This is a genomic window from Streptomyces sp. NPDC049040 (genome assembly GCF_043197715.1).
Lineage (GTDB): Bacteria > Actinomycetota > Actinomycetes > Streptomycetales > Streptomycetaceae > Actinacidiphila.
Genome location: NZ_JBICTO010000017.1, coordinates 34,186 through 88,811 on the forward strand (window position 1 = coordinate 34,186; position 54,626 = coordinate 88,811).

Annotated in this window: 53 protein-coding genes (1 of these 53 running past the window's edge); 25 read left to right on the forward strand and 28 right to left on the reverse strand. The window is 74.7% G+C overall.

What is annotated here, in order from left to right; all coding sequences use genetic code 11:
• The first annotated feature begins 264 nt into the window (after positions 1-264).
• Positions 265-1,152, forward strand: coding sequence for a biotin-dependent carboxyltransferase family protein (locus tag ACGFMP_RS30025; RefSeq protein WP_393676242.1), 888 nt, complete (start codon positions 265-267; stop codon positions 1,150-1,152).
• On the opposite strand, the gene ACGFMP_RS30030 is transcribed toward ACGFMP_RS30025, so the two are convergent.
• The 4 genes from ACGFMP_RS30030 to ACGFMP_RS30045 all read right to left on the reverse strand — a co-directional run bounded on the left by ACGFMP_RS30030 (position 1,041) and on the right by ACGFMP_RS30045 (position 6,201).
• Complete coding sequence (locus ACGFMP_RS30030) at positions 1,041-2,024, reverse strand: SGNH/GDSL hydrolase family protein (RefSeq protein WP_393676243.1); 984 nt, start codon at positions 2,022-2,024, stop codon at positions 1,041-1,043. The two genes, ACGFMP_RS30025 and ACGFMP_RS30030, sit on opposite strands and share 112 nt — an antisense overlap.
• A 313-nt stretch (positions 2,025-2,337) precedes the next feature.
• A complete protein-coding gene (locus ACGFMP_RS30035) occupies positions 2,338-3,483 on the reverse strand; it encodes a glycosyltransferase (protein WP_393676245.1) in 1,146 nt (381 codons plus the stop codon).
• Entirely contained in the window at positions 3,480-4,598 is a 1,119-nt protein-coding gene (locus tag ACGFMP_RS30040; protein ID WP_393676247.1) for a glycosyltransferase family 4 protein, read from the reverse strand. Before ACGFMP_RS30040 ends, ACGFMP_RS30035 begins: the two co-directional genes overlap by 4 nt.
• 175 nt (positions 4,599-4,773) lie before the next feature.
• A complete protein-coding gene (locus tag ACGFMP_RS30045) occupies positions 4,774-6,201 on the reverse strand; it encodes a HEAT repeat domain-containing protein (protein ID WP_393676249.1) in 1,428 nt (475 codons plus the stop codon).
• Positions 6,202-6,608: 407 nt separating this feature from the next.
• On the opposite strand from ACGFMP_RS30045, the gene ACGFMP_RS30050 reads away from it, so the two are divergent.
• A complete protein-coding gene (locus tag ACGFMP_RS30050; RefSeq protein ID WP_393676250.1) occupies positions 6,609-8,081 on the forward strand; it encodes a PP2C family protein-serine/threonine phosphatase in 1,473 nt (490 codons plus the stop codon).
• Between the two features lie 111 nt (positions 8,082-8,192).
• On the opposite strand, the gene ACGFMP_RS30055 is transcribed toward ACGFMP_RS30050, so the two are convergent.
• Positions 8,193-9,674 carry a hypothetical protein gene (locus ACGFMP_RS30055; RefSeq protein WP_393676251.1) on the reverse strand — a complete coding sequence of 494 codons (1,482 nt, stop codon included), beginning with the start codon at positions 9,672-9,674 and terminating at the stop codon, positions 8,193-8,195.
• A 227-nt stretch (positions 9,675-9,901) separates the two neighbouring features.
• Between ACGFMP_RS30055 and ACGFMP_RS30060 the strand changes: the two genes are divergently transcribed.
• Positions 9,902-10,984, forward strand: a complete 1,083-nt coding sequence (locus tag ACGFMP_RS30060) for an aminoglycoside phosphotransferase family protein (protein WP_393676253.1) — start codon at positions 9,902-9,904, stop codon at positions 10,982-10,984.
• 24 nt (positions 10,985-11,008) lie between these two features.
• On the opposite strand, the gene ACGFMP_RS30065 is transcribed toward ACGFMP_RS30060, so the two are convergent.
• The 3 genes from ACGFMP_RS30065 to ACGFMP_RS30075 form a co-directional block, all read right to left on the reverse strand.
• Entirely contained in the window at positions 11,009-11,509 is a 501-nt protein-coding gene (locus ACGFMP_RS30065) for a hypothetical protein (protein WP_393676255.1), read from the reverse strand.
• Between the two features lie 114 nt (positions 11,510-11,623).
• On the reverse strand, positions 11,624-14,317 hold the full coding sequence (locus ACGFMP_RS30070; RefSeq protein ID WP_393676257.1) for an ATP-binding protein: 2,694 nt from the start codon (positions 14,315-14,317) through the stop codon (positions 11,624-11,626).
• Positions 14,318-14,637: 320 nt separating this feature from the next.
• Complete coding sequence (locus ACGFMP_RS30075; protein WP_393676258.1) at positions 14,638-15,273, reverse strand: CGNR zinc finger domain-containing protein; 636 nt, start codon at positions 15,271-15,273, stop codon at positions 14,638-14,640.
• A gap of 48 nt (positions 15,274-15,321) precedes the next feature.
• On the opposite strand from ACGFMP_RS30075, the gene ACGFMP_RS30080 reads away from it, so the two are divergent.
• On the forward strand, positions 15,322-15,975 hold the full coding sequence (locus ACGFMP_RS30080; protein WP_393676396.1) for a pyridoxal 5'-phosphate synthase: 654 nt from the start codon (positions 15,322-15,324) through the stop codon (positions 15,973-15,975).
• Positions 15,972-16,676, forward strand: a complete 705-nt coding sequence (locus ACGFMP_RS30085) for a maleylpyruvate isomerase family mycothiol-dependent enzyme (RefSeq protein WP_393676260.1) — start codon at positions 15,972-15,974, stop codon at positions 16,674-16,676. Before ACGFMP_RS30080 ends, ACGFMP_RS30085 begins: the two co-directional genes overlap by 4 nt.
• A 111-nt stretch (positions 16,677-16,787) precedes the next feature.
• Here the strand turns inward: ACGFMP_RS30085 and ACGFMP_RS30090 are convergent, their stop codons facing one another.
• Complete coding sequence (locus tag ACGFMP_RS30090) at positions 16,788-17,027, reverse strand: DUF397 domain-containing protein (RefSeq protein ID WP_393676262.1); 240 nt, start codon at positions 17,025-17,027, stop codon at positions 16,788-16,790.
• A 326-nt stretch (positions 17,028-17,353) separates the two neighbouring features.
• Here ACGFMP_RS30090 and ACGFMP_RS30095 point away from each other — a divergent pair, with 326 nt between their 5' ends.
• On the forward strand, positions 17,354-17,836 hold the full coding sequence (locus ACGFMP_RS30095; protein WP_393676398.1) for an isochorismatase family protein: 483 nt from the start codon (positions 17,354-17,356) through the stop codon (positions 17,834-17,836).
• Between the two features lie 149 nt (positions 17,837-17,985).
• On the opposite strand, the gene ACGFMP_RS30100 is transcribed toward ACGFMP_RS30095, so the two are convergent.
• A complete protein-coding gene (locus ACGFMP_RS30100) occupies positions 17,986-19,254 on the reverse strand; it encodes an ATP-binding protein (protein WP_393676264.1) in 1,269 nt (422 codons plus the stop codon).
• Between the two features lies 1 nt (position 19,255).
• Positions 19,256-19,924, reverse strand: a complete 669-nt coding sequence (locus ACGFMP_RS30105; RefSeq protein WP_393676266.1) for a response regulator transcription factor — start codon at positions 19,922-19,924, stop codon at positions 19,256-19,258.
• A gap of 142 nt (positions 19,925-20,066) precedes the next feature.
• On the opposite strand from ACGFMP_RS30105, the gene ACGFMP_RS30110 reads away from it, so the two are divergent.
• The 5 genes from ACGFMP_RS30110 to ACGFMP_RS30130 all read left to right on the forward strand — a co-directional run bounded on the left by ACGFMP_RS30110 (position 20,067) and on the right by ACGFMP_RS30130 (position 23,290).
• The gene (locus ACGFMP_RS30110) at positions 20,067-20,612 is read left to right on the forward strand and encodes a hypothetical protein (protein ID WP_393676268.1); all 546 of its coding nucleotides are present in this window, start codon (positions 20,067-20,069) and stop codon (positions 20,610-20,612) included.
• Positions 20,613-20,703: 91 nt separating this feature from the next.
• Entirely contained in the window at positions 20,704-21,282 is a 579-nt protein-coding gene (locus ACGFMP_RS30115; RefSeq protein ID WP_393676270.1) for a TetR family transcriptional regulator C-terminal domain-containing protein, read from the forward strand.
• 105 nt (positions 21,283-21,387) lie between these two features.
• Positions 21,388-21,975, forward strand: a complete 588-nt coding sequence (locus ACGFMP_RS30120; RefSeq protein WP_393676271.1) for a DUF4865 family protein — start codon at positions 21,388-21,390, stop codon at positions 21,973-21,975.
• On the forward strand, positions 21,975-22,367 hold the full coding sequence (locus ACGFMP_RS30125) for a carboxymuconolactone decarboxylase family protein (protein ID WP_393676273.1): 393 nt from the start codon (positions 21,975-21,977) through the stop codon (positions 22,365-22,367). Before ACGFMP_RS30120 ends, ACGFMP_RS30125 begins: the two co-directional genes overlap by 1 nt.
• Complete coding sequence (locus tag ACGFMP_RS30130; protein WP_393676275.1) at positions 22,364-23,290, forward strand: phosphotriesterase; 927 nt, start codon at positions 22,364-22,366, stop codon at positions 23,288-23,290. Before ACGFMP_RS30125 ends, ACGFMP_RS30130 begins: the two co-directional genes overlap by 4 nt.
• A gap of 68 nt (positions 23,291-23,358) precedes the next feature.
• Here the strand turns inward: ACGFMP_RS30130 and ACGFMP_RS30135 are convergent, their stop codons facing one another.
• The 3 genes from ACGFMP_RS30135 to ACGFMP_RS30145 form a co-directional block, all read right to left on the reverse strand.
• Entirely contained in the window at positions 23,359-24,054 is a 696-nt protein-coding gene (locus ACGFMP_RS30135; protein WP_393676277.1) for an alpha/beta fold hydrolase, read from the reverse strand.
• Positions 24,055-24,125: 71 nt separating this feature from the next.
• Positions 24,126-26,375, reverse strand: a complete 2,250-nt coding sequence (locus ACGFMP_RS30140; protein ID WP_393676278.1) for a tetratricopeptide repeat protein — start codon at positions 26,373-26,375, stop codon at positions 24,126-24,128.
• 94 nt (positions 26,376-26,469) lie between these two features.
• On the reverse strand, positions 26,470-27,336 hold the full coding sequence (locus tag ACGFMP_RS30145) for an oxygenase MpaB family protein (RefSeq protein ID WP_393676280.1): 867 nt from the start codon (positions 27,334-27,336) through the stop codon (positions 26,470-26,472).
• A 165-nt stretch (positions 27,337-27,501) separates the two neighbouring features.
• On the opposite strand from ACGFMP_RS30145, the gene dhaK reads away from it, so the two are divergent.
• From dhaK to ACGFMP_RS30160, 3 genes are all read left to right on the forward strand, one after another.
• Entirely contained in the window at positions 27,502-28,494 is a 993-nt protein-coding gene (gene dhaK, locus ACGFMP_RS30150) for a dihydroxyacetone kinase subunit DhaK (protein WP_393676281.1), read from the forward strand.
• Positions 28,495-28,588: 94 nt separating this feature from the next.
• A complete protein-coding gene (dhaL, locus tag ACGFMP_RS30155; RefSeq protein WP_393676282.1) occupies positions 28,589-29,251 on the forward strand; it encodes a dihydroxyacetone kinase subunit DhaL in 663 nt (220 codons plus the stop codon).
• Positions 29,248-29,652, forward strand: a complete 405-nt coding sequence (locus ACGFMP_RS30160; protein ID WP_393676284.1) for a PTS-dependent dihydroxyacetone kinase phosphotransferase subunit DhaM — start codon at positions 29,248-29,250, stop codon at positions 29,650-29,652. The genes dhaL and ACGFMP_RS30160 overlap by 4 nt, the downstream gene beginning before the upstream one ends.
• A 58-nt stretch (positions 29,653-29,710) precedes the next feature.
• On the opposite strand, the gene ACGFMP_RS30165 is transcribed toward ACGFMP_RS30160, so the two are convergent.
• The 3 genes from ACGFMP_RS30165 to ACGFMP_RS30175 all read right to left on the reverse strand — a co-directional run bounded on the left by ACGFMP_RS30165 (position 29,711) and on the right by ACGFMP_RS30175 (position 32,566).
• On the reverse strand, positions 29,711-29,974 hold the full coding sequence (locus ACGFMP_RS30165) for a hypothetical protein (RefSeq protein ID WP_393676286.1): 264 nt from the start codon (positions 29,972-29,974) through the stop codon (positions 29,711-29,713).
• Between the two features lie 196 nt (positions 29,975-30,170).
• Positions 30,171-31,823: an MFS transporter gene (locus ACGFMP_RS30170; RefSeq protein WP_393676288.1), complete on the reverse strand. Its 1,653-nt coding sequence runs from the start codon at positions 31,821-31,823 to the stop codon at positions 30,171-30,173.
• A gap of 233 nt (positions 31,824-32,056) precedes the next feature.
• A complete protein-coding gene (locus ACGFMP_RS30175) occupies positions 32,057-32,566 on the reverse strand; it encodes an NUDIX domain-containing protein (protein WP_393676290.1) in 510 nt (169 codons plus the stop codon).
• Positions 32,567-32,759: 193 nt separating this feature from the next.
• On the opposite strand from ACGFMP_RS30175, the gene ACGFMP_RS30180 reads away from it, so the two are divergent.
• Positions 32,760-33,848: an O-antigen ligase family protein gene (locus tag ACGFMP_RS30180; protein ID WP_393676292.1), complete on the forward strand. Its 1,089-nt coding sequence runs from the start codon at positions 32,760-32,762 to the stop codon at positions 33,846-33,848.
• 78 nt (positions 33,849-33,926) lie between these two features.
• On the opposite strand, the gene ACGFMP_RS30185 is transcribed toward ACGFMP_RS30180, so the two are convergent.
• Together ACGFMP_RS30185 and ACGFMP_RS30190 are read right to left on the reverse strand one after the other, a co-directional pair.
• A complete protein-coding gene (locus tag ACGFMP_RS30185) occupies positions 33,927-34,472 on the reverse strand; it encodes a hypothetical protein (RefSeq protein WP_393676294.1) in 546 nt (181 codons plus the stop codon).
• Between the two features lie 44 nt (positions 34,473-34,516).
• Positions 34,517-35,311: a glutamate racemase gene (locus ACGFMP_RS30190; protein ID WP_393676296.1), complete on the reverse strand. Its 795-nt coding sequence runs from the start codon at positions 35,309-35,311 to the stop codon at positions 34,517-34,519.
• A gap of 77 nt (positions 35,312-35,388) precedes the next feature.
• On the opposite strand from ACGFMP_RS30190, the gene ACGFMP_RS30195 reads away from it, so the two are divergent.
• Positions 35,389-36,549, forward strand: a complete 1,161-nt coding sequence (locus ACGFMP_RS30195) for a glycosyltransferase (RefSeq protein ID WP_393676298.1) — start codon at positions 35,389-35,391, stop codon at positions 36,547-36,549.
• A 103-nt stretch (positions 36,550-36,652) separates the two neighbouring features.
• Here ACGFMP_RS30195 and ACGFMP_RS30200 read toward each other — a convergent pair whose 3' ends face one another.
• Positions 36,653-37,612 carry a Tellurium resistance gene (locus tag ACGFMP_RS30200; RefSeq protein ID WP_393676300.1) on the reverse strand — a complete coding sequence of 320 codons (960 nt, stop codon included), beginning with the start codon at positions 37,610-37,612 and terminating at the stop codon, positions 36,653-36,655.
• Positions 37,613-37,902: 290 nt separating this feature from the next.
• On the opposite strand from ACGFMP_RS30200, the gene ACGFMP_RS30205 reads away from it, so the two are divergent.
• The 5 genes from ACGFMP_RS30205 (at position 37,903) to ACGFMP_RS30225 (ending at position 43,533) form a co-directional block, all read left to right on the forward strand.
• A complete protein-coding gene (locus ACGFMP_RS30205; RefSeq protein ID WP_393676301.1) occupies positions 37,903-38,448 on the forward strand; it encodes a DUF6643 family protein in 546 nt (181 codons plus the stop codon).
• A gap of 32 nt (positions 38,449-38,480) precedes the next feature.
• Positions 38,481-39,305 carry an MOSC domain-containing protein gene (locus ACGFMP_RS30210; RefSeq protein ID WP_393676303.1) on the forward strand — a complete coding sequence of 275 codons (825 nt, stop codon included), beginning with the start codon at positions 38,481-38,483 and terminating at the stop codon, positions 39,303-39,305.
• Positions 39,306-39,405: 100 nt separating this feature from the next.
• Positions 39,406-40,035: a hypothetical protein gene (locus ACGFMP_RS30215; protein WP_393676304.1), complete on the forward strand. Its 630-nt coding sequence runs from the start codon at positions 39,406-39,408 to the stop codon at positions 40,033-40,035.
• A gap of 128 nt (positions 40,036-40,163) precedes the next feature.
• Positions 40,164-42,569: a right-handed parallel beta-helix repeat-containing protein gene (locus ACGFMP_RS30220; RefSeq protein ID WP_393676306.1), complete on the forward strand. Its 2,406-nt coding sequence runs from the start codon at positions 40,164-40,166 to the stop codon at positions 42,567-42,569.
• A gap of 136 nt (positions 42,570-42,705) precedes the next feature.
• Positions 42,706-43,533, forward strand: a complete 828-nt coding sequence (locus tag ACGFMP_RS30225) for a DeoR/GlpR family DNA-binding transcription regulator (RefSeq protein WP_393676307.1) — start codon at positions 42,706-42,708, stop codon at positions 43,531-43,533.
• 57 nt (positions 43,534-43,590) lie between these two features.
• Here the strand turns inward: ACGFMP_RS30225 and ACGFMP_RS30230 are convergent, their stop codons facing one another.
• The 5 genes from ACGFMP_RS30230 to ACGFMP_RS30250 all read right to left on the reverse strand — a co-directional run bounded on the left by ACGFMP_RS30230 (position 43,591) and on the right by ACGFMP_RS30250 (position 47,953).
• The gene (locus tag ACGFMP_RS30230) at positions 43,591-43,977 is read right to left on the reverse strand and encodes a hypothetical protein (RefSeq protein WP_393676309.1); all 387 of its coding nucleotides are present in this window, start codon (positions 43,975-43,977) and stop codon (positions 43,591-43,593) included.
• A gap of 162 nt (positions 43,978-44,139) precedes the next feature.
• Positions 44,140-45,549, reverse strand: a complete 1,410-nt coding sequence (locus ACGFMP_RS30235) for a hypothetical protein (RefSeq protein WP_393676311.1) — start codon at positions 45,547-45,549, stop codon at positions 44,140-44,142.
• Positions 45,550-45,680: 131 nt separating this feature from the next.
• Complete coding sequence (locus ACGFMP_RS30240) at positions 45,681-46,331, reverse strand: cytochrome b/b6 domain-containing protein (RefSeq protein ID WP_393676313.1); 651 nt, start codon at positions 46,329-46,331, stop codon at positions 45,681-45,683.
• Positions 46,315-47,091: a molybdopterin-dependent oxidoreductase gene (locus ACGFMP_RS30245; RefSeq protein ID WP_393676314.1), complete on the reverse strand. Its 777-nt coding sequence runs from the start codon at positions 47,089-47,091 to the stop codon at positions 46,315-46,317. Before ACGFMP_RS30245 ends, ACGFMP_RS30240 begins: the two co-directional genes overlap by 17 nt.
• Before the next feature lie 52 nt (positions 47,092-47,143).
• Positions 47,144-47,953 (reverse strand): alpha/beta fold hydrolase, encoded by an 810-nt coding sequence (locus ACGFMP_RS30250; protein ID WP_393676399.1) that lies wholly within the window; start codon positions 47,951-47,953, stop codon positions 47,144-47,146.
• Positions 47,954-48,120: 167 nt separating this feature from the next.
• Here ACGFMP_RS30250 and ACGFMP_RS30255 point away from each other — a divergent pair, with 167 nt between their 5' ends.
• Both ACGFMP_RS30255 and ACGFMP_RS30260 read left to right on the forward strand, forming a co-directional pair.
• Positions 48,121-49,464: a PLP-dependent aminotransferase family protein gene (locus tag ACGFMP_RS30255; RefSeq protein WP_393676315.1), complete on the forward strand. Its 1,344-nt coding sequence runs from the start codon at positions 48,121-48,123 to the stop codon at positions 49,462-49,464.
• 261 nt (positions 49,465-49,725) lie between these two features.
• Entirely contained in the window at positions 49,726-50,250 is a 525-nt protein-coding gene (locus ACGFMP_RS30260) for an ATP-binding protein (protein ID WP_393676401.1), read from the forward strand.
• 196 nt (positions 50,251-50,446) lie between these two features.
• Here ACGFMP_RS30260 and ACGFMP_RS30265 read toward each other — a convergent pair whose 3' ends face one another.
• The 3 genes from ACGFMP_RS30265 to ACGFMP_RS30275 all read right to left on the reverse strand — a co-directional run bounded on the left by ACGFMP_RS30265 (position 50,447) and on the right by ACGFMP_RS30275 (position 52,905).
• Positions 50,447-50,881, reverse strand: a complete 435-nt coding sequence (locus ACGFMP_RS30265) for a DUF6228 family protein (RefSeq protein ID WP_393676317.1) — start codon at positions 50,879-50,881, stop codon at positions 50,447-50,449.
• Positions 50,882-51,141: 260 nt separating this feature from the next.
• Entirely contained in the window at positions 51,142-51,456 is a 315-nt protein-coding gene (locus ACGFMP_RS30270; RefSeq protein WP_393676319.1) for an SHOCT domain-containing protein, read from the reverse strand.
• 225 nt (positions 51,457-51,681) lie between these two features.
• The gene (locus ACGFMP_RS30275; protein WP_393676320.1) at positions 51,682-52,905 is read right to left on the reverse strand and encodes an ROK family protein; all 1,224 of its coding nucleotides are present in this window, start codon (positions 52,903-52,905) and stop codon (positions 51,682-51,684) included.
• Positions 52,906-52,922: 17 nt separating this feature from the next.
• On the opposite strand from ACGFMP_RS30275, the gene ACGFMP_RS30280 reads away from it, so the two are divergent.
• Together ACGFMP_RS30280 and ACGFMP_RS30285 are read left to right on the forward strand one after the other, a co-directional pair.
• The gene (locus tag ACGFMP_RS30280) at positions 52,923-54,173 is read left to right on the forward strand and encodes an MFS transporter (RefSeq protein ID WP_393676322.1); all 1,251 of its coding nucleotides are present in this window, start codon (positions 52,923-52,925) and stop codon (positions 54,171-54,173) included.
• 98 nt (positions 54,174-54,271) lie between these two features.
• A protein-coding gene (locus tag ACGFMP_RS30285) for an SCO4225 family membrane protein (RefSeq protein WP_393676324.1) crosses the window boundary here: on the forward strand, positions 54,272-54,626 show its 5' portion. The gene runs 23 nt beyond the window's last position; 355 of the gene's 378 nt are visible here — the first part of the coding sequence; the start codon lies at positions 54,272-54,274; the stop codon falls past the right edge of the window.

Here is a 54,626-nt window from a genome sequence, read left to right on the forward strand (position 1 = left end):
GCCCTGTCCACCGGCGCGGGGGCTTTCGCGTCGGCCCGCGCGCTGGGCGGCTCACCCGGGTCGCGGACACCACGGCCCCGACATCCACGGCGGCGCTTCGTCCGGGCGGACGCATGACGCCGCCACCGGGTCCCGGGGCCCTGTCCACCGGCGCGGGGGCTTTCGCGTCGGCCCGCGCGCTGGGCGGCTCACCCGGGTCGCGGACACCACGGCCCCGACATCCACGGCGGCGCATGCGCCCAGGTGTACGGAAGGGGTGCGGGCGTGAGTGAGGGGCTCGTACGGGTGGTCCGGGCGGGGGCGTTGACCACCGTGCAGGATCTGGGGCGGGTGGGCTTCGCGCATCTCGGGGTGCCGCGGTCGGGGGCGCTCGACCTGCCGGCGCACCGGCTGGCCAATCGTCTGGTCGGCAATGACGAGCGGGCCGCGGGGCTGGAGACGACGGTGTCGGGTTGTGCGCTGCGGGCGTCGCGGACCGTGGTGGTCGCGGTGACGGGCGCGGCCTGCCCGGTACGCGTGGACGGCCACCCGGCGGCATGGGGCGCGCCGGTGGTGGTGCCGGGCGGCGCGGTGATCGACGTGGGGGCAGCCGCCGTCGGGCTGCGCAGCTATGTCGCGGTGGCCGGCGGGTTCGCCGTCGGCGCGGTGCTGGGAAGCCGGGCCACGGACCTGCTGTCCGGGCTTGGCCCGGCACCGCTCGCGGACGGCGACGAGTTGCCCATCGGACACGAGCGGGGCCGCAGTGCGGCGGCGGACGTCCTGCCGTACGGCCGCGCCGGGTCGGAGCTCGTGCTGCCCTTCCTGCCGGGGCCGCGCGACGACTGGTTCGCGCCGGGCTCCCTGACCGCCCTGGTCACCGGGCACTACACGGTGTCCCCCGCCTCCAACCGGATCGGCCTGCGTGTCCTCGGCCCCGCGCTGCGCAGGGCCGCAGGGCGGGACGGCGAGCTGCCGAGCGAGGGCATGGTGCCGGGCGCCGTCCAAGTGCCGCCGGACGGCCGCCCCGTCGTCTTCCTCGCCGACCATCCGACCACCGGCGGCTACCCGGTGATCGGTGTGGTGCCGGAGGAGTCGCTTCCCGCCGCGGCCCAGTCCGCGCCCGGCACCAGGATCCGCTTCGTGGCGCTGCGGTCCGCCCGGCCCGTGCTGTGAACTCCCGTGCCGTGCACGGGCGCCGGAGGGCCCAGGTTCAGCGACTCCAGGGCCAGCACGGTCGCCTCGCGTGCGGCATGGTCCAGCAGCGGGAGGGTGCCCCTGGCGGCGTGCCGGTATTCGTCGGCTGCCAGCCGCAGGAGGTCAGGCAGCAGGTCGGTGCAGCGGTCCGCGATCCATCTGGTGCCGCGGGTGGCCATCCACCACACCGAAGCGGCGCGGCTCGGCGGCGGGCCGTCGGGTTCCAGCCGCGGCGGCGGTCCGCCTGCCAGCGCCGCCCCGGCCAGCAGCGCGTGGAAGTCCCGGGCCAGCAGCCGGTGTCCGGCCTCGCTCGGGTGCAGCCGGTCCGCGCTGAGCGTCCCCGGGCTTGTCGCCCAGGGCCGCTGGGCCGCGTGCAGGTGCAGGGCGCCGTAGTGTGCGGACAGGGCGTGCACGGTGTCGTTCAGCGCCTTCATCCGGCGGCCGAGCGGGCCGGCCAGGGGCCACGGCAGGCCCAGTACGGTGCCTGGGTCGGGCAGGCAGGCAGTGAGGACGTCGGCGCCGGCGCCGCGCAGCGCGCCCATGGCGGTGTGCAGTTCGGCTGCCACCGTGCGGATGTCGAAGCCGCCGCGCAGCGTGCCGTTGCCGCCGACCAGCACCGAGGCGAGGTGCGGGCGGTGCCGCAGGGCCGCGGTGAGCTGGCGTCCCGCGACGTCGCCGGTGCGGGCTCCGCTGCGGGCCACGTTGAGCAGGTCCGCGTCGGGGGTGAGGGATTCCGCGAGCAGCACGGCCCAGCCGCGCCAGCCTCCGGTGGGCGCGGGGTCGCCGACGCCCTCGCTGAGCGAGTCCCCCAGGACGGCGAACCGCACCACGCCGCCGCTCAACGGACCCACCGCTGAGGTTCGCCGTGCCGCCGGCTCGCCTTCCGCGACAGCTCTTCGCGGCCGGTCGCGCGGGTCCCTGCGGCCCCGAGGGGGGCGGCCGTGGTGCTCGTCCCGCGCGGCCATGCCGCGGCAGCCCGGTCCCCCGAGAGGTCACGCGCACGCCGAGGCAGGTGCGGCCGCTGTACCCGCGGGCCGGGCGCCCGCTTCACCGCGCCGCGCAGGCGGCGGCGCGCCAGGCGCGAGGAAGCACGCGTGCCGCCGCCGCGAACCGCCGAAGCTCGGGCCGCCGCGCGGGCCGCGACCCCTCGCCCGGAGGGGGTGTTCACCGGACGGCTTCCGTGTGGGTGGGGGCGCGGTGGGCGGTGAGGAAGGCCGTCACCGCGGCCGGCCAGGTGTAGAGCTCGGCGCGGCGCCTGGCACGCTCCCGCCGTACGGCCGCGGGCACCGCGAGCAGGTCGCGGACCGCGGCGGCGTACTCAACGGGGGTGGCGGCGGCCGCGCCGGCCGGGCCGATGAGCGCGGGCAGGGCGGAGCGGGTGCTGGCCACCACGGGGGTGCCGCAGGCAAGGGCTTCGAGGGCGGCGAGCCCGAAGGTCTCGACGGGGCCGGGTGCGAGGGCCACGTCGGCGGTCGCGAGGAGCGCGGCGAGGTCGTCGCGCCGCGCGACGTGGCCGAGGAAGGTCACCGGCAGGCGGTGGGTCCTGGCGTGGGTGGTGAGGCGGGCGCGCAGCGGCCCTTCGCCGGCGACGACCAGCGCGGCGTCGACCCCGGCGCGCCGCAGCCGCGCGAGTGTCTCGATGGCGTCGTCCGGCCGCTTCTCGGGGCTGAGCCGGGAGCAGAGCACGAGCAGTACTGCGGCCCCGTGGCCGTACCGTTCGCGCAGGGCGGGGTCGTGGTGGCCAGGGTGCAGGCCGGCGAGGTCGACGCCCAGCGGGGCGCGTACGACGTTGCGCGCCCCGATGCGTTCGAATTCGGCCGCAGCCCAGGCCGTGGTGCACACGACGCGGGTGTAGGCGTGCGCGGTGCGCCGGTTGAGGGCGTCGGCGGCGCGGCGGGCGGCTCCGGCCGGCAGGCCCCAGGTGCCGAGGACGCCGTCGGCGCTCTCGTGGGAGACCATCACCGCGGGCACCCGGTGCCTGCGGGCCCACTCCCCGGTCCAGCGCAGCGTGGTGCGGTCGGACACTTCGAGCCGGTCGGGGGCGAGCTGTTCGAGCAGGGCGGCGACGGGTGCGCGGCGGGCCAGTACGCGGTAGCCGCCGGTGCCGGGGATCTCGGGGCCCGGCAGGGTGACGACCCGGCCCTGGGAGGTCTGCTCGTCGGACGCCTCGGGTCCCGGGATGACCAGGACGGGCTCGTGGCCGGCCGCCGCGTACCCCTCGCCCAGGTGCCGCAGTGCGGTGCGCAGGCCGCCGGAGACGGGGGTGACGAAGTTCGCCACGCGGACGATGCGCAGGCGGGTGCCGGTCATGCGACGGCCGCCGCTCGTTCGCCGAGCACCTGCGCGTAGTGGCCGAGGAGCTGGTCGCCGACGGCTTCCCAGCTGCGTTCCGCGACGGCTTCGCGCGCGGCGGTTCCGTAGCGGACGCGCAGCCTGGGGTCGGCGTGCAGCAGTTGGACCGCGGTCCTCACCGAGAGGTCGTCGCCTGCCGGTACGAGCAGGCCGGTCCTGCCGTGGTCGACCAGGTCGAGCGGGCCGCCCGCGGCGGGTGCGATCACCGGGACACCGCTGGCCATGGCCTCCTGGACGGTCTGGCAGAAGGTCTCGAAGGGCCCGGTGTGGCAGAAGACGTCGAGCGAGGCGTAGATGCGGGCGAGGTCGCCCCCGGTTCTGCGGCCGAGGAAGACCGCCTGCGGCAGGGCCTGGCGCAGCGCGGGCGCGCTGGGGCCGTCGCCGACCACGACGACGCGCACGCCGGGCAGTTCGCAGGTGCCGGCGAGCAGCTCCACGTGCTTCTCGGCGGCGAGCCGGCCGACGTATCCGACGATCAGCTCACCGCGCGGGGCGAGTTCGCGGCGCAGTGCCTGGTCGCGGTGTGCGGGGTGGAAGCGGATCGAGTCGACGCCGCGCGGCCACAGGTGGACCCGGGGCACGCCCTGGTCCGCGAGGGCCGCGGCCGAGGCGGTGGACGGGGCGAGGGTGCGGGCGGCCGCGGTGTGGACGGCGCGGATGCGGCGCCAGGCGGCGGCCTCGCCCGCGTTGAGGTAGGTCCTGGCGTAGCCGGCCAGGTCGGTCTGGTAGACGGCGACGGCCGGGATGCGCAGCCGGGTGGCGGCGGCCAGGCCGCGTACGCCCAGCACGAAGGGGCTGGCCAGGTGGACGATGTCGGCCCGGTGCGCGGCGATGGCGGCGGCGGTGCGCCGGCCCGGCAGCGCGACCCGGACCTGGGGGTAGCCGGGCAGCGGGAGGGAGGGGACGCGGACGACGGGGCAGGGGTCGTCGGCTTCCTGGTCGTGCGGGCCCGCGGGCGCTACGACCATCGGGTCGTGGCCGGTGCGGGCGAGGTGTTCGGCCGTGCGCAGGGCGCAGTGGGCCACTCCGTTGACGTCGGGCGGGAAGGACTCCGTGACGATGGCGACTCTCATACGGACGTTGTCGCCGCGCCGGACGTTGTCAGGGCCACGAGGATCTTTCCCGAAGGGGAACGCCCCATGAGCGTTGGGCCGTGGCCGGCGCTCCCGGCCTGGACCTCCGTGGCGCGAGGCCCTCTTCCGCCCCGCCGGGCGGGGGGGCGGGGGTGGGTCGGCGGCGGTGCGGGATTCAGCGGGGCGTGCCGCCGGAGCTGAGGCGGCCGCGGACGGCCGTCTGGACCTCCGCCTCCTCGGCGGGATCCGCGGCCAGCCGGCGCAGCTGGGTCAGCACCCGGACGTCGCCCGAGGTGGCGCGGTGCGCGGCCAGTTCCCTGGTGGCCTCCTCGCAGTCCCACAGGCACTCGACGGCGAAGCCGGCCGCGAAGCCGGGGTCGGCGGCCGCCAGGGCACGGGCGGCCGTGCCGCGCAGCTGGGAGGAGGAGGTCTCGCGGTAGAGGTGCCGCAGCAGGGGCGCGGCGCGGCAGGCGGCGAGCCGTCCGACGCCTTCGACAAGGGCGTCGAGCCCTTCCGCGTCGGCGCCGCCGGACTGGACGGTGCGGCGCAGGGCGGCGAGCACGAGGTCGGCGTCCGCTGGGCCGCCGTGCAGGGCGAGCATCCGGGCGGCCGCCGCGCCGAGCGGGTCGGTGCGTACGGCCCAGTGACGGGCGCGGGTCATGGCGGCGTCGTCGTGCATCCGCTCGAAGGATTCGACGGCGGCGCGCACCACGCGCTCCTCGACGGCCTCCGCGGCGGTGCCGATGAGGTCGAGGCACTGCGCGTCGCGGCGGTCGCAGAGGTGGCGGAGGGCGGCGGCGCGGGCGGCGGAGGGACCGTGCAGGGCGGCGTCCAGCAGGGCGGGGCGGTCCTCGGGTCCCGCGACGGCGGCGAGGCAGCGGGCGGCGGGCTGGTCCCGTTCGACGGCGGGGTGGGCGTCGAGGCCCTGTTCCGCCCAGTCGAGGACGGCGCCGACGCTCCAGCCGGGGGTCGGTCCCGCTGATCGCATCTGGCGCTGCCAGCGGTCGAAGCTGACCTGCTCGGTGGCCTGCCTGACCCTTTCCGCGGTGGCGGGCTGCGCGGTGTCCTCGGCCCACAGCTGCCAGGGGCGGGGTTCGTAGGCTTCGCGGACGGCGCGGGCGAGAGCGGCGTCGCCCTCGGGGGTCCGCGGGAAGCGGGCGACCACGGCGGGCCCGAGGCCCCGCAGCCCGGCCTCGCCGTCGCGTACCGCCAGCTCGTCGAGTGCCCATTCCCAGCAGCCGCCGGTGGCGGCGTACCGGCGCAGCAGGTGCAGCGCGTCCCGGCGCCCGTATCCGGCCAGGTGGCCGAGGACGGACAGGGCCAGGCCGCAGCGGTGCTCGTCGGGCGCGATCAGGTCGTCGGGGTGGAAGAGGTGCTGTTCGATCCCGTCGAGCGGGCCCTCGAGGTCGGAGTAGAGGCGCGCGTAATAGAGGGAGCGGGACTCGACCCGCCAGTCGAGCCTGGGGTCGCGCAGCACGCAGTGCTCCAGGGCGGCGAGTGCGTCGGCCCGCGGCGCCGCGAGGGCGTGCAGGGGACCGTCTCCGCGCCCCCGCTGGAGGAGGCCGAGAAGGGTGCCGCTGGGCGCTATGTCTGGGTCGAACATGAGGTCAGCATCCGGTGCGGGGGGTTCCATGGCAACGGGATTTCCGCTGCTGATGCCCGGCATCCTTACCGGCCACCGGGCATTTCACACCTGGCGGCAGGGGCGGACCCCGTGGGGACGGGCGGCGGCAGCCTACCGACTCGGGGGCGCGATGTCGCTTCGGGGAGTGCTCCCCTCCGGAGCAAGGTGGCCCCCACGCGTCGCACAGACGGCCGGCCGGCGGTGGCGCGGCGGCGAATTCTCCGGCCGAAAGCCCGCTGGGCATTCGGCATATGCCGGAAGCACCACCGGATCGGGTATCGCAGAAACCCTTACGACCCATCGCTCCCTGTGCAACAGTCGTTACCGGCCCCTTCCGTCCGCCACGGCCGTCGAGAGCCTGCCAGCAGACACCTTCGGAGTGCGTCATGCCGTCCCCAACGCATGCGGATCACACCGCCGCTCAACCGCCGGATCCCGGTACGGTGGACGCGCTGATCACCCAGGCGCGCCAGCTCAGGACCCGGGTCGACGCGGTACTGCGGGACAGCGACACCGCAGGGGACCCGCAGCTGCGCTGGCAGCGCGCGCTGTGCGACCTGGCCGTGCACCAGCTCGACGACCTGGGCACCCACCTCGGGCAGCTGAGGGACGGCCTCGACCCCGCGGACCTGCCGGCCGACCGGCTGCTGCTGCTCGACGTGCCCCTGCAGCGCTCCGGGACCGACGCGGCCGCGGTGGGCGCGCTCGGCCGGGCCGGCAGCGCGCAGTGGGACCTGCTCACCGACGCCGCCGAGTGGTCCGACGAGCTCTACCGCATCTTCGGCCGCTCCCCGCAGGACGGCCCGCTCACCCTGGACGAGCTGCCGTCCTGGCTGTTCGCCGAGGACCAGGCGGTCCTCACCGAGCTGGTGACCGGCTGCCTGGTGGACGGGCGGCCGATCGACGGCGAATTCCGTATCGTGCGGGCAGACGGCTCGGTGCGCACGGTGCACATGGTCGGCGAGCCGGTGCTCGGCTCCGACGGCGGCACCGAGTCGATGTGGGCGGTCCTCAGGGACGTCAGCGACCTGCGGCGCAGCCAGCGGACGCTGCGGGAGACCAGGGAGTCGCTGCAGCGGCAGCGGCAGATCGCGCAGACCGAGCGGCGTATGGCGGTCGAGCTGCAGGAAGCCGTGCTGCCCCCGTGGCGCGGCGCCCAGCGCTTCCCGCAGGACGGGGGGCCGACCACGATGGACCTGGCCGCGCACTATCTGCCCTCCGCGACCAGCGCACTGATCGGCGGCGACTGGTACGACGCCATGCAGCTGCCGGATGGTGCCTCCTTACTCACCGTGGGCGATCTCACAGGACACGGGGTGACCGCCACCTCCGGTATGGCGATGCTGCTCGGGGCGCTGCGCGGGATGGCCGTCGCGGGCCTCCGGCCGGGGCCCCTGATGGGCTGGCTCAACGAACTCCTCGACACCTCACCGCAGCCCGCGCTCGGCAGCGCCCTGTGCTGCCGCTACGAACCGGCCACCCGGGTGCTGCACTGGTCCCAGGCGGGCCATCCCGCCCCGCTGCTCTTCCGCAACGGGACGGGACGCTCCCTCGATCCGCCGGACGGCGTCCTGCTCGGCGCCACCTCCGGCGCCCAGTACTCCCAGGCCCGCGAGCAGCTGGCACCCGGCGACCTGCTGGTACTGCACACCGACGGTTTGGTGCCGCGCCGCCCGGCCGTCGACCACGGTGCCGCGGGCACGGCGGACACCGACGGGGGCGGGCACCGGCTGCTGTCGATGGCCCCGCTCTTCGCCGCCGCCAGGACCGCACAGGACTGCGTACGGCTGGTGGCGGAGGAGTTCGGCACCCCGGACCGCGAGGATGACGCCTGCGTGCTGATCGCCAGGATCGCCTGACGGGAGAGGCTGCTGTCCGACCCGTTCGGCGGCGGGCCGGTGCTGTGCCTCACGACGTGCTGTGCCTCACCACGGAGGCCTTCGATGCGGCCGCGGGGGCCGCGGTGCCGCTCAGACCTCGCGGTAGCGGGGGGCGCCTCCGCTCTTCTTCCGGCCGGGAAGAGTCGACTCGATCTCGTTGCGCAGGTCCTGGACCCGTCGGTAGTCGGAGTAGCGCCCGGTGAGGCGGTACATCTCGCGCAGCCGGTCCCAGGTGCGGTGCGAGGAGGTCTGGCCGATGGTCAGCAGCGCCATCCGCGCGTAGCGGTCGGCCTGCTCGGGGTCGTCGGCGATGAAGCAGGCCGAGGCGAGCGACAGGTAGTCGAGGATCGTCGACCGCTCGTGGCCCGAGGTGCGCAGCGTGATCGCCTGCTTGGCGTGCAGCTGGGCCTGGGCCGCGGCCGACGGGTCGTGCTCGGCCAGGGTGCGGTAGGCGAGCGCCTGCATGCCGTGCAGGTCGGCCTCGTCGAAGTTCTGCATCCAGCTCGGCGGGGGCACATCGCCCTTGTCCGACACGAACAGCTCCTCGGCCTCGCCGAGGGTCCGCCGCATCGCCTGGCCCCGCCCCATGGACGCCTGCGCCCACGCCTCGATGGTGTGCAGCATCGCCTGCGTACGCGGCAGGGTCTGCTCGCCGGAACCGGACTTGGCGAGCTGCATCAGGTCGAGGGCCTGCTCCGGCCGGCCGAGGTGCACCATCTGCCGGGCGGCCCGGGACAGCGCCTCTCCGGCTCGTGGCCGGTCGCCGCCCTCGCGGGCCGAGTGCGCGGCGATCAGGAAGTACTTCTGCGCGGTGGGTTCGAGGCCGATGTCGTGCGACATCCAGCCGGCGAGGACCGCCAGGTTGGCCGCGACCCCCCACAGCCGGCGCTGGAGATGCACCGGATGCCGGTAGGAGAGCATGCCGCCCACCTCGTTGAGCTGGCCGACGACCGCCTTGCGCTGGAGTCCGCCCCCGCGGGCGGCGTCCCAGGCGCGGAAGACTTCGACGGATCGTTCCAGCGACTCGATCTCCTGCGAGCCGACCGGAACCGCCTCGTAGGTGTCGTAGTCGGCCGGGTCGGCGCGCAGCGGATCGTCGACCCGCGGTGCGTCGGCCGCGAGGGCCGGATCGGTTGTGAGCCAGTCGGACATGGCTTTGCTGATTACGGTGCCGGAGGCGAGCGCGGCGCTCGCGCCCACCAGACCGCGTCGGTTGAGCATGAGGTCCATTCCCGTGAATTCGGTGAGGACCGCGGCTGTTCTTTCCGGCGGCCACGGGAGGCCGTCTCCGGTCTGTCTGTCACCCGTCTGCCGGCGCCGGTCGAAACCGAGATCCTCAATGGTCACGACACGGCCGAGACGCTCGGTGAACAGTGCGGCCAGCACTTTCGGCACGGGTTCGCGCGGCGACTCACCGGTGTCGATCCAGCGGCGCACCCGCGAGGTGTCGGTCGCCAGCTGCGGGTGGCCCATGGCCGCCGCCTGCCGGTTGACCAGCCGCGCGAGTTCGCCCTTGGACCAGCCGGTGAGACCGAACAGGTCCGCGAGTCGGGTGTTGGCCTCATTGCCCACGTCAAGCCCCCAGGTTCCTCGGCGTTGTCGAGACTATTCCCCCCGACATTGGCCTCGCGAGTATTCGCCAGGGTTCGCCAGGGTCCGCCAGATGGTCTGCCAGGGCCCCCCGGGTGTCAGGTAGGAAAGCGCCACCCCGCCCCGGCGCCGCATTCCCCAGGGTGCGGTGCCAGGCCGGGGTCGGCGCCCCTGAACTCGTAGGCACGTGAAGGGATCTGCTTCTTCTCATGTATTCGGCATCGTCCTCCGTGTCCGCCCCACCCCGCCCCGCGTACCCCGTCGTCGCGGAGCCGGCCGTCAGAACCCGATCCGCGGCAGGACTGCGGCGCGGGACGCTCGGCGGCGCCCATCCGCTCAGCGGGAGACTCGACTTGACCGGCCCGCAGGGAACCCAGCTCCGCACCGCGGTCGCCGCGGTACAGCGGATCTGTCCCGAGTTCACCCCCGTGCAGCTACTGCGCCGAGGTGGCCGTACGGCGCTGCTGATCGGCACCTCGGGACGGTCGCCCGCGGTGGCCAAGTGCCTGCTGGACCACTCGCCCGCATGGGCGGATCGTTTCCGCCACGAGATAGCGGCCTACCGCACCTTCGTCCGGCACCGACCGCCGGTGCGGGTGCCGCGGCTGATCGCCGCCGACCCGGACAGCTGCGTGCTGGTGATGGAGCGGATGCCCGGCCGGGTCGTCTCGCCGCAGCGCCACCCGTCGCACCCGCCGAGCCGGGGCGACGTACGCGCCGCCCTGTCCGCGTACGCGCGGATCAACATGTGGCGGCCACCGCCCGGTTCCTTCGACGCGCCGATCGACTACCCGGCCAGGATCAGCCGTTACCACGAGCTGGGGCTGCTGACCGACCGCGACATGGGCGACCTGCAGAAGCTGCTGCACGGACTGACTCACGCGCAGGGGCAGTTCTGCCACGGCGACGCCTTGCTGTCCAATGTGCTGCTCTCGCCCGCCGGTCCCTCGCTGGTCGACTGGGAGCACTCGGGCTGGTATCTGCCCGGCTACGACCTGGCGGTGCTGTGGTCGGTGCTCGGCGACGACGAGGCGGCGCGCCGCCAGATCAGCCAGCAGGCGCAGGCCCCCGGCCCCGTCGCACGGGACGCCTTCCTGGTCAACCTGATGCTGGTGCTGACCCGGGAGATCCGCACCTACGAGACGGCCGTCCAGCGCACCATGCGCTCCAGCGCGCCGGTGGCACCGGGCGCGGCCGAGACGGGCGAGGAGCAGCGGCTGCTGCTGCGCAGGCTGCACGACGACTGCGGGCTGGCCCGCAGGGCGGTCCGGGCCGCCGTCGGCACCCGCTGAGCGGGGTGGGCTGAGCTCGGGGGCTCAGCCGGCCTGGAACATCGCCGCGGGCAGCGGCTTGAGCAGCTGGTAGAGGTCGTCGGTGATCGGCCGGTCCCAGGTGGCGATGGTCACCTGGACGCCGTCGCTGCGGTCGAACTGCGCACAGGCGACCCGCGACTCGGAGATCTTGATCCGCCGTACGATCAGCAGGCCGTCGCCCTGCCAGACCGGTGTGTCCTCGGTCTCGGTGACCTCGGCCGGCTCGTCGTTGCCCAGCGCGGCCAGCAGCTGCGCCACCTCGAAGGGCACCTGGCCCTCGTCCAGCTCCCTGGCGGGCGAGCCCTCCGGCAGGTTGCCGATGAGCATCGCGGGGCCGCGCCCCCCGAAGAGGTCGTAGCGCAGGTAGATGCCCTCGCACCGCCCGTCCGGCCCCGGCAGCAGCCCGGCTCCCAGGTCCCCAGGCCAGTCCCCCGGGTCCATCGCGAGTACGTCGAAGTCCGGCCCGGTGGGCGTGGCTGCGCTGCGGCGGCGGAGGAAGGACATGCGGCCATGGTAAAGGCTGGCCTGCGCTCCGGGGACCCGCCGCTCATCAGGTGACACGCCCGGGGACCGGGTCGTGGCGGCACGTGGCGCCCCGCGGAGCGCCGGGGAGCTCCGTCAGCAGGCCGTGCCCTCGGCGGCGGCGATCGGCGCCAGTTCCGTCCGGGCGCTGTCCGCCGTGCCGTCGGCGGCGCAGCGCTGGGCGGTGCGCAGGCCCATGCGGAGCCGGTCGGCGGCTTCCGCTGGCCGGCCGGCCTCGCGGAGCGCGACCCCGTGGGCGACCAGTGCGGCGGCGAGCAGGTGGGCCGGCGGCGAGGCCTCCAGGTGGGTGACGGCCTCGGTGAGGAGTTTCAGCCGTTCGGGGCCGTCGGAGACCTCAGCGGCGACCAGCAGCGCGTGGCCGATCGCGGATCCGGCCCCGTACTGCCGTGCCCGGGCGACGGCGTCGAGTGCGGTGTGCCGGGCCCGCTCCGGTACGACGTGCGCCTGGGCGAGCGCGAGGTGCAGCTGCCAGGGGCACCAGGCGGGATTGCGCATGCCGCGCGGGTCCAGCCGGCCGCCGACCGCGGCCAGTTCGGCCGCGGCCTCCTCGTACAGGCCGCGGGCCAGCAGCAGTTCGCCGTGCACGGCCTGGGCGTCCGGGAAGGTGACGGCGGCCGGGAAGGGCTCGCGGAAGTCGTAGTCGGCGGCCAGCGCGGTGGCCTGCGCGACCCGGCCGCGGGCCAGCAGCACATGGATGAGGACGGCGACGGCGTACCACTGCACGGGGGTGCCGCGCCCGACCCGCTCGGCCAGCCGCAGCCCGTCGCGGGCCAGTTCCTCCGCCTGGTCGAGCCGGCCCTGCCGGCAGCGGACGTAGCCGAGCAGCAGCAGGCCGAAGGACAGGTGCGCACCACGCCACCCGTGGCGTTCGAAGTCGGCGATGCCCTCGGCGAACAGCTCCTCGGCGCGCTCCGGCCGGTCGGCGTAGATGTAGGTCATCGCGACCAGCGTGGGCACCTCGAAGCCCCAGTCCTCGTCGGCCCACGGCAGGCCGCCCTCCAGGGCGCGGCCCGCGTGCCGCAGCACGGTGGAGATGTGCTCACCGCGCAGGGTGGCGTCCCAGGCCCGCAGTCCGATGATGTAGCGCTCGGTGAGGTCGCGGCCGGTGAGCCGCTCGGCGAGCCGGGTCAGCCGCCGGGAGCGGCCGGGCGAGTCCGGTTCGTCGGCGCGGAAGGCGTCCCACATGAACTGCTCGGCCTGCATCCGCAGCCGGGTGCGGGCACTGGTGGCCGTGCGGGCGGCGTGCGCGACGACCTCGGCGGCCTCGCTGAGCCGGTCGCTGTGGGCCAGCGACTGCGAGAGGCGGAAGACGATGCCGTCGCGCAGCGCGGGGTCGCTGATCGGCTCCTCAAGCGCAGCCCGCAGGTGGTTGACGGTGACGGAGGGTTCGAGGAGCTGGGAGGAGCAGCCCAGTTCGTAGAGCACCGCTGCCCGGTCGGCGTCCTGCGGTGGTTCGCGCAGTGCCCGGCCCAGGTAGCTGCGGGCCGTCTCGGGTGCGCCTGCCCGCAGCGTCTCACGGGCGGCCGCCCGCAGCAGGCCGACCGCCCACGGGTCCCCCTCGGGGTGGGTCTCCAGCAGGTGCCGGGCGGCGGCGGACGGGCCGAGCCCGGCGTCGACGACCGACCACGCGGCCTGGCCGTGCAGGGCGACCCGTACGGCGCCCGGTATCGCCCGGTAGACGGCGGTGGCGATCAGCGGGTGGACGAACTCAAGGGTGCGGCTGCCGGTGAGGATGCGGGCCTCGCGCAGCCGGTCGGCGCAGTCGGCGGCCTCCTCCCGGCCGAGCCCCGCGACGTCGGCGGCGAGCCCCGGCGGCACCTCGGTGCCGAGGACGGCCGCGGCCCAGGCGAGCCGGACCGCGGAGGGGCCGAGCCGATCCAGCCGCCCGGCCAGGCCCTGCCCGGTGGCGGTGGCGGCGAGGTCGCGCAGCAGGTGGGTGCTCGAGCCGTCGGGGGTGACACCGCGGTCGCGGAGCCTGGCGGCGAGCTCCACCGCTTCGAAGGGGTTTCCCGCGGTGACCGCCCAGCACTCGCGGCAGAAGTCGTCGGCCGCGTGCTCGCCGACCGAGTCGCGCACCAGGCGCCCGATGGCGGCCTCGGTGAGGGGTTCGAGGCCGATCGGGCGGTGCCCGGCCCTGCCGGGCAGGCCGCGGAAGGACTCGGCGCCGGCCGGGAGCTCGTCGGGCCGGTAGGCGACGACGATCAGCAGGGCCAGGTCGTCGGCGCGCGGCGCGAAGGCGGCCAGCCAGTTGAGCGACTGCGGGTCGGCCCAGTGGGCGTCGTCGAGGACCAGGACGACCGGGGCGCGCTGCACCGCGAGGTGGGTGAGCACCCAGTCCAGCCCGTCGCGCAGACCCTGCGGGTCGGGGGCGGCGCCTTCCGCCGTGCACAGGCCGAGCGCGGGGCCGACGATGCCGTACCAGCTGCCGAGCCTGGCCTTGATCTCGTGCTCGGACTCGCCGGCGAGCTGCGGTTGCAGCAGTTGCCGGGCCACGTGGAAGGCGACCTGCTGCTCCTGGTCGCCGCCGCGGGCGGACAGCACGGTGCAGCCGTGGTCGGTGGCGCGCCTGCGCACCTCGGCGAGCAGGGTGGTCTTGCCGAGGCCCGCGGACCCGGCGAAGGCGAGCAGGCCGCCGCGCCGCCCGGCGCCGGGATTCTCGCTGCCGTCCGGGCCCAGCCCACTCAGCTCGCTCAGCGCCTCGTCGACGGCGACGAGTTCGGCCTCGCGTTCGAGCAGCGCGCGCCGGCTGTGCGTCTGGCGCTGCGGCATGGTGCACCCCCTGGCGGCCGGACGGCGCACGCCCGGCGCACGCCGTGCGGTGCGGACACCCGTCCGGTGGCCTCACAGCGTACGCCGTCGGGTGCGGTGTGTGAGCACGAACGGCCGCGCCGATCCGCCGCCCGCAGGGGACCCGACCGGCGCGGGTCATGTCGCGGTCTGCGGGAGGGCCGTTGCCGTCCGGTCCTGCGGCGGTCGCGGGGACGGGCGTCGACCAGCCGGGACCCACCGGTCACGTGCCATGTCCGAACTCCCGTGCGCCCCGGATGCGCCCCTGTCACCGCATTTACCGAGCGGCACGGGGGCCGGCGTCACGGGGTGTCGACGCCGCGAGCCTGGGTGCGGTGCCTGGCGTGGTGGCGGGCGACCCTGGCGCGGTTCCCGCAGGAGGGTTTGCACCACTCCTGGCGGGCGTGCTCCTTGACGAAGTAGCGGACGCAGCGCGGCGCCGGGCAGGCGCGCAGCCGGTCCCGGGCGGGGCTCGCCAGGAAGGCGATGGCGTGCCGGGCGAGCGCGGCGGCGAGCAGGTCGGCCGGGGCCGGGGTGCCGGTGACCGCGGGGGTCGCGGTGGCGGCGCCGTCCTGCGGCCAGTCCAGGTGCGGGGAGAAGGGGACCAGCGCGGCCGCCGCGTTGAGCCGGACCAGGGCCTGCCGGGAGGGCGGCAGGCGGTCCGCGTCGGCGGGGCTCGGCTCTCCCGGCAGCACCGCACGGGCGAACAGCGAGCGGACCGCGGTTCGCACCTCGACCGCCGCGGCGAGCGCGGCGGTGTCCGCGGTGAAGTCCGCCGCGGTGTACGGACCGGCCGCCAGGTCGGCCCGCAGCGCGTCGGCGTGCGAACGGACCCAGCGGGTCAGCCCCGCCGGGTCCGCCAGGTCGTCGGCGACGCCGCCGCGGCCGTCGTGCCGGATGGTGACGGCCAGTTCCAGCGCGAGATGATCACCCTGCATGAACTAATGCTAGCATCGCCACATACCATTAACACTGAGGGGGTGGCTGTGTCCGATCTCCGCGAACTGCTGCGCGGACTCGACGTGTTCTCGGGTGACCTGCCGGACTTCGACATCGACGCGCTGCCTGCCGACCCGCGGGAACTGTTCGTCGAGTGGCTGCTCGACGCGGTGCGCGCCGGGGTACGGGAGCCGCACGCCATGACCCTGTCCACGGTCGGCACCGACGGCGGCCCGTCGGCGCGGGTGCTCATCGTCAAGGACGTCTCCCCCGACGGCTGGCACTTCGCCGCCGACGCCGGCAGCCGCAAGGGGCGGGAACTGGCCGCACACCCCGCCGCGGCGCTCACCTTCCACTGGTCCGCGCTGGCCCGCCAGATCCGGGTCCACGGCAGGGTCGCGGCGGGCAGCGCGGAAGCCGGCGCGGCGGACTTCCTGGCCCGCTCCCCCGGCGCCCGCGCCGAGGCGCTGCTCGGCCGCCAGAGCACCCCGCTGCCCGACCTCGCCACCAGGGACGCGGCCGTACGCGAGTCCGCCGCCCGTGTCGAGCGCGAACCCGGCCTGGTCGCACCCGGCTGGACCCTCTACACCCTTCGCCCGGACAGCGTGGAGTTCTGGCAGGGCGACCGCGACCGACGGCACACCCGGGTCGGCTACACGCGCGCCGGAGACGACTGGAAGCGGGGACTGCTGTGGCCGTGAAAGGACCTGCACAGCCGGACGACCTCGACCTGCGGGCCGCGCTGACGGCCGGTCACCTGCGGCTGCGCGGGCTGCTCGACGGGCTGACCGACGAGGCGGCCCGCGCGCCGAGCGCGCTGCCCGGCTGGACCCGCGGCCATGTGCTCACCCACATCGAGGGCGTCGCGCTCGCGCTCGCCCGGCAGGCGCGCTACGCACTGCGCGGCCGGGAGATCGAGGTCTACGACGGCGGCAGGCCGGCGCGCGACGCGGCGATCGAGGCAGGACACGGGCGTGGCGCCGCGCAGTTGGCCGCGGCGGTCGGGGCGGCCCTCGACGAGGCCGAGGCGTCATGGGCCGGTGTCGGCCCCGGTGACTGGCGGCGTCCCGTGGCCTACCGCGGTGGCACCGTACGCACCGCGGGGCTCGCCTGGTGGCGGGAGGTGGAGATCCACACCGCGGACGCGCTGCTGGGCGCGGGCCCCGACCACTGGCCGCCGCAACTGTGCGCGCACCTGGTCGACTTCCTGTCCGTAAGGGTGCCGGACGGGACCGCGCTGACGCTGACCGCGGTGGACGCGGGCCGCTCCTGGACACTCGGCGGGGGCGAACCGGTCGCCGTCCAGGGCAGGCTCACCGATCTTGCGGCATGGCTGGCGGGCCGGGCTCCGCAGCAACCGCTGAGCGGCGATCCGCTGCCGGTGCTGGGCAGTTGGCCGTGAACCGACCGGCCCGCGGGAGCGCGTGAAGGGCCGGGGGCGGGATCGCGAGGTGCCGGGCGTACGAGCGTGCCGCGTCGTACGCCCGGTGGCCGGCCGTCGGACGGCCGGTCGTCAGGTGAGGTCGAACTCGCCGTCCCGCGCGCCGAGTACGAAGGCACGCCACTCGGCGGGGGTGAAGATCAGCGCCGGGCCGTCGGGATGCCGCCCGTCCCGCATCGCGATATAGCCCTCGACGAAGGCGATCTGCACGTCGCCGCTGCCCTGGCTGCTGGACAGCCACTCCGCACCCGCCAGATCCAGTTGCGGCTTCTTCCCGTTGGCCAACGGCTGTCCTGTGGTGCTTTCCGCCACGTCCGCTCTCCTCCCGCATCGTCCTTCCCATCCAGCCTATCGGCCGTGGCGCACGCCGACACAAGATGACGGAAGCCGCCCGCCGCGGGCCCGGACGTGATCGCCGGACGCCCGCAACGGCACCGGTCCACGAGCGGCCCTGCACCCTTGTGAACACCCGGCGGGGGGCATGACCCTGCGGGTAGGGTCCGCTCATGACCGCACATGATCACGAACAGGGCCCCGGGCACGTCCCGGGCCCCCACCCCGGGTCCACGGCGGCCGCCAGGCCCGCCCGGGAGTCCCCGCTCGCCCCCGGCCTCGATCCGGCGCGCACCGCACTGGTGATGATCGACCTCATGGACCGGATCGTGGCCTTACCCCTCGCGCCGCTGCCGGGGCCCGCGGTGCTCGACGCCGCGCTGGACCTGGCCGCCGCCTTCCGCAAGGCGGGCGCCCCCGTGGTGGCCGTCCGCGCGCAGCGCCCGGGAGCCGCGGAGCAGCCGGCCGGCAGCGGCCTGGCGGAGGGGGTCGCCCAGGACGGGGACATCGTCGTCGTCAAGCAGACCGTCGGCGCCTTCCAGGGCACCGACCTGCACGATCGGCTGCGAGCGCTCGGCGTCGACACCCTGGTGATGGCGGGCGTCGCGACCAACCTGGGCGTGGAGTCCACCGCCCGGGCCGCGGCCGACCTCGGCTACCGGCTGGTCTTCGCCGAGGACGCCATGTCCGGCCTGACGGCGGCGGAGCACCGGGCCGCGGTCTCCCTTGACTTCCCGCGGTTCGGGACCGTGGTGACGGCGGCGGAAGTGGAGTTCGCCGCGGTGTGACGCGCGTCCGCGGTGCGCGCGCCGGACCGCGGACCGCACGGCCGGCATCCCGCCGGGACCCGCACCCGCGTGCCGGCAGCGCACCGGACCGCGGACCGCAGGGCCGGCACCCGACCCCGCAGGTCGGCACCGTGCCCGGCACCGCACGGTCAGCACCGTGCCGGGACCCGCGGTGGGAAGACCGCCTCCAGCCTGGCGCCCGGCGGCCCGGGGACGACCCGGAGGGTGGCCCGGTGCGCGAGCGCGATGTCGCGGGCGATGGACAGGCCGAGGCCGGAGCCGCCGGTGTCCCGGGTGCGTGCGTGGTCGAGCCGGGTGAAGCGGTCGAAGACGGCGTGCTGGTGCTCGGGCGGTATGCCGGGCCCGTCGTCGCTGACGCCGAGCCGGACCTGCCCGGAACCGGCGTCCAGGGTGAGCGCCACGGTCACCGAGCCCGCGGCGTGGCGTACGGCGTTGTCGACCAGGTTGGCGACGAGCCGGCGCAGATGGTCGGGCGAACCGTCGACGAGCAGGTCGGGGGTGAGCCGCAGGGCGACCCTGACGTCGGTGCGCGGGCGGGCGCGGGCGGCCTCCTCTGCGACGATCTGGGCCAGGTCGGTCTCCCGGGTGCGGATCGGCTCGCGGGCGTCGAGCCTGGCGAGCAGCAGCAGGTCGGAGGTGAGGGCCTGGAGCCGCGCGACGTCGTCCAGCGCACCGGCCGCGAGCCGCCGCTCGGCGGGGTGGGCCAGTTCGAGGCGGGTCCGCAGCACGGCCATCGGGCTGCGCAGCTCGTGGGCCGCGTCGGCGACGAACTGCCGGTGCGCGGCGACCGCGGTCTGCAGCCGGTCGAGGGTGGCGTTGACGGTACGCGCCAGGGCGCCGACCTCGTCGCGCGACGCGGGTTCCGGCACCCTTTCGTGCAGGTCGCGAGCGGTGATGTCGGCGACTTTCGCGCGGATCTCCGACACCGGCCGCAGGGCCCGGCCGACGGCGAGCCAGGTGAGCAGGGCGACCAGCGCGAGCAGCGCCGGGATGCCGGGGACCAGCAGGGCGGTCAGGGTGCGCATCGCGGCGCGCGCCGGCGCCAGGGACGCCGTGCCGACGACGGTGACCGTGCCCGACTGCGTGTCGACGCGCCGGCTGATCACCACCAGGTCGCCCGCGCCCTTCCCCGGAAGCCCCGGTGGCGGGCCTGCCAGTGCGCCGGGCCCCTGGTCCGGCGGAGGAGCCGTCGCCTTGCCGCCCGGACCCCCGGCGCCGATCCCCGCGCCGCCTTGCAGAGCCACGACAGCCTTGTGCTGGGCGTCCTGCGCGGCCAGCGTCCTGGCCGAGTCCGTCAGGCTGGCATGCAGTGCGGCGAAGAGCGCGAAGGAGGCGAGCGCGAGGGCCGCGGCCACCACGGCGGTCGCGGCGAGCGTGGTCCGCAGGCGTACCCCCATCTCAGGCCTCCAGCCGGTATCCGGCGCCGCGTACGGTGCTCAGGGTCGTGCGCCCGAAGGGTCTGTCGATCTTGCGGCGCAGGGCGCTGATGTAGACCTCGACGACGTTGGAGTCGCCGTCGTAGGCGAAGTCCCAGGCCCTGGCGAGCAGTTCCGACTTGGGCACCACCTCGCCCGCGCGCCTGGCCAGGCAGTGCAGGATCGCGAACTCCTTGGGTGTCAGCGCGATGAGCACGTCGCCCCTGCTGCACCGCAGTCCTGCGGGGTCGACCCGCAGGTCGCCCACCGACAGCACCGCGGGCCGCTCCCGCAGCCCGCGTCTGACCAGTGCGCGCAGCCGGGCCAGCAGCACCACGTAGGAGAACGGCTTGGTCAGGTAGTCGTCGGCGCCGGTGTCCAGCGCCTCGGCCTCGTCGTACTCGCCGTCCATCGCGGTGAGCATCAGAATCGGCGTCCAGACGCCTGCCTCGCGCAGCCGGGCGCACACCTCGTAGCCGTTGAGCTCGGGCAGCATCACGTCGAGGACCACCACGTCGTACGGGTGCTCGGTGGCCATCCACAGCCCCTCGCGCCCGTCGTGGGCGAGGTCGACCGCGAAGCCCTCCCTGGTCAGGCCGTCGCTCAGCAGTTCCGCGAGCCTGCGTTCGTCTTCCACCACGAGTATGCGCACGCCGCCAGCGTGCAGCGCGGAACCTAAGGCGAACATGAAGATCATCCGTCGGGTCCTCAGGTCCGCTTCAGCCGCCCGCGGCGAGGCTGCTCGGTGCCGGATCGACCGATCGCGGCGCCCCTCTCACGGGAGTGAACAGACCATGCAGAAGAAGAGGATCCTCGCGGGGATCGCGCTCACCGCGGGCCTCGGCCTGACCGGTGTGGCGACCGCGCCGGTCAGCGGTGCCGCGACAGGGCCGGCATCCGGCCGTACCGCCCATGCCCGGCCCGCCAAGGCCGCACCCGGCAAGAAGGCCGGGGGGCCGCAGATCGTCTGCGTCGTGCGGATCGGAGGGTCGCAGGGCAAGCCCGGCGGGAAGACCCCGCCGCTGCCTCCCCTGCCGCCGCTGCCCGGGAAGCCCGGCAAGCCGGGAGCGCCGGGGAAGGGCGCGGCAGGAAAGATCACGGTGAAGGTCGTGAACGGCAAGGTCTACATCAACGGCAAGCCCGCCCCCAAGGGCAGCGTGGACACCTCGGGCAAGCCCGGCAAGTGCCCGCCGCTGCCTCCGCTGCCGCCCAAGGGCGGCAAGCCCGGCAAGGGCGGGAAGGGTGTGGTGGTCATCGAGGGCGGCGAGGGCGGCCTGGTCACCAAGGGCGCCAAGGGCGGCGCCGAGTCGGGCGTGTCGACGGCCCGCCTGTCCGGCTGACCCGCGGCAGCCTCCGGATCGGCCCGCGTACGGGGCGCGGGCCGATCCGGTCCTTCCGGTTTCTGTACCTACTAGTATGTACACTGCTGCCATGGAGACGTCGGAACGCTTGATCGAGAGCGCCAGGGAACTGCTCTGGGAACGCGGCTACGTGGGCACCAGCCCCAAGGCCATCCAGGAGCGGGCGGGTGCGGGTCAGGGCAGCATGTACCACCACTTCCGCGGCAAGCCGGACCTCGCGGAGGCGGCGATGCGCCGCAGCGCCGCCGAACTGCGCGCCCAGGCCGAAGTGCAGATGTCCACCGGGCGCACGGCGCTGGAGAAGGCCACCGCCTACCTGATGCGCGAGCGCGACGCGCTGCGCGGCTGCCGGGTCGGCCGGATGGCCATGGACCCCGACGTCATCACCAGCGCGCAGCTCCGCGAACCGGTGCGGGAGACCTTCGACTGGCTCACCGGACACCTCTCGGCGGTCATCGCCGAGGGCATCGACAACGGTGAACTGCGTCCGGGCATCGACCCCGACGACACCGCGGCGCTGATCGTCGCCGTCGTCCAGGGCGGCTATGTGCTGGCCCGCGCCGCCGACTCGCAGGAGCCCTTCGACCGGGCGGTACGCGGCGCGGTGGCCCTGCTCGCGGCGCAGTCGGTCACCGCACCCGAGGCCTGACCTCCTTCGGCGCCTGCGCCGCCAGGCGCCCGACGTCCCGGCGCGCACCGCGCGCACCAATCACACCCGTCATGCCTGTCACACCCCCGTGGGGAGCAAGCACCCGTGCACGCGATGAACTACCGGATCACCTTGCCGGCCGACTACGACATGCAGACCATCCGTCATCGGGTGGCCGCCAAGGGCCACCTGCTGGACGACTTTCCCGGCCTCGGCCAGAAGGCGTACCTGATGAGGGAGAAGGGCGTGGACGGCTCGCCGGTCAACCAGTACGCGCCCTTCTACCTGTGGAACACAGCTGAGGGCATGAACAGCTTCCTGTGGGGGCCCGGATTCCGCACTCTCGTCGGCGACTTCGGGCGGCCGGTCGTGGAGCACTGGACGGGCCTCGGCTTCGTCCGCGGCGCCGCCTTCTCCACCGCCCCGCGGTCGGCGGGCCGCCGCTCGCAGCCCGTCGCCCCCGGCGAGGACCCGGCCGCCGCGGTCTCCCGCGCACTCGACGGGCTGGCGGAGACGGCCTCCCGTCCGGGACTGCACTGCGCGGCGCTGCTGATCGACCCGCGGCACTGGGAGCTGCTGCACTTCACCCTGTGGCAGGACGCGGCGCCCGAGGAACCGGGCGAGGAGCGCTACGAAGTGCTGCACCTTTCGAAGCCCGGACTCGACGACATCAGGACAGGACGGCAGTGGTGATGCGCGAAGCAGTGATCGACCGCGAGGCGGGCTACCGGCTGCTGGGCGAACTGGCGGGCCCCGAGACCGTCGAGGGCACGCTCGCGGGGCTCGACGCGCTGGCGCCCGGCTTCCCCGACTGGATCGTCACCAGCCTGTTCGGCGGCACCTACCAGCGCGAGGGTCTGGCGCCGCGCGACCGGCAGATCGCCACCCTGGCGGCGCTCACCGCGCTCGGCGGGGTGGAACCGCAGCTCGACGACCATGTGCGCAACAGCCTGCGGATCGGCGTGGAGGCGCGGGAGATCGTCGAGGTCATGGTGCACCTCGCCCCCTACGTCGGGGTGCCCAGGGCGCTGGCCGGCCTGCGGGTCGCGGCCCGGGTGCTCGGCGAGACGGAGGAGGAGGCGTGAGCGCGGTCCGTACCGTCCTCGGGGACATCGAGCCCGCGGCGCTCGGCGTGTGCGACTCCCACGACCACCTCTTCCTGCGCAGTGCCGCGTCGCGCGGGACGGCGCTCGACGACGAGGCGGCAGCCCTCGCCCGCCTCACCGGCTTCCGCGACCTCGGCGGGGCGGCGTTCGCGCAGTGGACGCCGTTCGGCATGGGGCGGATGGCGGAGGAGACGGTCGCGGCCTCACGTGCCACAGGGGTGCACGTGATAGCCGCGACCGGACTCCACCAGGAGGTGCACTACGACCCCGCCGTGCTGCGGCGGTTGCGGCGCGGCGACGGCCTGGCGGCCTTCTTCGTCGCCGAACTGACCGAGGGCGTGATCGCCGGCGACGACCCGGACGGTGCGCGGATCCCCGTGCGGGCCGGGATGATCAAGGTCGCCGGAATGTTCCACGCCCTGGACGACCACACCCGGTGGGTCATGACGGCCGCGGCGCAGGCGCACCACGCCACCGGCGCCCCGATCGGGATCCACCACGAGATGGGCACCGCAGCGGTGGACGTGTTCGCGCTGCTGCACGGCGAGCTTGGGGTGCCGGCGCGCAGCCTGCTGCTCGGCCACCTCAACCGCTTCCCCGACCCCGGGGTGCTGCGGGAGCTGGCCGCGACAGGGGCGTACCTCGCCTTCGACGGGCCGAGCCGGGCGCACCATGCCACCGACCCGTGGCTGGTCGAGAGCATGACCGCGCTCGCGGCCGACGGGCACACCGGCCGGCTGCTGCTGGGCGCCGACACCACGTCCCCGGACGCCGGCCCCGGCGCCCCCTACCTCCTGCGCACCCTGCGCCCCCGGCTCACCCGCGAGCTGGGCCATGACGCGGCCGACGCGATCTTCCGCGTCAATCCGGCACGGGCGTTCGCCTCCTCCTGGCCCACCTGACCGGCGGCCGGGTGCGGGACGGCGCCCACAGGTCCGCGCGCGCCCGGCCGGCGACCGCGGACCAGCCGTCAGGACCGCAGGAAGTCGCGCACCGCGGCGAGGAAGTCCGCGGGGCGGACGTCATGGATCATGTGCCCGGCCTCGATCGTGGTGAGGCGCGAGTCAGGGATGCGGGCGGCCACCCTGGCCAGCTGGTCCTGGCGGAGATGGCTGCTCGGGCCGCCCGCGATCACCAGGGTGGGCGCGGTGATCTCGGCGAGGCCTTCCCAGTGCCGCGCGGCGGGCTCGTTGCGCTGCCGGGCCACCGCGGCCAGGACCCGCCAGTCGTACGGGACCGGCTCGTCGCCTGGTCCCTCGGGGACGGGGCGCGGCGGGTCGGCGGGGAAGGGCAGCGGGCCCTCCTCGAGGACGAGCCGCTGTACGGCCGACGGCCGGTCCATCGCGATCAGCGACGCGACGACCGTGCCGAGGGAGTGGGCGACGACGGTGACCTGCCGGACGCCGAGTGCGTCGAGCAGCCCGAGGACGTCGTCGCGCATCGCCTCGAACGCGTAGTCGCCCGGATGGCCGCTGCCGCCGTGCCCGCGCAGGTCGGGGGCGATGGTGCGCCAGCCGTCCGCCGCGAGGGCGGCCGACACCGCCGCCCAGGAGCCCCGGTCCTCGCCGAGCGCGTGCAGGAGCAGCAGCGGCGGGCCGTCGGCGGGTCCCGCGAACTCGCAGGCCAGCCGCACCCCGTTGACCTGGTATTCCCTTACGTCGCCCATGACGGCGACAGTAGTGCGCGTCCGGCGGCGCGACGGCCGCTGTTCGCGCTCGGCCGAAACCCGCCGCACCCTCAGAGCTGCTGCGGGCCGTTCTGCTGCTGTGCGGCGACCCGGTCGTAGAGGATCCGGGCCTCGGCGCCCCGCCCGAGCTGCTCGAGGCACTGGGCCTCGTCGTTGCGGCTGGTGAGGGTGTCGGGGTGCGCCGGGCCGAGCACCTGTTCGCGCGCGTCGGCGACCTCGTGGTAGACGGCGAGCGCCCCGGCCCAGCGGCCGAGCCAGCCGAGTCCCACCGCGATCTCCCGCTTGCTGACCAGGGTGTCGGGGTGGACGTGGCCCAGCACCCGCTCGCGCACGGCTGCCACGTCGCGGGCCTCGGCGAGCGCCCGCTCCCAGTGGCCGAGCCGCCCGAGGTTGACGCCCAGCGCGTGCCTGGCGCGCAGCGTCTCGGCGTCGGCGGAGCCGGCCGTCCTGGTCCTCGCCTCGACCAGGGCCTCGTAGAGCGTCAGCGCCTCCGCGCTGCGGCCGAGCCTGCCCAGGCAGATGCCGCACTCGTAGTGGACGGCGAGCGTGTCGGGGTGGTCGGGGCCGAGCACACGCGATCTGACCTCACCCACCTGGCGGTAGACGTCGAGCGCCTCGGCCCAGCGGCGCGAGCTGCCGAGCAGGTGGCCGACCTCGAAGCGGCTGACGAGGGTCTGCGGGTGTTCCGCGCCGAGCAGCCGGGTGCGCGCCTCGGCCACCTCGACCGCCATGGCGTGCGCCTCCGCGGTCCTGCCGAGGCGCCCGAGGTTGAAGGCCAGGTTGTGCTTGCACTGCAGGGTGTCCGGGTCGTCGGGTCCCGCGGTGCGGATCCTGGCGGCCAGCACCTCGGCGTACTCCTGGTGCGCCTCCAGGTGGCGGCCGAGCACGCCGAGCGCGTAGGCCGCCTCGTGCCGGGCGGCCAGGGTGTCGGGGTGGTCGGGGCCGAGCACACGGGCGCGGGTCTCGCCGACGTAGCCGTAGAGCTGGAGGGCTTCCTCGGTGCGGCCCAGGCCTGTCAGGCAGTAGGCGGCCTCGTAGCGGCTGGCGAGGGTGTCGGGGTGCTCGGTGCCCTGCGCACTGTCGCGGGCGGCCGCGACGGCGGTGTGCAGGTCGTAGGCCTGGCGCCAGTTCCCGACCCGGGCCAGGTCGATGCCCTCGGCGTGCCGGTCGCCCAGTTCGGTGAGCACGCCGGGCCGCGGCTCGGCGTGCAGGCCGCGGGTGGACCAGGCGCCGGTCAGCTCGTGGCGTGGGGCGCCTGCGGTGTGCCGGGGGCGGGTGGAGGCGGCCGCGGTCCCGGTGGTGAGCTGCCGTGCCCAGCCGGGCAGTTCCGCGGGCTGCCCGGTCCGCCCGGTGGCGGTGCCGGTGTGCGGGACCGGCCTCAGCTCCGCGCCCGCGGCGGCGTGCAGCGCCTTGAGCCGGCCGCCGACGTCGGCGGCGTCCTGCGGCCGGTCGTCGGGGGCCTTGGCGAGCAGGTCGAGGATGAGGCGTTCCAGCTCCTCCGGCAGCTCGGGCCGCCGCTCGCGGGGCGGCTCCGGCACGTTGTCGCGGTGGCCGACCAGGATCGCCCAGGTGTCGCCGAGGTCGAACGGCGGTGCGCCGGTGGAGAGTTCGTAGAGCACGCAGCCCAGCGAGTACAGGTCGCTGCGGTGGTCGACCTCGCCCGACGCGCCGATCTGCTCGGGCGACATGTAGTGCGGGGTGCCCATCGCCACGCCGGTGCCGGTCAGCCGGGACGTGAAGCCGATGTCGTGGCCGAGCCGGGCGATCCCGAAGTCGCAGATCTTCACCGCGCCGTCGCTGAGCCGGATGATGTTCGCCGGTTTCAGGTCCCGGTGGACGATGCCCTGCGTGTGGGTGTACGCCAGGGCGGAGGCGACCTGCTCGGCGATGTCGATGATGTCCGGGACGGGCAGCGGGTGCCTGCGGGCGTCGTCGAGCACCTGGAGCAGGTTGCGGCCGTCGAGCAGCTCCATCACCAGGTAGAGCACCCCGTCGTGCTCGCCGAAGTCGTGGACGACGGTGACCCCGCGGTGCTGGAGCGCCGCGGCGACCCTCGCCTCGCGGCGGAAGCGCTCCTCCAGGATGCGCGTGAAGCCGGCGTCCCTGGCGTGACCCACCGGTTTGAGGCACTTCACCGCGACCCTGCGGCCCAGCGACTCGTCGAGGGCGCGCCAGACCTCGCCCATGCCCCCGCGCCCGATCAGCTCGTGCAGCCGATAGCGCCCCTGGATGAGGGTGCTGTGCTCCGCCGCTTCCGTGTCGCCCTGCCCGTGGTGGTTCCCGTGATGTCCCGCCGCCATCGCGTGCCGCCGCCCCCGTGCTCCTCGGTGCTTCCCCGCACTCAGTATGGCCGCGGCGGGCGGCGCGCGGCACCTCGCGTCGGGCCGATACGCGTCACCGCCCGGCCGCGGCCCGCTCGCGCAGGCGGCGTGCGGAGGGGCGGCTTGCCGGGCCGAGCCGGCCGACGGCCTTGAGTATGTGCCCGGGCGGCAGCTGCCAGCGCACCCGGGCCGGCACGGTGCGCAGCAGCCGCCCGGCCGCGCGCAGCCGCCGGTCGGTGGCCGCGGGCGAGGGGACGGGCCACCCGTACAGCTCGTGCGCCCAGGGCGGCAGCGCGGCCCGTGCGGTGCCCGCGACGGCCCCCCACACCGCCAGCCGGGCCGGCAGCAGCGGCCAGGGCACAGGCGGCGCCTTGAGGAAGCCGGTGACCTCACCCGATTCCGGGGTGGCCGCCAGCTCGGGCCGCACCCTGTCGAAGTAGCGGGCCAGCCCCCCGGTGTCCGCCGGGACGTCCGCGGGGTCGAGGCCGACCAGCCGGGCCGCCTCGCGCTGCTCGTCCACGTAGCCGTCGGCCTGCGCGTCGGTCAGCGGGTAGCCGGAGCGGCGGGCGACCTGGAGGTAGGAGTCGATCTCGGCGCAGTGCACCCACAGCAGCAGGCCGGGGTCGTCGACGGCGAAACGCTCCCCGGTGCCGGGATCGGTCCCGCCGAGCCTGCGGTGGATGCCGCGGATACGGGCGCCCACCCGCTCCGCCGCGGGCGTGGTGCCGTAGGTGATCTCGCCGACGAAGGACGCGGTCCGCAGCAGCCTCCCCCAGGCGTCCCGCCGGAAATCGGAATTCTGCACGACCCCGCGGACCGCCCGTGGGTGCAGCGCCTGGAGATAGAGCGCCCTGACGCCGGCCACCCACATGACCGGGTCGGCGTGCAGCTGCCAGGTCACCGAGTCGGGTCCGAAGAGCCCTGGGTCGGCTTCACGCATGACGGCCTCCTTCCTCGGCCCACGGTAACCGCGCCGGCCCCGCCTGCGGGGCCGATACCGACCGCCGGGCACCGCGGTGCACCGCCGGCGGACGCCACGTGGTGCCTGCGGGCCGGCGGAAACGTAGTCTGGAGACCTCCATGGGTCGTGCGGACGGAGTAGCTGATGAAGATGCTGATCAACGTCGCCGAGAACGTGGTCGCCGACGCGCTGCGCGGTTTCGCCGCGGCGCATCCCGATCTGACCGTCGATGTCGAGCGCCGGCTGATCGTGCGGCGCGGCGCGCCGTACGAGGGAAAGGTCGGGCTGGTCTCCGGCGGGGGCTCGGGGCACGAGCCGCTGCACGGCGGATTCGTCGGCAAGGGCATGCTGGACGCGGCCTGCCCTGGTGAGGTCTTCACCTCGCCGGTGCCCGACCAGATGGTGCGGGCGGCGGCCGCCGTGGACAGCGGCGCCGGGGTGCTCTTCATCGTGAAGAACTACACCGGGGACGTGCTGAACTTCCAGATGGCCGCGGAGCTGGCCGAGGACGAGGGCGTGCAGGTCGTCAGCGTCCTGGTGGACGACGACGTGGCCGTGACCGACAGCCTGTACACCGCGGGCCGCCGCGGCACCGGTGCGACGCTCTTCGTCGAGAAGATCGCCGGCGCCGCCGCGGAGGAGGGCGCGCCGCTGGACAAGGTGGCGGCACTGGCCCGCCAGGTCAACGCGGCGTCCCGCACCTTCGGTGTGGCGCTCAGCGCGTGCAGCACACCGGCCAAGGGCGGCCCGACCTTCGACCTGCCGGACGGCGAGCTGGAGCTGGGCGTCGGCATCCACGGCGAGCCGGGCCGGGAGCGGCGGGCCATGATGACGTCAGGCGAGATCGCCGACGTCACCGTCGAGGCGGTGGCCTCCGACCTCAACCCGGACGGCCCCGTGCTCGTCCTGGTCAACGGGATGGGCGCGACACCGCTGCTGGAGCTCTACGGCTTCAACGCCGAGGTGCAGCGCGCGCTGGCCGAGCGGCGGATCCCGGTGGCCCGCACCCTGGTCGGCAACTACGTGACATCGCTGGACATGGCCGGCGCCTCGGTCACGATCTGCCAGGCCGACGAGGAACTGCTGCGGCTGTGGGACGCGCCGGTCTCCACTCCCGGCCTACGCTGGGGCTGCTGACCGTGGCCACCGCCGGTGCCCGCCGGCACCGCACCGGGCCGGCGGCAGACCGGCATCCATCCCGTACCACCGGCGAAAGGACCGCGCGACCGCGATGAACGCAACCCCCGACCCCGAGACGCCGGTGGACGCGGCCTTCCTGCGCCGCTGGCTGGACACGGCGACCTCCGCCGTGGACCGCGAGGCCGCCATGCTGACCGAGCTGGACTCCCCGATCGGCGACGCCGACCACGGTACGAACATGCGGCGCGGCTTCCTGGCCGCGCGCACAGCGGTCGAGCAGGAGCCGCCGCAGACCCCCGGCGGCGTGCTGGTGCTCGTCGGACGGACGCTGATAAGCACCGTCGGCGGTGCGTCGGGGCCGCTGTACGGCACCCTGCTGCGGCGCGCGGGCAAGAACCTGGGCGAGGAGCAGGCGGTGTCGGCTGCCCGGCTGCGGGACGCGCTGCGCGCCGGGGTGGACGGGGTGGCGACGTTGGGCGGCGCGGTGCCGGACGACAAGACCATGCTGGACGCCCTGCTGCCGGCCCTCGACGCGCTCACTGCCGCCCTGGACGCGGGCGGCAGTGCGGCGGACGCCTTCGCCGCGGCGGCCGCCGCCGCCGAGGACGGCGCGCGGGCGACCATCCCGCTGCGGGCCCGCAAGGGCCGGGCGAGCTACCTGGGTGAGCGCAGCATCGGCCACCAGGACCCGGGTGCCACCTCGTCCGCGCTGCTGATGGCAGCGCTGGCCGACACCGCCAAGGAGGCCGTATGACCGCCCCGCTGGTCGGAGTGGTGCTGGTCTCGCACAGCGCCCAGGTGGCCAGTGCCGTCGCGGACCTCGCGGCCGGGCTCACCGGCGGCGGCGGGGACGTGCCCGTCGCCCCGGCGGGCGGCGGCCCCGACGGCGGGCTCGGCACCAGCTCCGACCTGATCGTGGCCGCGGCCCGAGCGGTGGACCGCGGCGCGGGCGTGGCGGTGCTCGCCGATCTGGGCAGCGCCGTCCTCACCGTGAAGGCGCTGCTCGCGGACGACGAACTCCCTTCGGGCGCCCGGCTGGTGGACGCGCCCTTCCTCGAGGGCGCCGTCGCCGCGGTGGTCACCGCGTCGAGCGGCGCCGACCTGGACGCGGTCGCCGCGGCGGCCGCTGACGCGTACACCTACCGCAAGACCTGACCGGGGCGCACGGAACGGCCCCCTCCGCGCCGGGCGAGGGGGCCGTCAGGTGCGCCGGTCAGCGCCCGTAGACCAGCAGGGTGCGGACCATGCGGCAGGTGGTGTCCGAGGGCTCGTGGACACCGATCCGCTCGGCGGTGTCGCGGATCCGCCGGTTGCCTGCCTGGCCCGGCTCGTAGACGCCGGCATCGAGCAGGGCTATCACCAGGCGCATGGTCTTCAGCCGCCGGTTGTGCGCGACATACCAGGCGCGCGGGCGGCCTGCGGGGAGTGGCTTCCTGGGTAGTGGAGACTTCGGCGGGGACAGTACGGCAACAGCCATCGGCATCCTCCTGCGGCGTCGGCCGACCCTTTCGAACACTGTCCATTTTACCGCCGGGCACTGACAAAGTCCGCTGGCCAGACGGCATTTGGCGAATACGTGTGCGACCTGCCGCCGGGTCGGCCCGGCGGCACTCCCCCGGCCGCCGCGCCGGGTGCCCCGCCCCCGCCCGTAGTTGCGGCAGAGCCGCGCCCGGTCAGCCGGCGACCGCCGCCGGGCCGCCGGGAGTCGCGTCCTGAGCCGCCCGGATCTCCTCGTCGCTCATCGGCAGCCCGTGCGGGTTGCCCGAGGCGCCGTCGAACTTCCTGACGAACAGGCAGCTCACCACGCCCAGCGCGAGCACTCCCACGGAGACCAGCAGCGTCGGTCCCATGGCGTCGATGAAGCCGTGGCCGAAGACCGAGCCGGCGGCGTCCTGGATCCGGTGCGCCGCATCGGCGGGCACGTTCTTCTGCACCTGTCGGCCCGCGCCCCCGGACGCCACGTCGAGATGCCTGCCCGCCGTGTCGAAATTCCGCATGAAGGACTGCCGGTAGGGAGCCGGCACCTCACCCGCGTGCCGCGCGGCCTGTTCCTTGAGCGCCGAGGCGAACCGCCCCTGGAGCACCGCGCCGACCACCGCGCCCGCGAGCACCGAACCGACCTGCCGCAGCGCGTTGTTGACGCCCGAGGCGGCGCCGGTGAGCTTGGGCGGCACATTGCGCATCGCCTCCGCGGCCATCGGCGCGAAGGTGCAGCCCGTGCCCAGGCCCATGATGAACAGCGGGCCGACGACGCCGGTCCAGCTCCGGCCGACGTCCGCGACCGCCATGATCCAGGCCAGGCCGCCGCCGAACAGCGACAGGCCGGCCATCAGGATGTACTTGGCGCCGAGCTTCTCGGCGAGCACCGCGGCCGGCCCCGCCGTCACGAAGGTGCCGACCGACAGCGGGAGCAGCACCACACCGGCCTTGAGCGCGCTGTAGCCGAGCACCGACTGGAGATAGACGGTGATCGGCAGGAACAGCCCGACGATGCCGAAGGAGATGGCGATGCCGACGAAGTTCATGATGGTGAAGTTGCGGTCCCGGAAGAGCGAGAACGGCACCAGCGGCTCGTTGTCCTGCTGGCCGCGCTGGTGGAGCACGAAGATCGCGCCGACCACCGCGGCGGCCGCGACGGTGGCCCAGATCCAGCGGTTCCAGTCGTACTTCTCACCTTCGATCAGGCCGAACGACAGCAGGAAGAGCGCGATCGAGGACAGGACCACCCCCGGTACGTCGAAGCGGTGCCTGACGGTCCGTACGGGCGCGGGGAAGAGCAGGACGGCGCCGATGACGCAGACCACGCCCAGCGGGATGTTCACGAAGAAGATCCAGCGCCAGTCCAGCCTGGTGACCAGCAGGCCGCCCACCGTCGGCCCCGCCGCGCCTGACACGCCCGCGACGATGCCCCACACGCCGAGGGCGACCCCGCGCTTCTCGGCAGGGAAGACGTCCACGACGAGCGACAGGGTCTGCGGCAGCAGCAGGGCCGCGCCCACGCCCTGTACGGCCCTGAAGGTGATCAGCTCCCCCGGGCTCTGCGACAGGCCGCAGGCCAGGCTGGCCAGGGTGAACAGCCCCACACCCCAGATGAAGAGGTTCTTCTTGCCGTTCAGGTCGCCGAGCCGCCCCGAGGTGATCATCAGGACGGCCAGCGCGAGTGTGTAGGCGTTGGTGATCCACAGGATCTGGTCGAGCGAGGCGTCCAGATGGTCGACCATGTCGGGGATGGCGATGTTGACGATGGTCAGGTCGAGCAGTGTCATGAAGAACCCGATGGACAGCACCGTCAGGATCGCCCACGGGTTGCCCCGCAACTTGTTCACAGTCTCCTCCTCGCCGCGCGCGTGACAGGCGCTCACGGCCTCGTGGTCGTACGAGGCGCGGGTCCCGTCGGGACGGGCCCGCGGCTCGTACGCGGTGAGCCCGGTGCGCTTGCGCGCCCCCTCGGCTCCATGACCCCGAGAGGTGCGCGGCGCGGCGCGATGTGACATCGCGCTCCGGCGGTGAGGTGTGGATCACACGGCGGGCGGGGCCGCGGCTGCGGCCCCGCGCGGGGTCAGGGAGCCCGGTATCCGCGATCGGCGAGCCCGGGTACGGGCGCGGGGGCGAACCAGGTCGGGTCGTTGCGCAGCGCGAGCTCGATCCGGCCGCGGGCGATCGGGCCGAGCGGCGGCAGCTCGTCCGGCGCGAACCAGCCCACGTCCAGCGACTCGTCGTCGTTGACCCGCGCCTCGCCGCCGACCGCGCGGCAGCGCAGCACGATGTCGATGTACTGCGCCCGGTCGCCGTTGCCGTAGACCACGGGTTCGTTGGTGAAGACGCTCAGCACCCGCTCCACGATCGCCGCGACGCCGGTCTCCTCCTCGATCTCGCGCACGGCCGCCTCCGCGGGCTGCTCGCCGGGGTCGGGGATGCCGCTGATCAGTGCCCACTTCCCGGTGTCGGCCCGGCGGTTCAGCAGAACCCGGCCTCGGTCGTCGAACACCACCATCACCACGCCCGGCATGAACAGCAGCGTGTCGCCCGCCTTGGCGCGGATGTCCAGGATGAATTGCGGAGTCGCCATGGCGAGAGCCTACGAGAAGCGAGGTGAACGCCACATCTGCACCAGGTTTCCCAACGTGGACATCGTTGCTGCGCAAGTGTCCACAGCGGCCCCATCAGCCGTTACGGTGGCCCGACAGGAAGCGCCCAACGCGGGGAGCGCGGGTGTGACGGCACCCCGTCACGTCCGCGTGGCGTCAGGGGGTAACGGGGGCATGGACACGACGGCCGGCGGCACGCCGGGCGCCACCCGCGCGGGCCGCGGCGACGGATCGCTGCACGACAGCGGCACCGTGCGTCGGAAGGGCGGCGGGGCCACCGACGCGGTCGGAATCGTGGTTCTGGTCTGCTGCGCCGTCTGGGCGCTGGCCGCGGCCGCCGGGCGGTCGGCCCGGCCCGAGGGCACCCTGCTCGCGCTGCTCGCCGTCACCGCCGGCTACGCGCTCGGCCGGATCCTCGGCGCGCTGCTGCCCGTCCTGGCCCCGGCGACCGCGGCAGGGGCGGTGCTGGCACTGGTGCTCATACCGCCGACCCGGCTCTCCGCACACCCGGACGCACCGCCGCTCGGCTACCCGAACGCCGACGCGGCGCTGCTGGTCCTGGCCGTAGGCGCCGCCTGCTGCGCCGCGTGGGCCGCCCGGGGCAGCGCGCGGCGGATCGCGCTGCGCTGCGTGGGCGCGGGCGCGGCCGTGACGGCCCTGGCGCTCGGCTCCGCCGCCGGCTTCGCGGCGGGCACCGCGGTCGTCCTGTGCTCCCTGGCCGCGGCCCGTATGCGCGGGCGGCTGCTCGGCCTGACCGGGCTCGCGCTGGCCGCCGCGCTCGTCGTCGGCGGCAGCTGCGCGGTGGCGGTGGACGCGCTGCCCGCGGGACTGTCGGAATCCCTCACCGGCCAGCTCACCCAGCCCCGGGTCGAGCTGTGGCACCAGGCGGTCACCCTCACCGAGCACCATCCTCTGCGGGGCGTGGGGCCCGGGCGCTTCGCCGACGAGGCACCACCCGCCACCGGACCCGTGCCCGCCTCCGACTCCCCGCAGTCCGCCCCGCTCCAGCTCGCCGCCGAGCAGGGCATCCCCGGTGTCGCCCTGCTGGCGGTGGCCTTCGGCTGGCTCCTCACCGCGCTGTGGCGCTCCCCCCGGCCGACGCCCGTGGTCCTCACCGCCGCGGCCAGCCTCACCGGTCTCGCGATGCTCGCGACCGTCGACCACGTCCTGAGCTACGCCGTCGTCACGGCAGGCGCCGGCTTCCTGTCCGGCGTGGCGACGGCCCACCCGCTCAGCGACGAGGCCTTCCTCCCGCCCACCTGAGCGGCCCCTGGTGCCGGCGCCGACCGGGCGCGGACGGCCGGGAGGACGCAGCGGCCCTCCAGCGCGGGGAGCGGGCCCTCAGGTGCCCGACAGCGGCCTGGCCCGCAGCCGGAGCAGATCGCCGATCGCCTGCACCGCGCCCTCGGGGTCGTCGACCGTGACGGTGAACCGGTGGCCGGCGACGACGTCGATGATGATGCCGGGTCCGCGCCGCACGATGACGGCCGTGCCCTTCTCGGGGCGCCAGCGGTAGCCCCAGCCGCCCCAGCTGCGCGGGCTGATCAGCGGGACGAGTCTGGCGCCGCTGACGTCCTCGAGCGGGATACGGCGGCGCGGAAGTCCGATGTGGCCGCAGCGCACCTCGACGCACTCCCTGTCGACCTGCACCTTGACGTGCGTGAAGGCGACCGTGCCGAAGATGATCAGCAGTCCGACCGCGAGGCAGCCGACCACGGACATCACCAGGGGTACGAGGTCGGTGGTGGCGGGCTGGTCGACGGCCAGTTCGACACCGAGCGCGAGGCAGGCCGCGCCCACCATGGCGAGGACCCACTGCATGCGGTTGCTGGCGCGGCCCGTCCACACCTGGGGCGCGACGGACTCCTGTCGGGGAGCGTGCGTCATGCTCGAAGCGTACTCATACGGCACGCATCGGGCGCCCTGTGACGTCAAGCCGTGGCGGGTGTCACGGCGAGAGCCGCACCCTCGGCGTACTGCGTCGCGACGGCCGGCAGCGCGGCACCGCGCCCGTTCAGCAGCACTTCGAGGCCGCCGACGGCCCCGCCGCCCGGTCCGCCGCCGGCGGTTTCCGCCGGCTCCGCCACCGCCGCGATCCTGCGCAGCGCCTGCGCGGCCACGGCGTCGGCGGAGCCGAAGAGCGCCGCGCCCGGCACGGCCGCAGCGATCCGGTCGGTGACCAGCTCGTAGTGCGTGCAGCCGAGCACGATCGCGCGTACGCCCACCGGGGTCAAGGCCGCCGCCGCCGCCACCGCGGCGGCCACCGCGTCCTCGTCGCCTGCCTGGACCGCGTCGGCGAGACCGGGGCACGGCACCTCGGTGACCTCGGCGCCGTTGCCGAACTCGGCGATCAGCTCGCGCTGGTAGTCGCTGCCGGTGGTGGCGGGCGTCGCCCAGATGGCGACCGCGCCGCCGCCGACCGCCGCCGGTTTGATCGCGGGCACGGTGCCCACCACCGGCAGGGCCGGCTCCAGCGCGGCCCGCACCGCGGTCAGCGCGTGCACGGAGGCGGTGTTGCAGGCGACGATCAGCGCGTCGGGGCCGCGTTCCGCCGCGGCCAGCGCGCACCTCAGGGCGCGGTCGCTGACGTCCTGCGCGGTCCGCGGCCCCCAGGGCATGCCCTCCGGGTCGCACGACAGCACCAGATCGGCGTCCGGCCGCATCCGCCGTACGGCCGCGGCAGCGGCCAGCAGCCCGATTCCGGAGTCCACGAGTGCGATCTTCACGCCCTCACCCTATGCGGCGCGGCGGCCGGGCCACCGCCCGGCACCCGCCGTGCGGCAGACTGCCGCAGGTGACGGTGATGACAGTGATCGCAGGGCTGTCCCTGCTGGTGTGGATGTGGCTGCTGCTGGGACAGGGCTTCTTCTGGCGCACGGACGTACGGCTGCCGCGGCACACCGCGGAGCCGTCCGCGTGGCCGGCCGTGGCCGTCGTGGTGCCCGCGAGGGACGAGGCCGCGGTGCTCGGCCTGAGCCTGCCGTCGCTGCTGGCGCAGCAGTACCCGGGGCGCGCCGAGGTCTTCCTGGTCGACGACGGCAGCACCGACGGCACCGGGGACGCCGCCCGGGGACTGTCCGCGCGGCACGGCGGGCTGCGGCTGACCGTCACCTCCCCCGGTGAGCCGCCCGCGGGCTGGACGGGCAAGCTGTGGGCGGTGCGCCATGGCGTCGCGCTCGCCCGCGAACGGACCGGGGCGGAATTCCTGCTGCTCACCGACGCGGACATCGCGCACCGGCAGGACAGCCTGCGGGCCCTGGTGTCCGCGGCGGTCGGCGCGGACCTCGACATGGTGTCGCAGATGGCCCGGCTGCGGGTGGAGACCGGGTGGGAGCGGCTGATCGTCCCGGCGTTCGTCTACTTCTTCGCGCAGCTCTACCCCTTCCGGTGGATCAACCGCCGGCGCTCCCGCACCGCGGCGGCGGCCGGCGGCTGCGTCCTGATCCGCGCCACCGCGGTCGACGCGGCCGGGGTCCCGGACAGCATCCGGCAGTCCGTCATCGACGACGTGGCCCTCGCACGGGCCGTCCGGGGCTCGGGCGGCCGGATCTGGCTCGGCCTCGCCGACCGGGTCGACAGCATCCGCCCCTACCCGCACCTCGGGGAACTGTGGCGGATGGTCTCGCGCAGCGCCTACGCCCAGCTGCGGCACAGCCCGGCACTGCTCGCCGGCACGGTGGCAGGGCTCACCCTGATCTACCTGGTCCCCCCGGCCGCCGCGGTCGGCGGCGCCGCCACCGGCTCCTGGGCCGTGTGCGGCCTGGGCGCCGCCGCGTGGGCCGTCATGACGGCGACGTACCTGCCGATGCTGCGCTACTACGGCCAGCGGCTGTGGCTCGCCCCGACGCTCCCCTACACCGCCGCGCTCTACCTCCTGATGACGGTCGACTCGGCCGTCCAGCACCACCGCGGCCGCGGAGCGGCCTGGAAGGGCCGCACCTACTCCCGCCCCGACCCGACCTGACGCGTGCACGCCCACACGCCCCGGCCGGAAGTCCGCGTCGGAGGGCAGGCGTTGCCCCGGCCTGGCCACCCCGCGGGGGTGGGCGTGATCGGACCCTTGCGGGTCAGAACGTGGCCGGGGTCCACACCAGACCCCACCCGTACGCGTAGTCGACGGTCCGCTGCGGGCTGACCCCCTGCCGAACTGCGAGGTGGCGGGCCTCCCGCCGGACGCGCAGGGCGTCCCCCTCACGCGTGAGCAGCAGCAGCACGCAGGCGGTGGACTCGAGCCCGCTGGGGTCCAGGGCGAAGTCCTGTGCGGGCCCGTGGTCGGGCCGTACCGTGACCGTGCCGTGGACGTCGGCGAAGCTGCGCCCGGTGCCGCGCAGCGTGAGGTAGACCAGCACGCGCCGGAAGCGCACCGCCTGGTCGAGGTTGACGGTGAGCCGCGCACCGCCGCCGTCGCGTTCAACGTCGAGCCGCACGTACGGCGGCAGCCGCAGCGCACCGGCGGCACCGCCGAGCGGCTGGACGACCCCCTTGAGGCCGTCGGCGAGTTCGTAGAGAGCGCACAGGTCGACGCCCGCCCCGTCGCCGCCGTCCGCGTCGAAGGCGATCCGCAGCAGCCCGGGGCCGACGCACGTGCCCTCCGGCGGCAGTACCACGGGGGCGGGCAGTGGCCGGCGCGGCGCGGCGGGCAGGAGTGGCCGTGCCAGGGTCACGGCCCGCAGCCGCCACCCGTCGCCACCGCCCTCCTCGCGGTGGCACTCGGCGACGACGAGCATCCGGCCGCCGGTGACACCGCCGCAGTCGAGCCGCACCGGCTGCCTGCCCTCGACCAGTGCGCACAGCCGCAGGCCGGGGATGCGGCCGAGCGGGCCGCCCTCGGCGCGTATCGCAAGCACCACCGCGGTGACGTCCTTCCCGACCGACGCCAGGTCCACGAGGAGGGCGTCGACAACCGACCCGTCGTCGGATTGCTCCCGGGTGTGGGTGACCGCTCCCGACTCGTGCCGCGGCACCTCGGCGTCGACCAGATCCCCTGCGCCGCGCGGCGCCCCGTCGGCGAGCAGAAGCGCGCACATGTCGGCACGAGGTATGCCAGGACCGGTCCCCCGTCCGAACTCCAACCGGACTTCGGCGGTCGGCAACCGGACACTCTCCCCCCTGCGCAGCAGCATGGCCCCCCTCCTCCGACCCGTCTCGAGCCCCCGGCAACCCCTCGGACGCATGCCTTTTACCTGATCACACCATGCCGTGCTGACCGGTTTCCGGGGATTCGCTCATATTGGGGACTTGGTGCCGCTCCCCGCCTGCCAAACAACCCTCTAATCGGTCTCCCCAACGACCACATCGTGGGCTTAACTTATGGCTCATGACCACCCCCCGCGGTTCGTATGGTGGCGGCTACGGCGGCTACTACCCCTCGTCTTCGTCCTTCCCGGACACCCCGATCTACGACAGCCTGGTGGCCGAGCGCGGTACACCACAGATCGCCCCGATCCGCGTGCCGTCGCCTTACTCGGGCTACGACACGGGACTGGCCAACGGCTACAGCGGCGGCAGCAACCTCCCGGCGCTGCCCGCGCTTCCCGCGCTGCCGTCAGGACCGTCGTCGCCGTCCTACCAGCAGCCGCAGCCCGCGGCGCAGGGCGGCTACCCCAGCGGCGGCTACCCGCAGCAGCCGGCGCCGTACATCCCGCAGCAGGCCCCGCCGCGCGGCGGCTACGGCGGTGGCGGCTACCAGAACGGCAACGGCTACCCGTCGATGCCGCCGCAGCCCTCGCCCAGCGGCTACGAGGCGGCCCGCCCCGTACCGCCCCGCCCGGTACCCCCGCGGCAGGCTCCCGGGGGGCACCCGGAGGAGCAGTACCCGCGGCGCAACCTCGGCCAGGGCGGCGGGGGCTACTACCAGGGCTGATTCCCTTCACGGCGAGCTGAGAACATGGCGTGGTGACCACGCCCAGACTCAGCGCGCTGCGCATCTATCCCGTCAAGTCGCTGCGTGCCGTCCGCATGCAGGAGGCGGTCGTGGAGCCGTGGGGGCTCGCGGGGGACCGCCGCTGGATGCTGGTCGACGCCGGCACCGACTCCGCCGTGACCCAGCGGGAACAACCGCGCCTGACGCTGCTCGCCGCACTGCCCGTGGGGGGTGGCGGCCTGCGGCTGACCGGACCCGGGCAACCGCCGCTCGACGTCGCGCCGCCCACCGCCGGGCGGCTGCGGAGGGTGCGCCTGTTCACCGGGAAGTTCGACGTTCTGCCGGCGGGCGACCGGGCCGACGCCTGGTTCTCCCGCTTCCTCGGCACGCCGGTGCGGCTCGTGCACCTGGACGACCCGGCGGTACGGCGGCCGCTCGACCCCGATCACGCGGCGCCCGGGGAGACCGTCAGCCTCGCCGACGGCTTCCCGCTGCTGGTCACCACCACTGCGTCGCTCGACGCCCTGAACGCGCTGATCGCCGCGGGCGACCGGGCCGAGGAGGGCCCGCTGCCGATGGACCGCTTCCGGCCCAACCTGGTGGTGGACGGCACCAGCCCCTGGGCCGAGGACGATTGGCGGCGGGTGCGGATCGGCGAGGTGTCCTTCCGGGTGCCCAAGCCCTGCGCCCGCTGCGTGGTCACCACCACCGACCAGAGCAGCGGCGCCCGCGGCAAGGAGCCGCTGCGGACGCTTGCCCGGCACCGCAGGATCGGTTCAGGACTGGTTTTCGGCCAGAACCTGGTGCCCGAGCGATCCGGAACCCTGCGCACCGGCGATCCGTTTACTGTGGAGTAACGGGTCGATGCGTCGCACCCTCGGCCTCAGCGGGATGCGGGACAGCACGCATGAGTCGCGCCGTTTGCGGTAGTTGAACGGGTGAAGGGGGTGGTCGGCCATGGCTCGTCCCAAGAGGCTCACCAAGAGCTGGTGGCGGTGGCGGCGCAATCCGCTGCGCCGGCGGTCGGACGTCGTGGAGGCATGGCTGGGCGCGGTCACCGCGCTCCTGCTCTGCACCGCCCCGCTGATCGGCTGGTGGGCGGGGCAGTCCGTCGACCGCACCCTGCACCGGGTGGCTCGCGACCAGCGGGCGCAGCGGTCGCTGGTGCCCGCCGCCGTGGTGGAGTCGCCCGCGGCCCCCGGCACCACTGCGGCACCCGGCGCGGCGAAGGCGGCGGCCGCCACGGCCGGCACCGATCCGCGGCACGGCGACATGCTGCACTGGATCGCCCCCGACCGCTCGCCGCACACCGCGAAGGTGCCCGCGGGCCTGGAGGTCTGGCGCGGCGACAGCCTCCTGCTGTGGACGGACAGGACCGGCGTCCTGGTCCCGCCGCCGCTCGACGACACCACGGCCTCGACGCACGCCGTACTGGCGGGCGTCGCCGCGGGCAGCGCGGCCGGCGGTGCGCTGCTGATGTCCCGGCAACTGCTCGTGTGGCGGCTGATGCGGCGCAGAATGGACTCCTGGGAGCGCGAATGGGCCGCCGTCGGCCAGGACTGGGGCCGGGCCGGCGCCGACGGCTGACGTGACGCGTGTGGCTCCGCCGCCGGTGGCGGTGTCCACCTGACGGGTGGTCGGCAACGACCACCCGCTGCGCGCGCTACGGTTGATCCCCGGTCGGCCGACGCAAGAGGTGGGGGCAGAGCAGCCCGATGGCACATGGCGTGGTGCAGGTCACCAACCCGAGCAGTTCGCGGTGGCGCCGCCGCACAGGTGAGTACGACACCGTGGCGGCCGCCCTCGAAGCGGCAGGCGACGGCGACGTCCTGACCGTGAGCCCCGGCACGTACCGGGAGAATCTGGTGATCGACCACGCGGTCACACTGCGTTGCGCCGACGGCCCCGGCACGGTCCGCATCGCCCCGCCCTCCGGCGTGGCGGTGACCGTTCGGGCGGCGGCCGGCGTGCACGACCTGCTGGTCGAGGGCCAGGACAGCGCGGCTGCGGCCCTGCTGGTGGAGGCCTGCGCCCCGGAGCTGACGGGCCTGCGGATCAGCACCCGCTCCGCGGTCGGCCTCGAAGTGCGTGACGGCGCGCGCCCCACGGTGCGGCGCTGCACGGTCGACAACCCGGCGGGGCTGGGCATCAGCGTGCTGGACGCGGCCGGCGGGCTGTTCGAGGACTGCGAGGTGGTCGCGGCGGGCCAGAGCGGCATCTCGGTGCGCAGCGGGGGCAGCCCCCGTCTCGAGCGCTGCCGGGTGCACCACGCCTCGGGCTCGGGTCTTTCCGTCACCGGCGAGCACAGTTCGATCGAGGCGCTGGGCTGCGAGGTCTACGAGATCCACGGCACCGGGCTGCACCTGTCGCAGCGGGCGTCGGGGCACCTCACCGACTGCCAGCTGCACCGCACGACGGGCGACGGCGTCTCGCTCGACACCGACGCGGTGCTGGCGATGTCCGACTGCGACATCCACGACATCCCGGAGAACGCCGTCGACCTGCGGGCCCGCTCGGTGCTGACCCTGACCCGCTGCACGGTCCGCCGCTTCGGCCGCAACGGCCTTTCGGTGTGGGACCCGGGGACGCGGGCGGACGCCAACCAGTGCGAGATCCACGACAGCACGGGCGACTACCCGGCGGTGTGGGTCAGCGACGGCGCCGTGGCCATACTGGACGCCTGCCGGGTGCACGATGTGCCGGACGCGCTGTTCGTGCTGGACCGCGGCTCGCGCGCGGACGTCGTCGACAGCGACTTCACACAGATCCGCAACACCGCGGTGTCGGTGAGCGACGGCGCCAACGTCCAGCTGGACGACTGCCGGATCAAGGAGGCCGCGACCGGTGCCTGGTTCCGCGACCACGGCAGCGGCGGCACCTTCGCGCAGGTCACCATCGACGACACCGCCACCGGCGTGATCGTCACCAAGGGCGCGGACCCGGCCCTGGACCGCTGCACGGTCACCAACGCGACCGAGTCCGGCATCTACGTGTCGGCCGAGGGCCGCGGCACCTTCACCGGGTGCCGGGTGACAGGCAGCAAGGGCTACGGCTTCCACATCATCGACGGCTGCAGGTCCACCCTGACCCGGTGCCGCACCGAGCGCTGCACGCGCGGCGGTTACGAGTTCGCCGAGCCCGGCCCGGTGACCGAGGACTGCACCAGCGACCGCACCGCGGAACCCGATCCCGCGCCCGTCCCCGCGCCCGGGCCGTCCGAGCGGCAGCCCGCCGCGCAGTCGTACGGCCTGCTCGGCGGGGTGCCTCAGCAGCGCCCCGCGGACGCGGAGACCGTGGCCGTACCGGCGGCACGGGAGAGCACCGAGGTGCTGGGCGAGCTGGACGCCCTGGTCGGCCTGGACAGCGTCAAGCGCGAGGTGCGCACCCTGATAGACATGATCGCGGTGGGCCGCCGCCGGCAGCAGGCGGGACTCAAGGCGCCGTCCCCGCGCCGCCACCTGGTCTTCACCGGCTCCCCCGGCACCGGCAAGACCACCGTGGCGCGGCTCTACGGCGAGATCCTGGCCTCGCTCGACGTGCTGGAGCGCGGCCACCTGGTGGAGGTGGCCAGGGTCGACCTGGTCGGCGAGCACATCGGCTCCACGGCGATCCGTACGCAGGAGGCCTTCGAGCGGGCGCGCGGCGGCGTGCTGTTCATCGACGAGGCCTACGCGCTGGCACCCGAGGACGCCGGGCGGGACTTCGGCAGGGAGGCCATCGACACCCTGGTGAAGCTCATGGAGGACCACCGGGACGCGGTGGTGGTGATCGTGGCCGGCTACACGGCGGAGATGGAGCGCTTCCTGGCCTCCAACCCCGGGGTGGCGTCACGCTTCTCGCGGACCATCACCTTCGGCGACTACACCGCCCACGAGCTGCTGAGCATCGTGGAGTCGCAGGCGACGGAGCACGAGTACCGGCTCGGCGACGACGCGGGTGAGGCGCTGCTCAAGTACTTCTCCGCGCTCCCCAAGGGGCCTGCCTTCGGCAACGGCAGGGCGGCGCGGCAGACCTTCGAGGCGATGGTGGAGCGGCACGCGATAAGGCTGGCCCATGTCGCCGAGCCGACGCACGACGAACTCCAGCTGCTCTACCCGGAGGATCTGCCGGAACTGCCCTGAACATGCGGCCTCGGGCACCCCGTGTGTTCCGACCTGTGGCCCGGCATACACCGGAGGGCGCGGTGCGTGGAAAGATGACCGCAGCGCGCCGGCAGACGGCATCGCACACGACGAGACGGACGATACGAGGTCACGGGTGAGCGACAACCAGAACCTCCTTGCGGAGCAGCGCCGTGCGTTGATCCTGGACGAGGTACGCCGACGCGGCGGCGTGCGGGTCAACGAACTGACCCGCAGGCTCAACGTCTCGGACATGACGGTGCGCCGCGACCTGGACGCACTGGCCAGGCAGGGCGTGGTCGAGAAGGTGCACGGCGGCGCGGTGCCGGTCGTCGAGGCGAGCAGCCACGAGCCGGGCTTCGAGGCGAAGTCGGGGCTCGAACTCGGTGCCAAGGAGGCCATCGCGACGGCGGCCGCCGCACTGGTCCCGCCGGGCAGCGCGATCGCCCTGGCCGGCGGTACGACCGCCTACGCGCTGGCGCACCACCTGCTGGACGTCCCGGACCTGACGGTCGTCACCAACTCGGTGCGGGTCGCGGACGTCTTCCAGTCCGGCCAGCGCCGGGCCGGTGCCAACCACGCGGAGGCCACGGCCACCGTGGTGATCACCGGCGGTGTCCGTACTCCCTCGGAGACGCTGGTCGGCCCGGTGGCCGACCGGGCCATCCAGGCACTGCACTTCGACCTGCTCTTCCTCGGCGTGCACGGCATCTCGGTCGAGGCGGGCCTGTCCACCCCCAACCTCGCCGAGGCGGAGACCAACCGGCACTTCGTCCGCTCCGCGCGGCGGGTGGTGGTGATCGCGGACCACACCAAGTGGGGCACGGTGGGGCTCAGTTCCTTCGCCGCGCTGGAGGACGTCGACACCCTGGTGACGGACGCGGGCATCCCCGAGGTGCTGCGTGCGGAGATCGCCGAGCACCTGTCCGACCTGATCGTGGCGGGCGAGCCGGCGCAGGACTGACGCCCGGCTGCCGGAGCGGGGCCGGCAGACGGCGGGACGTCCGGGGTCCCTGTCCGGTCAGCCGGTGAGCCAGGACCAGGTGCGGTCGGGTGCGAGGACGACGAGCACCACCGCGACCACCAGCAGGACGCCGGCCAGCGCGCGCAGCCGGCGGATCGAGGGAGACATCGGCCGCCGGGGCGGACGGTTGTCGGGACGCCACGCGGCAGCGGCCTGCGAGGGGGTGTGCGGCCGCTCCCGGCGGCGGCGCCTCCAGCCCCGCGGCTCCGCCTCCGCGGCCCGCTGGTCCTCCTCGCGCAGCCTGCGGGCGACGATCCTGGCCCGGGCCGACGGCTCCTTGGGGGCGCTGGCACGTATCGCACGCAGCGAGTCGTTGGCGAACTGCTCCCATACCTCGTCGGGCAGCGACGGCTCCTCGGCCGCGGATGGTGGTTCGATGGTCACTGTCTGCGCTCTCGTCTCGTCCAGGCAAGGCCGGGGCGGCGAGCTGCTCGCGGTCCCCCACCGGCGAATCGATACTTCCCCACCACTTCTACCTGCCGCGTACCGGAATCGACAAGTACGGTCCCGGCCCCCCGCGGGCCGGGACCGCCGCCGCGGGCGACCTCAGCGGTATTCGGCCAGCCGCGGCCGCACCCCGAGGAGCACCAGCACCGCGGCCAGGCCGAGCGCGCCCGCGGGTATCGCGGGCCAGCCGTCGAGCGCGTGGTGGGCATCGTCGGCGTGGGTCGCGAAGTCGTCCAGCTGCCGCCCCGCGAGGCTGTCGAGGGTGGTGGCGAAGTCCCAGAAGTCGAAGGCCACGTCACCGCGGCCGACCTCGGTGAGCACCGCCGCCGCCTGCTCGATGTCGCCCGCCCGCTTCAGCGAGCGGAGCTTGTCGTCGTCGGCGCGGAAGTGGCGGTAGCGGGTGAGCACGTCCTCGTAGGCGGGGCGCTCCGCCGCGGTGGCGTAGCCGTCGGGCGACAGCAGGGCGTCGAGCTGCTTGACCAGTGCGTCGAACTGCCGCTGGTCGGCCTCGCCGAAGGCCGAGTCGTGCACGAACCAGCGGCTCTCGGTGGCCGCCGCCTGCGCGGCGACGGCGCGCGCCTCGGCGAGCCTGGTCCAGGGCCGCAGGCCCTGCCCGCTCGCCGCGTCCACCCCGTCGGCCGCGGCGGTCAGCGCGACGCCCCCGGCGAGCGTGACGGCCAGTGCGGCTGCGGTCGCGGCCAGCAGCGCCGGATTGACGCGCCTGCGGTAGTCGCGCGCCATCCCCCACTGCCACCACACCAGCACCGCCACCGCGGCGAGGCCCAGCACACCGAGTGCCACGCTCCAGCGGACCGCGGCGTCATGGGCGGCGTGGCGCTGCTCGTCGGCCTGCTGCCGGTAGTGCGCGGACAGGGCGTCGGCGGCGGGCAGCAGCTCGTCGTGCATGACACCGCCCGCCTGGACGTTCATGGCGACGGCGAAGGCCGGCGGGTGGCCCGCGACGGGGTCGTGGTCCTGCTCGGCGACGTAGGCCGCGCGGCCGCCGAGGTCGTCGTAACGGCCGAGCCCGTCGAAGAGCGCCCGCACCTGGGTGCCCTGGTCCTGGTCCTCGCCGAGCTGCCGTAGCAGGTCGCTGACCTGGGCGCGGCGCTGCTGGGCCGTGATCAGGGCGTTGAGCTGGTTGCCGACGATGGTGTCCTTGTCGGTGGCGGAGCGGCCGGGGGCGAGCGTGTCGGCGCGCTGCGCGTCGAGGTCGGCGAGCGCGAAGCGGAGCTGGGCGGCCACCGCGGCGCGTTGGGCGACGGTGGTGCCGAGCCGTCCGGTGCCGTTCTGCACGGACACCGCGCCCACCACGGCGACCGTGCACAGCGCGCCGAGCATCAGCAGGGCCGCCACCGTGCGGACGCCGAGCCGCCTCGGCCCGCTGCCCACCAGCCTTGGCCGGCGGCGCGGCCGGTACGCCTCGGGCCGGGGTGCCGGGGCGGTGCCGGCGGGCACCGGTTCGGCCGTGGCCTCCCGCGCCGGCGGGGCCGTCTGAGACGTCGTCATACCGTGAAGCTAGGCCCGGCCCGCGAAACTCCGGTGGCCCCGCGGCGACCACCGGGTGTCCTGGCCGTAACAGAACTGCCGCGAAGGCCGGTTGGTCCCGCACCCGTCGCCGCACCGCGCCGCCCGCGGCCTCAGACCTTCTCGGCGGGCGGGTCCTGCGGTGCCTCCTCCTGCCACAGCGGGTGTTCCTCGCGTGCCCACCAGCGCGGTACGTATCCGGTGCGCAGCCCGCGCCGTGCCTCGGCGTCCTTGGTGGCGAACCACACATGCCCGGTGATCACCGCGGCGAAGCCGAGGGCGAGCCAGTCGTGCACGAAGGTCGCCCCGGTGCGCCACACCAGCGGTGAGACCCGCGGGAACCACATCAGCAGCCCGGTGCCCACCATGATCAGCAGGGCGCCGGTGGCGAAGGCGGCGTAGAGCTTCTGGCCGGCGTTGAACTTCCCCGCCAGGCTTGGCTCCCGCCTGCGCCGGCGCAGCGCGACCCGCAGCCACCGCCAGTCGTGCGGGAAGAAGCGGCCGAGCCGGCCGAGGTCGCGGCGGAAGGCGCGCGAGACCAGGCCGAGCAGCACCGGGACCGGAACGGCGATCCCGGAGTACTCGTGCAGGGTGACCACCGTCCTGCGGCGGCCGACGATCTCGGCGAGCGGCGGGAGGTAGAGGCAGGCGCCGGTGAAGACGCAGATGCCCATCAGCCAGTTCACCGAGCGGTGCACCCAGGTCTCGGCGCGGGTGAAGCGGCGCAGCCCGGTCACCACCCGGGTGTCACGAAGTGGGGTCATCGTGGCGCCCGTTCGACTTGCCGACCCAGCCGTCGACGTCGTAGCCGTACCGCTCCCAGTAACCGGGCTGCACATCCTTGGTCACCGTGATGCCGGACAGCCACTTCGCCGACTTGTAGAAGTACATGGGTGCCGCGTAGAGCCGGACCGGCCCGCCGTGGGCGGCGGTGACCGGCTTGTCGTTCATGGTGAGCGCCACCAGGATGTCGGCGCGGCGGGCCTGGTCGAGGGTCAGGCTCTCGGTGTAGACGCCGTCGAAGCACTCGAAGTGGACCGCGGCGCCGCCGGAGCGCACACCGGCCGCGTCCAGCAGGGTGGAGAGCCGCACACCGGAGAAGGCGGTCTTCGGCACCCGCCATCCGGTGACGCACTGCACATCGCGCACCAGCCGGGTCTGCGGAAGGGCGCGCAGGTCCGCGAGCCGGTAGCCGGCGGGCTTGTCGACCAGGCCGCCGACGGTGAGCCGGTAGTCGCTCTCGCCGCGGTGCGGGATGGAGTCGGACACCGAGTAGAAGCGGAATCCGCCGCCGCCGGGCAGCAGTCCGGTGACCCCGGTGGGGTCCTCGGCGCTGAGCGAGGCCAGCACGGAGTCCAGTTTGCCCTGGACCGCGCCGCCGACACCCACGCCGACCGCGCCGAGACCCAGCATCCCCAGCACGACCCGCCGTCCCACAGGGGTGCCGCGGCCTTCTTCCGAGGGGCCCGGGTCGGCGGTTCCGGGTCTCTCCGGTGCCTTCAGCGGCGGCGTGCGGTCGTCCATGACTCGATTCGAGCACGCTGACCGCCATCTGACCAGGGCCTGTCGTACGACGTCAGGATTCCGTCACATTCCCGGCGAGCGCCGTGCGACCCTCCCGTACGGTCGTGAGGAGTCCCGCGAGGGCGTCGTTGAACGCGTCGGGGCGTTCGAGGTTCGGCAGGTGCCCGGCGCCCTCGATGACCGCGAGCCGCGCGCCGGGGATGCGGTCATGGAGGAATTCGGCGTCCGCGACCGGGGTGAAGGCGTCGTCCCGGCCGACGACGACCAGCGCGGGTACCGCGACGGTCGGCAGCGTGGGCGTGTAGTCGGGGCGTTCCGCCCGGCCGCGGAGTGCGGCGGCGGCGCCCTCGGGCGGCGCGGCGAGCATCATGCCGAGCACATGGCCTGCCACCTCCGGCAGTTCCGCGACGGTCGCGGGCGACACCATCGAGTCCAGCACCTCGTGGGCGTACCCGGCCATGCCCTCCCGCAGCAGCCGGTCGGCGCGCTCGTTGCGCTCCTTCCTGCCCTGTTCGGTCTCGGCCTGGGCGAAGGTGTCGGCTAGGACGAGTCCCGCGACCCTGGCCGGGAACAGCCGGTGGAATTCCAGCACGATCTGACCCCCCATCGACAGCCCGCACAGCACGGCCCGCCGCACTCCCAGGTGGTCGAGCAGTCCCGCCAGATCCCGGGCGAAGGTGGCCAGCGTGGTCAGTCCTGGGACGACCTGGCTGCCGCCGTAGCCGCGCAGATCGGGGGTGATCACCCGGTGGCCGGGCGCCGCGTGCTGCTGCGGGCGCCACATGGTGCGGTCGAAGGGGTGCCCGTGCACCAGCAGCAGGGCATCGGCGCCGGCCTGCGGTCCTGTGTCGTCGTAGGCCATGCTGATGCCGTTGATCAAAGCGGTGCTCACCTGCGGTTCTCCTCTCCTCCGGCCTGATGTCTCGATGCTAGGCACGGCGCATTCACGAGGGCAATGGCCGGATTTGATCTCGGTGCAATATGGTGTCCGCGGAACAGGCACGGGCGGACGGAGCGGGAGGCGCGGGCATGGCGAGGGACTTCCGGCGGGCGGCCGACGCTGTCGCGGCGCAGATCAGCGCGGGACGGCTGCGGCCCGGTGACCGGCTCCCGACGCAGCGGGCCTTCGCACGGCGGCACGGGATCGCCGAGTCGACCGCGGGCCGGGTCTACGCGGAACTCGCCCGCCGCGGCCTGGTCACCGGCGAGGTGGGCCGCGGCACCTTCGTGCGCGCCGCCGCGCCCGCGGCGGACCCGGCACTGGCGGAGCCCGCGGCGGCACGGGTGGACCTGGAGCTGAACTACCCCGTCACGGAAGGGCAGTCGGAGATGCTGGGCGCCGGGCTCGCCCGGCTGGCCAGGACGGACGTGCTGGCCGCCGCGCTGCGGCCGTCCGGCGCCGCGGGCACACCCGCGGCCCGCGCCGCCGTCGCGGACCTGCTCAGCGTTCCCGGCTGGACACCGGAGCCGGACAGCGTGCTCTTCGCCGGCAACGGCAGGCAGGCCGTCGCGGCCGCACTCGCCGCACTGGTGCGTCCCGGCGGCCGGCTCGGCGTCGAGGAGTTGACGTATCCGGTGGTCAAGGCGGTCGCCGCACGGCTGGGCATCACCCTGGTGCCGCTGGAGTGCGACGGCGACGGCCTGCTGCCCGGCGCGCTGCTCGCCGCGCACCGGGTGGCACCCCTGCGCGGGATCTACGTGCAGCCGACGCTGCACAACCCGCTGGGCTTCACCATGCCGGGCCCGCGCCGGGCCGAACTGGCCGCGGCCTTGCGGGAGACCGGGCTCGTCGCGGTCGAGGACGCGATCTGGTCCTTCCTGCGCCAGGACGCGCCGCCACCGCTCGCGGCCCACGCACCCGAGCGGGTCATCCTGGTCGACAGCGTGTCCAAGCGGCTCGCCCCCGGCCTCACGGCGGGCTTCGCCGTCACCCCGCAGGACCTCGTCGCGCCGGTGACGGCCGCGCTGCGCTCCGGCGCCTGGACGAGCGCGGGCTACGCCCTTGCGGCGGTGACCGGTTGGCTGACCGACGGCACCGCCGCGGCGATCGCCACGGCCAAACGGGCCGACGCGCGCGACCGCGGGCGTATCGCCGAGGAGGCCCTGGCCGGCATGTCGACGCGGTCGGGCCCGGGATCGTACTTCTGCTGGTGGGAACTGCCCGCCCCCTGGCGCGCCGACACCTTCGTGGCCGCCGCCGCCCGGCACGGCATCGCGGTCACCCCGGCCGCGTCCTTCGTGGTGGGTCCGCACCGCACCCCGGCCGCCGTACGCCTGGGCCTCGCCTCTCCCCCGCCGCCCGTGCTGCGCCGGGCGCTGACCACGCTGGCGGCCCTGGCACGCACGGGCCCCGACGATGTCGCCCCGGGGTAAGGACCCCGCCGGTCGGCGGTGCGATCGGCCGCACCGGGATCGCGGAAAGGGCCGGGCAGGGCACCGAAAGGCCTGGTCGGAGCGGCCCTGCGGGACGAGTTGCGGAATTCCCCACATCGGGTGACGCTGATATCGCATCACGGAGTGCTGCATCAGTCACTCTACGCATTTTCGCTCAGGTGTTCCCATCGGAGCGGCGAACGGCCGGACGCCCGCATGTGCGGGCCCGGCCCAGCCGCGGAGGGAGTCGCAGCCGTGATCATGCAAGCCGACCAGACCGACCAGACCCACCGGACCGAACACGAGTGCACGCTGGAACTTGACGCGCACCCGTACCGGATCCAGCAGATCCGCCGCATCGTGTCCGCACAGCTGCGCTACTGGCGCCTCGATCCGCTGATCGAGCCCGCGTCGAGCGCCACCAGCGAGCTGCTGGCGAACGTGCACCGGCACGCCCAGCCCGACAAGAAGTGCGGCGTGCGACTCACCCTCGCCGACGACCGCCTCACCGTGGCCGTCACCGACCACGACCCGCGACTGCCGCAACTGCGCCCGGTGGAGCCGATGGCCACCACCGGGCGGGGGCTCACGATGGTCGAGGCCCTGAGCGACAGCTGGGGCACCGACCTGCTGCCCGGGGACAGCGGCAAGGTGGTGTGGTTCGTCCTTCGCACCCCGCTCACCGTGCCGACGCTCGTGCCCATGCGGTCGACCGTGCCCTTCGAGCGGGCGCTCCCCGACCCGGAGCCGGCACCGGAGACGATCTCTGTCGCCGCTGCGGCCTGACCGCCGCCCCCGCCGGCATGCCGACGGCAGACAGTGGTCCGCGCGCCGCCTCCCCACCGGGAGGCGGCGCTCCGATCACCCGCCTGCGGAAAGGCCCCCCACAGCGGCCCGGCGCGCACAGGACCCCCGCACGCAACGCGCTCCGGGGGCGCGCGGCCGAGCAGCGTTCAGAACGCCCTCCACGATCGGCACCTGGCTATCCGGTCGCGCCCCTGAGGAACGTGTGGAATTCGGAGGCGAGATTTCGCATGTCCTCGCCGGCCGCGTGCACGGTGGTGGTCTCGAAGTGCCAGACCTCGGACGGCGGTCGACCGTGGATGCCCCATACGAGATGGACGTAGCCGCCTGGACGGTGTTCCGCCGAGAGGGTCAGGTCGTCTTCCAGCGAGCGCCAGGCACGTGCTCCTTCCCATCCGCGGAAGTCCTCTGCCAACGAGGTGAGGAAGGTGTCGAGGCCGTCGCCGTGCCAGGTCCGCACCAGGGTCTCGATGCCCACCCACTGGCCGCGAGCCTGCACTATGAAGTCGATGGTGGGGTCGTCCCCGAACGGCCTTGCCGGCTCGGAGAAGAGCAGGTGGACCGTTCGCGGTCCGCTGTCCCCCACGCGTATCGAGGGGCCGTCTTCGCTCATCCGAGCAGGCTAGAAGCAGGGGGACCCGATGGCCAACCGCCCTTCCCGCACTGCCCGGGGCACCGGCCGCTCATCGGCTGCGGGCGCCCGCCCCCGTGGATCGGGGCGGGCGACCCGGCCCGCGGGTGGCCCCGCCGGCCGGGTCGTCGTCGTAACCGGCGCTCATCCCCGGTTCCGCGGGGGCTTCGTCCTCCGGCCCCACCGCGCGCCGCGCGTCCGGCACGGCACGGGCGGCAGCGGCGATGCCGAGGCCTCGGCGTTCACAGCACGCCGCCCTTGCCGCCGCGGGGGCCGCGCGGGTCGCGGGCGAAGTGCTCCTCGAGCACCGACATCCGCCGCCAGTACTCCTCCTCGTCGATCTCGCCGGAGGCGAACCGCCGCCCGAGCACCGCCATCGGGCTGTGCTCGCCTGCCGCCGGGCCAGCCGGCCTGAGCTGCTGCCACGGCACGCCGCGGCCGCGCCACACCGTGCGGCGCAGCACGGTGACCACCGCGGCCACCGCGAACGCCCATACCAGCGGGAAGAACAGGATCCACGGGCCGGGCCCGCCGTCGTGCCAAGCCAGGGTATTCATCGTCCGTCATCTCCTCGGTCGTGCCGGGTTCTCCCGACACCACCGAGCCTGGCTTCTCCCGCCGCCGAAATCGTCGTGCGGCCGGCGGCAGCGGCGCTGCTCCGCGGGGAGTAGGCGGCGCCCCCGCAGGGCCGCCGGGTACCGCCCGAGGGCCTGGCGCCCGGAGCCACCGGGCCCCGGGACGCGGTCGCGTCGCCGTCGCCGTCGCCGTCGAGCGCGGCGCCGTCAGCCGCCCAGCGCGGCCAGCGGGTCGTCGAGCACCGGCTGCCAGGCGAGTTCGGCCGCACCGACCAGGCTGTTGTGGTCGAGGGCGCAGGCGAGCACCGGCACGCTGCCGCTGCGGCCCCACAGGCTGTGGTCCGCCACCACCGCGCGCAGCGCCTCGGGGTCGGCGTCCAGCAGGTGGCGGTGCAGGCCGCCGAGCAGGATGCGGTCCGGGTTGAGTACGTTGACCATTCCGGCCAGGCCGCGGCCGAGCCGGTCGATCAGGATGTGCGCGGCCGCCCTGACGGCCGGGTCGGCGTACTCCGTGCGGAGCAGGTCACGGCACTGTTCGAGCAGCGACACCTCGGGGCCCGGGACCCTGCCCGCCGCTTCGAGGAAGGCCAGCGGGTCCGCCTCGACGTCGAGGCAGCCGCGGCTCCCGCAGTGGCAGGGGCGCCCGTCGGGCTGCACGGTGAGGTGACCGACCTCGAGGGCGAGCCCCGAACTTCCGGCGTGCAGCCGCCCGTCGAGCACCAGCGCGCCGCCGACGCCGCGGTGGCCGGAGGCGACGACCAGCAGGTGCTGTGCGCCGCGCCCGGCGCCGTGCCGGTGCTCGGCGAGCGCCGCCACGTTGACGTCGTTGCCGACGAAGGACGCGACCGGGTCGCCGCCGGGGCCGAGGATGCCCACCCGGGCGACCTGGCCCGCGAAGACCTCGCGCACCGGGGCGCCCGCGGGCCAGGCCAGGTGCAGCGGGTTGAGGGCGGTGCCCTCGGGCTCCGCGACCGCGGACGGCACCGCCAGCCCCGCGCCCACGCACACCCGTCCGGATCCGCGCAGCAGCCCGGCGCCGGCCTCGACGACCGCTCCCAGCACATGCGCGGGGTCGGCCGGAACGGTCATGGAGCCGGGCGCGGTGGCCACGATCTCCCCGCCGAGACCGACGAGCGCGGCACGGAAACCGTCCGCGTGCACCTGCGCGGCGAGTACGACAGGCCCCTCGGGCGCCACGTCGAGCCGGTGCGAGGGACGGCCCTGCGCACCTGAGGGGCCGCTGGGCCGGGTGTCCACCCGGATCAGCCCCAGTGCTTCCAGTTCCGCGGCGACCGCGCCCGCGGTCGCCCGGGTAACCCCCAGTTCAGCGGTGAGCAGTGCGCGGGTCGCCGCGCGGCCGGTGTGCACGAGGGAGAGCGCGGGACCGAGTGCACCGCGACCCCGCTCAAGCCTTGTCCGAATCTGTGTCACCCCCCTATTCTGACTTTGTGCCGACGCTAAACAAAATAGGGACGGCCCTGGGCCGATCCCACCACACTCCCGCCTCCGACCCCGTCCTGCGCCGCCTGCGCATCGCCCTCACCGTCTTCTTCGCCGTCGACGGCTTCCTCTTCGCCGGCTGGGTGGTGCGCATCCCCGCCATCAAGGCCCAGGTGGGCGCCTCCGCCGGCCAGCTGGGCCTGGCCCTGCTCGGCGTGTCCGCGGGCGCCGTGGCGACCATGGTGATCACCGGGCGGCTCTGCCGCCGCTTCGGCAGCGACCGCGTCACCCTGGCCACCGGCGCCGTGCTGTCGCTGAGCATCGCCCTGCCCCCCAGAACCCACTCGGCACTCGCGCTCGGCCTGGTCCTGCTGGTGTTCGGCGTATCGTACGGCGGTCTGAACGTCGCCATGAACAGCGTCGCCGTCGAACTCGTCGCGGCGCTGCGCCGCCCGGTGATGTCCGGCTTCCATGCCGCCTACAGCCTCGGCGGCCTGCTCGGCGCCGGAATCGGCGGCCTGCTCGCACCCCATCTGTCCCCCGCCACCCACCTGATGCTGCTCACCCCGGTCGGTCTGGTCACCGTGGCCCTCGCGGGACGCGTCCTGCTGGCCCACCCGATCGAGGTACCGCCGGAGGGCGTCGTAGCCGGCGAGGCGGCATCCCCGGTTCGCGGGCCCGCGGCCGCCCCCGCGCCCGACCGCGCACCCCGTACCGGCCTGCTGGTCGCCTTCTTCGGCCTGATCGCGGCCTGTTCCGCGTACGGCGAGGGCGCGCTCGCCGAATGGGGCCCGCTGCACATCCAGCAGGACCTGCACGGCGGCCCCGGGATCGCGGCGGCCGGGTACGCGGCGGTGGCCGCGGCAATGACGCTCGGCCGGCTGTCGGGTACCGCGCTGCTGGAGAGGCTCGGCCAGACCCGGGTGCTGGTTTTCGGCGGGCTCACCGCGGCCTGCGGCATGCTGCTCGGCGCGCTCGCCCCCGTGATGCCGCTGGTGATCATGGGCTTCGCGCTCACCGGCGTCGGCCTGGCCAACCTCTTCCCGACCACGATCGCCAGGGCAGGCGCGCTGACCGGCCCCAGCGGAGTGGCCGCCGCATCGACGCTCGGCTACGCGGGAATGCTGCTCGGGCCCCCCTCGATCGGCTTCCTGACCGACGCTGTCGGGCTGCCGGTCGCGCTGACCACGGTGTCGGCACTGGCCGCGCTCGCGGCCGTAATCGCTTACGGAGTGCGCAACACCGGCCGCAGGGCTTGATGCCCGCCACCGTCGCGGGAATGCTGAGTCCGGGCACGGGGAGGACGTCCCCGCTCCGGCCCTCGGCGGGCCCCGAAGGCCCTGAGCGAGGAGAAGCGATGCGCGTACCGGCGCGGCTGACCGCCGCCACCCGCCTCGTACACCGGGAGCGGCTGTCCAGGATCTATCTGGCCGTGGTCGGCGTCGCCACCGCACTGCTGCTCCTGGACACCGCGCTGGTCTCGCACCGGCACGCCTCGCCCACCGCTTTCCTGCTGCTGGTGGTGACACTGCCGTGGACACCGCTGCTGTGGTCGCTCGCGGCGTCGGCCGGCGGGCTCGATCTCCAGGAGACGGCCTTCGGCTGGTCCGGCTGGACGCTCGCGGTGGTCGCGGCACTGGTCTCGGCCGTCGTCAACGCCGTCCTGCTGGGTTACGCGGCCCGCTTCACACGGCGGCGTGCCGCCGCCTCGG

Excerpts from the sequence above, each read along its gene's own strand:
- dhaL (WP_393676282.1), top strand. The coding sequence starts at position 28,589 with ATGAACGCAACCCCCGACCCCGAGACGCCGGTGGACGCGGCCTTCCTG.
- ACGFMP_RS30145 (WP_393676280.1), bottom strand. The coding sequence starts at position 27,336 with ATGCGTGAAGCCGACCCAGGGCTCTTCGGACCCGACTCGGTGACCTGG.
- ACGFMP_RS30040 (WP_393676247.1), bottom strand. The coding sequence starts at position 4,598 with ATGAGAGTCGCCATCGTCACGGAGTCCTTCCCGCCCGACGTCAACGGA.
- ACGFMP_RS30140 (WP_393676278.1), bottom strand. The coding sequence starts at position 26,375 with ATGGCGGCGGGACATCACGGGAACCACCACGGGCAGGGCGACACGGAA.
- ACGFMP_RS30035 (WP_393676245.1), bottom strand. The coding sequence starts at position 3,483 with ATGACCGGCACCCGCCTGCGCATCGTCCGCGTGGCGAACTTCGTCACC.
- ACGFMP_RS30245 (WP_393676314.1), bottom strand. The coding sequence starts at position 47,091 with ATGGACGACCGCACGCCGCCGCTGAAGGCACCGGAGAGACCCGGAACC.
- ACGFMP_RS30075 (WP_393676258.1), bottom strand. The coding sequence starts at position 15,273 with ATGCAGGGTGATCATCTCGCGCTGGAACTGGCCGTCACCATCCGGCAC.
- ACGFMP_RS30065 (WP_393676255.1), bottom strand. The coding sequence starts at position 11,509 with ATGTCCTTCCTCCGCCGCCGCAGCGCAGCCACGCCCACCGGGCCGGAC.
- ACGFMP_RS30050 (WP_393676250.1), top strand. The coding sequence starts at position 6,609 with ATGCCGTCCCCAACGCATGCGGATCACACCGCCGCTCAACCGCCGGAT.
- ACGFMP_RS30270 (WP_393676319.1), bottom strand. The coding sequence starts at position 51,456 with ATGAATACCCTGGCTTGGCACGACGGCGGGCCCGGCCCGTGGATCCTG.
- ACGFMP_RS30180 (WP_393676292.1), top strand. The coding sequence starts at position 32,760 with ATGGACACGACGGCCGGCGGCACGCCGGGCGCCACCCGCGCGGGCCGC.
- ACGFMP_RS30250 (WP_393676399.1), bottom strand. The coding sequence starts at position 47,953 with ATGGCCTACGACGACACAGGACCGCAGGCCGGCGCCGATGCCCTGCTG.
- dhaK (WP_393676281.1), top strand. The coding sequence starts at position 27,502 with ATGAAGATGCTGATCAACGTCGCCGAGAACGTGGTCGCCGACGCGCTG.
- ACGFMP_RS30115 (WP_393676270.1), top strand. The coding sequence starts at position 20,704 with ATGGAGACGTCGGAACGCTTGATCGAGAGCGCCAGGGAACTGCTCTGG.
- ACGFMP_RS30110 (WP_393676268.1), top strand. The coding sequence starts at position 20,067 with ATGCAGAAGAAGAGGATCCTCGCGGGGATCGCGCTCACCGCGGGCCTC.
- ACGFMP_RS30125 (WP_393676273.1), top strand. The coding sequence starts at position 21,975 with ATGCGCGAAGCAGTGATCGACCGCGAGGCGGGCTACCGGCTGCTGGGC.
- ACGFMP_RS30240 (WP_393676313.1), bottom strand. The coding sequence starts at position 46,331 with ATGACCCCACTTCGTGACACCCGGGTGGTGACCGGGCTGCGCCGCTTC.
- ACGFMP_RS30175 (WP_393676290.1), bottom strand. The coding sequence starts at position 32,566 with ATGGCGACTCCGCAATTCATCCTGGACATCCGCGCCAAGGCGGGCGAC.
- ACGFMP_RS30215 (WP_393676304.1), top strand. The coding sequence starts at position 39,406 with ATGGCTCGTCCCAAGAGGCTCACCAAGAGCTGGTGGCGGTGGCGGCGC.
- ACGFMP_RS30100 (WP_393676264.1), bottom strand. The coding sequence starts at position 19,254 with ATGGGGGTACGCCTGCGGACCACGCTCGCCGCGACCGCCGTGGTGGCC.
- ACGFMP_RS30205 (WP_393676301.1), top strand. The coding sequence starts at position 37,903 with ATGACCACCCCCCGCGGTTCGTATGGTGGCGGCTACGGCGGCTACTAC.
- ACGFMP_RS30070 (WP_393676257.1), bottom strand. The coding sequence starts at position 14,317 with ATGCCGCAGCGCCAGACGCACAGCCGGCGCGCGCTGCTCGAACGCGAG.
- ACGFMP_RS30045 (WP_393676249.1), bottom strand. The coding sequence starts at position 6,201 with ATGTTCGACCCAGACATAGCGCCCAGCGGCACCCTTCTCGGCCTCCTC.
- ACGFMP_RS30265 (WP_393676317.1), bottom strand. The coding sequence starts at position 50,881 with ATGAGCGAAGACGGCCCCTCGATACGCGTGGGGGACAGCGGACCGCGA.
- ACGFMP_RS30095 (WP_393676398.1), top strand. The coding sequence starts at position 17,354 with ATGATCGACCTCATGGACCGGATCGTGGCCTTACCCCTCGCGCCGCTG.
- ACGFMP_RS30220 (WP_393676306.1), top strand. The coding sequence starts at position 40,164 with ATGGCACATGGCGTGGTGCAGGTCACCAACCCGAGCAGTTCGCGGTGG.
- ACGFMP_RS30185 (WP_393676294.1), bottom strand. The coding sequence starts at position 34,472 with ATGACGCACGCTCCCCGACAGGAGTCCGTCGCGCCCCAGGTGTGGACG.
- ACGFMP_RS30255 (WP_393676315.1), top strand. The coding sequence starts at position 48,121 with ATGGCGAGGGACTTCCGGCGGGCGGCCGACGCTGTCGCGGCGCAGATC.
- ACGFMP_RS30160 (WP_393676284.1), top strand. The coding sequence starts at position 29,248 with ATGACCGCCCCGCTGGTCGGAGTGGTGCTGGTCTCGCACAGCGCCCAG.
- ACGFMP_RS30260 (WP_393676401.1), top strand. The coding sequence starts at position 49,726 with ATGCAAGCCGACCAGACCGACCAGACCCACCGGACCGAACACGAGTGC.
- ACGFMP_RS30060 (WP_393676253.1), top strand. The coding sequence starts at position 9,902 with ATGTATTCGGCATCGTCCTCCGTGTCCGCCCCACCCCGCCCCGCGTAC.
- ACGFMP_RS30135 (WP_393676277.1), bottom strand. The coding sequence starts at position 24,054 with ATGGGCGACGTAAGGGAATACCAGGTCAACGGGGTGCGGCTGGCCTGC.
- ACGFMP_RS30195 (WP_393676298.1), top strand. The coding sequence starts at position 35,389 with ATGACAGTGATCGCAGGGCTGTCCCTGCTGGTGTGGATGTGGCTGCTG.
- ACGFMP_RS30200 (WP_393676300.1), bottom strand. The coding sequence starts at position 37,612 with ATGTGCGCGCTTCTGCTCGCCGACGGGGCGCCGCGCGGCGCAGGGGAT.
- ACGFMP_RS30165 (WP_393676286.1), bottom strand. The coding sequence starts at position 29,974 with ATGGCTGTTGCCGTACTGTCCCCGCCGAAGTCTCCACTACCCAGGAAG.
- ACGFMP_RS30235 (WP_393676311.1), bottom strand. The coding sequence starts at position 45,549 with ATGACGACGTCTCAGACGGCCCCGCCGGCGCGGGAGGCCACGGCCGAA.